This window comes from Myxosarcina sp. GI1 (assembly GCF_000756305.1).
Classification (GTDB): domain Bacteria; phylum Cyanobacteriota; class Cyanobacteriia; order Cyanobacteriales; family Xenococcaceae; genus Myxosarcina.
The window spans coordinates 403,467-461,137 of record NZ_JRFE01000024.1; the positions used below are offsets into that span (position 1 = coordinate 403,467).

The 57,671-nt window shown below is 40.4% G+C and carries 44 protein-coding genes, 4 pseudogenes and 2 riboswitches (2 of these 50 cut by a window edge); of the genes and pseudogenes, 23 read left to right on the forward strand and 25 right to left on the reverse strand.

Annotation, left to right across the window (positions count from 1 at the left end):
* The 3 genes from KV40_RS19160 to purM form a co-directional block, all read right to left on the reverse strand.
* On the reverse strand, positions 1–35 hold the 5' end (the start) of the coding sequence (locus KV40_RS19160; protein ID WP_036484837.1) for a MoxR family ATPase. 928 nt of this gene lie to the left of the window's left edge; only the first 35 of its 963 coding nucleotides appear in the window; its start codon is at positions 33–35; its stop codon lies off the left edge, out of view.
* A gap of 73 nt (positions 36–108) precedes the next feature.
* Complete coding sequence (locus tag KV40_RS19165) at positions 109–1,023, reverse strand: hypothetical protein (protein ID WP_156114087.1); 915 nt, start codon at positions 1,021–1,023, stop codon at positions 109–111.
* 57 nt (positions 1,024–1,080) lie between these two features.
* Positions 1,081–2,100 (reverse strand): phosphoribosylformylglycinamidine cyclo-ligase, encoded by a 1,020-nt coding sequence (gene purM / locus KV40_RS19170; protein ID WP_036484841.1) that lies wholly within the window; start codon positions 2,098–2,100, stop codon positions 1,081–1,083.
* Positions 2,101–2,275: 175 nt separating this feature from the next.
* Here purM and KV40_RS19175 point away from each other — a divergent pair, with 175 nt between their 5' ends.
* From KV40_RS19175 to KV40_RS19185, 3 genes are all read left to right on the forward strand, one after another.
* On the forward strand, positions 2,276–2,500 hold the full coding sequence (locus KV40_RS19175; protein WP_036485071.1) for an NAD(P)H-quinone oxidoreductase subunit O: 225 nt from the start codon (positions 2,276–2,278) through the stop codon (positions 2,498–2,500).
* 153 nt (positions 2,501–2,653) lie between these two features.
* Positions 2,654–3,853, forward strand: coding sequence for a phosphoglycerate kinase (gene pgk, locus KV40_RS19180; protein WP_036484843.1), 1,200 nt, complete (start codon positions 2,654–2,656; stop codon positions 3,851–3,853).
* A gap of 289 nt (positions 3,854–4,142) precedes the next feature.
* Positions 4,143–4,619, forward strand: coding sequence for a hypothetical protein (locus KV40_RS19185; RefSeq protein WP_036484845.1), 477 nt, complete (start codon positions 4,143–4,145; stop codon positions 4,617–4,619).
* A 303-nt stretch (positions 4,620–4,922) separates the two neighbouring features.
* Here KV40_RS19185 and KV40_RS19190 read toward each other — a convergent pair whose 3' ends face one another.
* Both KV40_RS19190 and KV40_RS19195 read right to left on the reverse strand, forming a co-directional pair.
* On the reverse strand, positions 4,923–5,771 hold the full coding sequence (locus KV40_RS19190) for an IS630 family transposase (RefSeq protein WP_072013741.1): 849 nt from the start codon (positions 5,769–5,771) through the stop codon (positions 4,923–4,925).
* Positions 5,756–6,034: a helix-turn-helix domain-containing protein gene (locus tag KV40_RS19195; protein WP_036476788.1), complete on the reverse strand. Its 279-nt coding sequence runs from the start codon at positions 6,032–6,034 to the stop codon at positions 5,756–5,758. The genes KV40_RS19190 and KV40_RS19195 overlap by 16 nt, the downstream gene beginning before the upstream one ends.
* Before the next feature lie 68 nt (positions 6,035–6,102).
* On the opposite strand from KV40_RS19195, the gene KV40_RS33525 reads away from it, so the two are divergent.
* Positions 6,103–6,486 carry an orange carotenoid protein N-terminal domain-containing protein gene (locus tag KV40_RS33525; RefSeq protein WP_081942892.1) on the forward strand — a complete coding sequence of 128 codons (384 nt, stop codon included), beginning with the start codon at positions 6,103–6,105 and terminating at the stop codon, positions 6,484–6,486.
* A 254-nt stretch (positions 6,487–6,740) separates the two neighbouring features.
* Positions 6,741–7,697 (forward strand): DMT family transporter, encoded by a 957-nt coding sequence (locus KV40_RS19205; protein ID WP_036484847.1) that lies wholly within the window; start codon positions 6,741–6,743, stop codon positions 7,695–7,697.
* A gap of 11 nt (positions 7,698–7,708) precedes the next feature.
* Here KV40_RS19205 and KV40_RS19210 read toward each other — a convergent pair whose 3' ends face one another.
* A complete protein-coding gene (locus KV40_RS19210) occupies positions 7,709–7,900 on the reverse strand; it encodes a hypothetical protein (protein WP_036484849.1) in 192 nt (63 codons plus the stop codon).
* 361 nt (positions 7,901–8,261) lie between these two features.
* Between KV40_RS19210 and KV40_RS19215 the strand changes: the two genes are divergently transcribed.
* Complete coding sequence (locus KV40_RS19215; RefSeq protein WP_036484850.1) at positions 8,262–9,773, forward strand: sodium:solute symporter family protein; 1,512 nt, start codon at positions 8,262–8,264, stop codon at positions 9,771–9,773.
* Between the two features lie 64 nt (positions 9,774–9,837).
* On the opposite strand, the gene KV40_RS19220 is transcribed toward KV40_RS19215, so the two are convergent.
* Complete coding sequence (locus KV40_RS19220) at positions 9,838–10,209, reverse strand: DUF4278 domain-containing protein (RefSeq protein WP_036484852.1); 372 nt, start codon at positions 10,207–10,209, stop codon at positions 9,838–9,840.
* A gap of 31 nt (positions 10,210–10,240) precedes the next feature.
* Positions 10,241–10,315, reverse strand: a riboswitch (Glutamine riboswitch).
* Positions 10,316–10,468: 153 nt separating this feature from the next.
* Between KV40_RS19220 and puuE the strand changes: the two genes are divergently transcribed.
* The 3 genes from puuE (at position 10,469) to KV40_RS19235 (ending at position 17,159) form a co-directional block, all read left to right on the forward strand.
* A complete protein-coding gene (gene puuE / locus KV40_RS19225; protein ID WP_036484854.1) occupies positions 10,469–11,377 on the forward strand; it encodes an allantoinase PuuE in 909 nt (302 codons plus the stop codon).
* Positions 11,378–11,860: 483 nt separating this feature from the next.
* A complete protein-coding gene (locus KV40_RS32330; protein WP_052055770.1) occupies positions 11,861–12,871 on the forward strand; it encodes a response regulator in 1,011 nt (336 codons plus the stop codon).
* A 316-nt stretch (positions 12,872–13,187) separates the two neighbouring features.
* Positions 13,188–17,159, forward strand: a complete 3,972-nt coding sequence (locus KV40_RS19235) for a magnesium chelatase subunit H (RefSeq protein ID WP_036484856.1) — start codon at positions 13,188–13,190, stop codon at positions 17,157–17,159.
* Positions 17,160–17,322: 163 nt separating this feature from the next.
* On the opposite strand, the gene KV40_RS19240 is transcribed toward KV40_RS19235, so the two are convergent.
* From KV40_RS19240 to KV40_RS19275, 10 genes and pseudogenes are all read right to left on the reverse strand, one after another.
* Positions 17,323–18,402, reverse strand: coding sequence for an AI-2E family transporter (locus KV40_RS19240; RefSeq protein ID WP_036484858.1), 1,080 nt, complete (start codon positions 18,400–18,402; stop codon positions 17,323–17,325).
* A gap of 34 nt (positions 18,403–18,436) precedes the next feature.
* Positions 18,437–19,327, reverse strand: coding sequence for a carbohydrate ABC transporter permease (locus tag KV40_RS19245; RefSeq protein WP_036484860.1), 891 nt, complete (start codon positions 19,325–19,327; stop codon positions 18,437–18,439).
* Positions 19,328–19,508: 181 nt separating this feature from the next.
* Positions 19,509–24,329, reverse strand: a complete 4,821-nt coding sequence (locus KV40_RS19250; RefSeq protein WP_052055771.1) for an FG-GAP repeat protein — start codon at positions 24,327–24,329, stop codon at positions 19,509–19,511.
* A gap of 316 nt (positions 24,330–24,645) precedes the next feature.
* The gene (locus tag KV40_RS19255; RefSeq protein WP_036484862.1) at positions 24,646–27,051 is read right to left on the reverse strand and encodes an FG-GAP repeat protein; all 2,406 of its coding nucleotides are present in this window, start codon (positions 27,049–27,051) and stop codon (positions 24,646–24,648) included.
* A gap of 134 nt (positions 27,052–27,185) precedes the next feature.
* Positions 27,186–27,968, reverse strand: a complete 783-nt coding sequence (locus KV40_RS19260; RefSeq protein WP_036485084.1) for an ABC transporter permease — start codon at positions 27,966–27,968, stop codon at positions 27,186–27,188.
* Between the two features lie 33 nt (positions 27,969–28,001).
* Positions 28,002–28,139, reverse strand: a pseudogene (locus KV40_RS33530) (LuxR C-terminal-related transcriptional regulator); the annotation flags it as partial.
* Positions 28,140–28,189: 50 nt separating this feature from the next.
* Positions 28,190–28,699 (reverse strand): annotated as a pseudogene (locus KV40_RS36765) (hypothetical protein); the annotation flags it as partial.
* A gap of 61 nt (positions 28,700–28,760) precedes the next feature.
* Positions 28,761–30,095 carry an SLC13 family permease gene (locus tag KV40_RS19265; RefSeq protein ID WP_036485087.1) on the reverse strand — a complete coding sequence of 445 codons (1,335 nt, stop codon included), beginning with the start codon at positions 30,093–30,095 and terminating at the stop codon, positions 28,761–28,763.
* A 146-nt stretch (positions 30,096–30,241) separates the two neighbouring features.
* Positions 30,242–30,508, reverse strand: coding sequence for a hypothetical protein (locus KV40_RS19270; protein WP_036484865.1), 267 nt, complete (start codon positions 30,506–30,508; stop codon positions 30,242–30,244).
* A gap of 105 nt (positions 30,509–30,613) precedes the next feature.
* A complete protein-coding gene (locus KV40_RS19275; RefSeq protein WP_036484866.1) occupies positions 30,614–30,841 on the reverse strand; it encodes a hypothetical protein in 228 nt (75 codons plus the stop codon).
* A gap of 87 nt (positions 30,842–30,928) precedes the next feature.
* A riboswitch (cyclic di-AMP (ydaO/yuaA leader) is annotated at positions 30,929–31,058 on the reverse strand.
* 243 nt (positions 31,059–31,301) lie between these two features.
* Between KV40_RS19275 and KV40_RS19280 the strand changes: the two genes are divergently transcribed.
* On the forward strand, positions 31,302–31,529 hold the full coding sequence (locus KV40_RS19280) for a DUF433 domain-containing protein (RefSeq protein ID WP_036484868.1): 228 nt from the start codon (positions 31,302–31,304) through the stop codon (positions 31,527–31,529).
* Positions 31,530–31,553: 24 nt separating this feature from the next.
* On the opposite strand, the gene KV40_RS19285 is transcribed toward KV40_RS19280, so the two are convergent.
* Both KV40_RS19285 and KV40_RS19290 read right to left on the reverse strand, forming a co-directional pair.
* Positions 31,554–33,266, reverse strand: a complete 1,713-nt coding sequence (locus KV40_RS19285) for a peptide ABC transporter substrate-binding protein (RefSeq protein WP_036484871.1) — start codon at positions 33,264–33,266, stop codon at positions 31,554–31,556.
* A 165-nt stretch (positions 33,267–33,431) separates the two neighbouring features.
* Positions 33,432–35,165, reverse strand: a complete 1,734-nt coding sequence (locus tag KV40_RS19290; protein ID WP_036484876.1) for a hypothetical protein — start codon at positions 35,163–35,165, stop codon at positions 33,432–33,434.
* A 561-nt stretch (positions 35,166–35,726) separates the two neighbouring features.
* Here KV40_RS19290 and KV40_RS36275 point away from each other — a divergent pair.
* Together KV40_RS36275 and KV40_RS37005 are read left to right on the forward strand one after the other, a co-directional pair.
* A pseudogene (locus tag KV40_RS36275) lies at positions 35,727–35,936 on the forward strand (rubredoxin).
* A gap of 24 nt (positions 35,937–35,960) precedes the next feature.
* A complete protein-coding gene (locus KV40_RS37005; protein ID WP_256381148.1) occupies positions 35,961–36,095 on the forward strand; it encodes a hypothetical protein in 135 nt (44 codons plus the stop codon).
* 2 nt (positions 36,096–36,097) lie between these two features.
* Here the strand turns inward: KV40_RS37005 and KV40_RS19300 are convergent, their stop codons facing one another.
* Complete coding sequence (locus tag KV40_RS19300; RefSeq protein ID WP_036484878.1) at positions 36,098–36,793, reverse strand: glutathione S-transferase N-terminal domain-containing protein; 696 nt, start codon at positions 36,791–36,793, stop codon at positions 36,098–36,100.
* 165 nt (positions 36,794–36,958) lie between these two features.
* Between KV40_RS19300 and murJ the strand changes: the two genes are divergently transcribed.
* From murJ to KV40_RS35075, 6 genes are all read left to right on the forward strand, one after another.
* On the forward strand, positions 36,959–38,554 hold the full coding sequence (gene murJ / locus KV40_RS19305) for a murein biosynthesis integral membrane protein MurJ (protein WP_036484879.1): 1,596 nt from the start codon (positions 36,959–36,961) through the stop codon (positions 38,552–38,554).
* Positions 38,555–38,558: 4 nt separating this feature from the next.
* Positions 38,559–38,804 (forward strand): DUF6737 family protein, encoded by a 246-nt coding sequence (locus KV40_RS19310; protein ID WP_036484880.1) that lies wholly within the window; start codon positions 38,559–38,561, stop codon positions 38,802–38,804.
* Positions 38,805–39,155: 351 nt separating this feature from the next.
* Positions 39,156–40,292: a class I SAM-dependent methyltransferase gene (locus tag KV40_RS19315; protein ID WP_036484881.1), complete on the forward strand. Its 1,137-nt coding sequence runs from the start codon at positions 39,156–39,158 to the stop codon at positions 40,290–40,292.
* A 219-nt stretch (positions 40,293–40,511) separates the two neighbouring features.
* The gene (locus KV40_RS19320) at positions 40,512–42,101 is read left to right on the forward strand and encodes an FAD-dependent oxidoreductase (protein WP_253274319.1); all 1,590 of its coding nucleotides are present in this window, start codon (positions 40,512–40,514) and stop codon (positions 42,099–42,101) included.
* A gap of 171 nt (positions 42,102–42,272) precedes the next feature.
* On the forward strand, positions 42,273–43,799 hold the full coding sequence (locus KV40_RS19325) for a GMC oxidoreductase (protein ID WP_036484883.1): 1,527 nt from the start codon (positions 42,273–42,275) through the stop codon (positions 43,797–43,799).
* A gap of 40 nt (positions 43,800–43,839) precedes the next feature.
* On the forward strand, positions 43,840–43,998 hold the full coding sequence (locus tag KV40_RS35075; protein WP_156114090.1) for a hypothetical protein: 159 nt from the start codon (positions 43,840–43,842) through the stop codon (positions 43,996–43,998).
* Positions 43,999–44,032: 34 nt separating this feature from the next.
* Here KV40_RS35075 and KV40_RS19330 read toward each other — a convergent pair whose 3' ends face one another.
* A complete protein-coding gene (locus tag KV40_RS19330) occupies positions 44,033–44,941 on the reverse strand; it encodes an alpha/beta fold hydrolase (protein WP_036484886.1) in 909 nt (302 codons plus the stop codon).
* A gap of 260 nt (positions 44,942–45,201) precedes the next feature.
* Between KV40_RS19330 and KV40_RS19335 the strand changes: the two genes are divergently transcribed.
* The 3 genes from KV40_RS19335 to KV40_RS36280 all read left to right on the forward strand — a co-directional run bounded on the left by KV40_RS19335 (position 45,202) and on the right by KV40_RS36280 (position 47,591).
* The gene (locus KV40_RS19335) at positions 45,202–45,417 is read left to right on the forward strand and encodes a hypothetical protein (RefSeq protein ID WP_036484889.1); all 216 of its coding nucleotides are present in this window, start codon (positions 45,202–45,204) and stop codon (positions 45,415–45,417) included.
* Positions 45,418–45,820: 403 nt separating this feature from the next.
* On the forward strand, positions 45,821–47,392 hold the full coding sequence (locus tag KV40_RS19345; RefSeq protein WP_216595643.1) for an SWIM zinc finger domain-containing protein: 1,572 nt from the start codon (positions 45,821–45,823) through the stop codon (positions 47,390–47,392).
* Positions 47,358–47,591 carry a hypothetical protein gene (locus tag KV40_RS36280; RefSeq protein ID WP_216595644.1) on the forward strand — a complete coding sequence of 78 codons (234 nt, stop codon included), beginning with the start codon at positions 47,358–47,360 and terminating at the stop codon, positions 47,589–47,591. Before KV40_RS19345 ends, KV40_RS36280 begins: the two co-directional genes overlap by 35 nt.
* On the opposite strand, the gene KV40_RS19350 is transcribed toward KV40_RS36280, so the two are convergent.
* Positions 47,584–48,192 (reverse strand): NTP transferase domain-containing protein, encoded by a 609-nt coding sequence (locus KV40_RS19350; RefSeq protein ID WP_036484892.1) that lies wholly within the window; start codon positions 48,190–48,192, stop codon positions 47,584–47,586. The genes KV40_RS36280 and KV40_RS19350 overlap by 8 nt on opposite strands.
* Before the next feature lie 168 nt (positions 48,193–48,360).
* On the opposite strand from KV40_RS19350, the gene KV40_RS32335 reads away from it, so the two are divergent.
* Both KV40_RS32335 and KV40_RS19355 read left to right on the forward strand, forming a co-directional pair.
* A complete protein-coding gene (locus tag KV40_RS32335) occupies positions 48,361–48,672 on the forward strand; it encodes a hypothetical protein (protein WP_052055772.1) in 312 nt (103 codons plus the stop codon).
* A 15-nt stretch (positions 48,673–48,687) separates the two neighbouring features.
* Positions 48,688–54,198 (forward strand): EAL domain-containing protein, encoded by a 5,511-nt coding sequence (locus tag KV40_RS19355; RefSeq protein WP_256381149.1) that lies wholly within the window; start codon positions 48,688–48,690, stop codon positions 54,196–54,198.
* Between the two features lie 38 nt (positions 54,199–54,236).
* Here the strand turns inward: KV40_RS19355 and KV40_RS19360 are convergent, their stop codons facing one another.
* The 3 genes and pseudogenes from KV40_RS19360 to KV40_RS19365 all read right to left on the reverse strand — a co-directional run.
* Complete coding sequence (locus KV40_RS19360; protein WP_036484894.1) at positions 54,237–55,394, reverse strand: XdhC family protein; 1,158 nt, start codon at positions 55,392–55,394, stop codon at positions 54,237–54,239.
* Positions 55,395–55,498: 104 nt separating this feature from the next.
* Positions 55,499–55,634 (reverse strand): annotated as a pseudogene (locus KV40_RS37360) (Txe/YoeB family addiction module toxin); the annotation flags it as partial.
* Positions 55,635–55,709: 75 nt separating this feature from the next.
* A protein-coding gene (locus tag KV40_RS19365; RefSeq protein ID WP_036484896.1) for a xanthine dehydrogenase family protein molybdopterin-binding subunit crosses the window boundary here: on the reverse strand, positions 55,710–57,671 show its 3' portion. It continues 264 nt past the right edge of the window; only the last 1,962 of its 2,226 coding nucleotides appear in the window; its start codon lies beyond the right edge, outside the window — the gene reads right to left on this strand; the stop codon is at positions 55,710–55,712.

The following is a 57,671-nucleotide window of genomic DNA, read 5'->3' on the forward strand; positions in this document are numbered from 1 at the left end:
GATTGGGTAACGGTAGGGTAATCAGCTTTGGTCATTGGTTAGTTATGGAAACAAATCGGTTAAACCGATTATTCCCATTTTTGACCGCAATCTAACGATTTTGTATGACTAAAATGGAATATCGCGCTCGATTCCATAATCTTTTCTTGAAGTTATTGGCGACCAAATTTCTTCAGTACTAGGATCGAGGTCAAATCTGCCTGTTTGAAAAAATAAAAGTCTAACTCTATCTTTCTCTAATTGCTCTGGTTCGGCATAGGCTTTGTATAAAAGTTTATTTTCATGCCAAAAAAAATCAGATTTACAGATTAATTTTCCTAAATCTTCATCTCTTCTTTCAAACCAACTCATATTCAGTTCTTTCCACTCAGACCAAGCTTTATCTCTTATTTCTTTTTCATCACTTTGATAAAGTAATTCAAGTTCTTCCTCTCGTTTTTGTTTTTCTCTTTCATTAAAAATGCTACTAACACTGCCAGCCCATTGAAATTCTCTAGGAACCTCTATTAAAGAAAAATTTTTGTATCCTTTAGATTCTTGAATACGTTTTGTATAAAATCGTATATATTCCATATAATCTGAATCGAGATAGCCTGAAGCCAGAGTTCGCCCTGAAGAATTAGCTTCTATCAAAACTCCCCAGTATCTCTGTAAGACTGTATTGTGAAAAGCATCGAACTTCTGTTGTGATGCCAATCTTGCGAGTAAAGGTAGCTTTGTTTTTTTTGCTCTGCGACAGAATAGTTCAGAAGGGAATGCCTTGATAACTGACCAGCCATAATTACCAATAGATATAGCGATAACTTTTAAGTAAGACATTATTTCCCAAGGACTTGAGCATAATGTTTGAATTAGCAGCTTATCATTTTGAGGTAATGGAGGTTTTGGAATTTGTCGATATCCTTCTTGACCTAAAAGATTAATAATGGCTACTTCAACTAAATTTAAGTTATTAGAATTTACACATACCGAATGATTGTTGTAGCTGAATCTTGTAAACTCGTACTCTAAATCTAAAGTCATAGCCATATCTTAAGTCAAAATACCTATTAGATTAGTGCAGATAGCAGTATACCCCTATTACTCGATCGCCAAATTTCCTTCACCCTCTACCACTTCTCCAATTTGAAAAGCGGTGATTTGTTGTGTTTCTAGGTAAGCAATTGTTGAAGATACAGAGTCGGGAGGAACAATTACCACAAACCCAACACCTAAATTGAATGTATTTAACATTGTTTCTTGAGTTAAACTGCCAGCATCAGACAGCCATTGAAAAATAGGTGGAATTTGCCAATTAAGATTTATTTTGAGCGATCGCCCTGCGGGTAAACAACGGGGTAAATTTTCTGGCAAACCACCGCCAGTAATATGCGCCATACCCCGAATTTCAATTCCTTGCCGCAGTAATTCTAAAATTGGTTTTACATAGATACGTGTTGGGGTAATCAGTTCTTCGCCAATAGTTTTACCGCCTAAAATCTCTGGCGCGTAATCCCAATTTAGCCGTTGAGATTCGACAATTTTGCGTACTAAGCTAAAACCGTTGCTGTGAACCCCAGAACTAGCTAGCGTGATCGCTACATCGCCAAGTTGAATTTGCGAACCGTCTATTAATTTGCTTTTCTCTACTACCCCAACACAAAAACCCGCCAGATCGTATTCACCAAGCTGGTAAAAACCAGGCATTTCGGCAGTTTCACCCCCCAATAAAGCACAACCACTCATCCGACAGCCTGCGGCAATTCCTCTAACTACCTCGGCTAGCTGCTGAGAGTTTAGTTTGCCCGTAGCTAAATAATCCAGAAAAAATAATGGTTCTGCACCACTAGTCAAAATATCATTGACGCACATTGCCACCAAATCTATACCAACCGTATCGTGGCGATCGAGTACTTGAGCTAGCTTCAGTTTGGTTCCTACTCCATCGGTACCCGATACCATTACGGGTTCCTGGTATCCCAATGGCATTTGAAAACAGCCGCTAAATCCTCCTAACGCACCCAAAACTTCAGGGCGTTTGGTGCTTTCTACGTCTTGGCGAATTTGAGTAACAAAAGAACGTCCTGCTTCAACATCTACACCAGCTTCTTTATAGTCCATGAGTAATTTTGCTCAAACCAGAATTACAGTTAGAATAATTTGTTTTTAGATCGTACGGTTTTTTATCAGTTTACAGGTTGGAGATAGTTAGTTGATGTCTGCAAAATTTTTAAGAGTTTGTCTCTGTTTTCTGAATTAAGAGATAATAATGAATTGTCGTTCGATTGTAAAAAAAATGGCAGATAAACTAAAAAAAGGCGCGTTAGTACATGTAGTTAAAGAAAAAATCGAAAATAGTGTGGAAGCTTTGGCTAGCGATCGCACTTTACCCAGCTACATTTTTGAGAGCAAAGGGGAAATTTTAGAAATGGACGATGATGAAGAATATGCTTTGGTAAAGTTTTACGTTCCTACCCCTAACGTTTGGTTGCGCCTAGAGCAACTCGAACTGGCAGAATAGATTTACGCTACGCAAATGCACTACAAAGACTTTTCTTAGTGCAACTCCTCTGGTAGATTAATCCTAAGACCCAATAGTTAAGTTTTTTATCTTTGGGTCGGATTTAATTTTTGTTACTCCACAACAACCACAGGCAACAGGAGGAAAGTAATAGTGGCTAAAAAGACCGTAGCGAGTTTGACAGAGGCAGATGTAGCAGGCAAAAGAGTTCTAGTAAGGGCTGATTTTAATGTGCCTCTCGACGATAGTGGCAATATTTCCGACGATACCCGCATTAAAGCCGCTCTACCTACAATCGAAGATTTGATTGGTAAAGGTGGAAAAGTAATTTTGTGCAGCCATATGGGTCGTCCTAAAGGACAAGTTAAAGAAGAACTGCGCTTAACTCCTGTTGCCAAAAGACTTTCAGAATTGCTGGGAATCGAAGTTATTAAATGCGACGATTGTATTGGCGAGGAAGTTAAATCCGCAGTAGATTCTCTAGAAAATGGTCAGGTGGTTTTGCTCGAAAACCTGCGTTTTCATAAAGGAGAAACTAGCAACGATCCCGAATTTGCCAAACAGTTAGCTGCCAATGCCGATCTATATGTCAACGATGCCTTTGGTACGGCACATCGCGCTCATGCTTCGACTGAAGGCGTAACCAAACACCTCAGTCCTTGTGTTGGTGGTTATTTAATCGAAAAAGAACTAGACTACCTGCAAAATGCAGTTAATAATCCCCAAAATCCTCTGGCGGCAATTATTGGCGGTTCTAAGGTTTCTAGCAAAATTGGCGTGATCGAAACTCTAATAGAAAAATGCGACAAACTGCTAATTGGCGGCGGCATGATTTTTACTTTTTATAAAGCTCGCGGTATGAGCGTCGGTAATTCCTTGGTAGAAGAAGACAAGCTAGAACTGGCAAAATCTTTAGAAGCCAAAGCTAAAGAACAAGGTGTTGACTTTTTGTTGCCAACTGATGTCGTTATTGCCGATAATTTTGCTGCTGATGCTAACTCGAAAGTAGTTAGCGTAGAAGAAATTCCCGATGGCTGGATGGGGTTAGATATCGGTCCCGACTCTGTTAAAGTCTTTCAAGAGGCTCTAGCAGACTGTAACTCGGTAATTTGGAACGGTCCTATGGGAGTGTTTGAGTTTGAAAAGTTTGCCAAAGGTACAGAGGCGATCGCCAATACCCTGGCAGATAAATCAGATGCCGTTACTATAATCGGTGGTGGCGATTCGGTTGCAGCCGTAGAAAAAGTCGGTGTAGCCTCTAAGATGAGCCATATTTCTACTGGTGGCGGTGCTAGCTTAGAATTACTTGAAGGAAAGCAACTACCAGGCATTGTCGCTTTAGACGACGAATAAAATATCAAAAAAGAGCTATAAGCCATAAGCTTTAAGCTTTCTGTCAAACTAAATCTTTAATTTAATCTTGCCTGCAAATTATTAGTTTGCAGGTTTTTTAGTGTTTATATGAAATCCAAAAATGAATGCTACATTCAGAGCTCCGCATCTCCCCGTCAGCCTTTGATAGCAAACTTTTACTTATCGATATGGTGCAATATTACTACATTTATAAGATCGCGATCGCACCTTCGTAGCTCGATTGAAGTTTATATTGACTTCATAAAACCTTCATTTAAATAAAGTTAACGTGATTAAATATTTACTAGCACTGGTTATATTACTCGGATCGAGTACGGCTGCTACTGCCAAAAGAGTGGGAGCTAAAGGTAATTATCTTTGTTTGGCAGCTAAAATCAATAAGCGCATTCAAGAGTTACAGCCAATGTTTTATGGAAAAGAAGCACAGGTAGAGGCTGTTTACTGTAATAGTGTAAAAGGCGACTATATCGTTCTTAAAGAAAATCAAGGCAATATAACTGTATTTACCGATGTAGAAACAACTGACGGTTTAATTGTCGGTGAAACGGACGGAAGAGAAATTATCATTCAACCTGAAACGGATATTTACAAACTAGACGACGAGTACTCTAAGTTTAACCAATCTATAGTTGCTACAAATGTAGAACAATTAACGCCAGTGGGAGAAAACTCTAGCGTTGGTAATGCAAGTAACAATACCAATAATACAAAAAATAATGCACCTGGTGATGTCTATGCTGACTAAAGATTTTAGTTAGTAGCTCATCAATAAACTTATTTTATGCTACACGCTGTTACTATAACTCAACCAAATTATCATCCTCCCCCAAGTGACAGAACTTCGCAATTTGTTTTTGTTGGCAATGTCTATCTAACGGTAATTTAGCCTCAGTAATTCTTTTACTAGTCTGTTAATGACAACAATCGCAATTATTGAGGTAATTTATGACCTACATAACTCTTGAAAGTATTAAACAACCACTCGAAGAATTTAATAAATTTGATACCGATACCAAACTAGCCTTGCTTTGGTACGGCTAAACCGCATCTACTTTGAAAACCGTAGTTTTTCTTCTTCTGGATCGAGGTGTTTTTTAACCCACAAGCGATCGCTTAAAAACAGTGGAGTAGTATTAATTAGATGCTGAAAATCAGCAACAGCAGAAATTAACTCTTGTTGTTGGTCATAACAAACATGATAAGTTATGTCTTCTCTGAGCCATTGCCAAAGATGTTCGACAGGCATAAAATCTGGGCTATAGCCAGGTAATTGTAGAAGATGGATGTCCATTGCTGATGCTGCCTCGGTGACCACTTTAGCACGATGATATGGTGCGCCATCCCAAACCACAGTTATTTGTTGCTGGGGAAATTCGACTCGCAACTTTTTGAGAACATCAATGGTATTAATTTTCTCTGCTTTCTCATAAGGAAAAATTCTGGTTTGCGCCTGATTATAGAGGTAAACACCATAAAAAGAGACTTTCTTTCTTCCAGGAGAACTAGAGCTGACCCAAAACCTTTCTCCCCGAATTGACCAACCGTAACCTTCATCGGTATCTAAATGTATATGGGCTTCATCAATATAGATAATTAATCGCTTTTGATGAAGTGCATCCTCTAATAATTCAGTAATTTGTTCGACAAATTCAGCTCTTTTGGCGGTATTGCCTTTATTAAGCAACTTCTTCGCTTTCTTCCAGGAAAAACCCATCTGCTTAAGAGTTTTTCTGACTGTCTCTCGACAACAATTTATCTTCCACTTCTGTTTCAGCCAGTGGACGAATCTTTTTAACGTCCAACGTGGAAACCCTTGAGATTTCCTCCCTCTTTCTTGTGGTGCTAATGCTGACCTTAAAAGAGCTTTCTGGATTTGATTCCCTAAATCTTTTCGCACCGTTTCGGAAAAAAAGGGTTTCTTCCTCCCGTTCTTTGATACTCGACGGCTTTGAGACCTTCTTGATTATAACGATGCACCCATTCCATTACTGTTTGGGGATTTCTTCGGGTTTGTTCCCCTACCTTTGTAGCACTTTTCCCTTCACTAATTTCATACAATGCCATCAGTCTCTCTCTTGTTCGAGGATGTTTGGCAGCCAATGCCTCTGTTCTTAATAACTCTTTGCTTTGATTCCAACGAGCGTAATCTACTTTTAACATCAAATCGATCTTATTTTTCTTCTCTTAATCAGCCTATTTGATTTTGAGCCAAAACTCCAGTTTTCAAACTGGACGGGGTTTATTTAGATCTTAAAGAAAATCTCGATCCCGCACCTGCTTCTGATGTCGATACTTTGGGACACACTTTATTCGATAAAGTAAAGGCTATGTCCTCAGAAGAACAGCTACAGGTACAAAGAGACATTGTTGAGAGCAAAGATACACCAATTTCTCATGAATATGGCGCATTAAGTTCTAGTGGCGAGTTAGAATTTTGGTTATTACTAGCACAGGGAATGGAAAAAAATACAATTATTAACCTTCCTGATGATTACGTTTTGCCCGAAAAAACCAATAATTTTGTCGAGATGATTAAGGAACTCGACTTTGAAGAACGAGTTAACTTTACCCGCAACGCTATCGAACCAATGGGACTCAAGCGATCTGTTTGAGACTTTAACTCAATTTGAGCTAAAGATGCTGCAAGCAATCTAACTGCGACACATTAGAAAATTCGGTATCTTTAGACATAACTCTTTAATTTATAATAGGCGCGATCGCTTTTTAAGTAATATATCTATTGCGATCGCGCCTATTTGTTATTTCTTAATTTGCTAATTATTCAAAATGTATCGCCGATTGCATTAGTTTTTTAAATTTAACTTTTAACTGAATACAGTATGCGTAGTTAGAAGTTATTGTTTTTATGTATCAGTTTCGGCTAGGAAAAATCGGCAGAGAAACTGTTTCTGCGAGTAATTGGATTGCACCTATAGCTTTAGGTGTCGCTTTACTAGGTATTGCTTCAGCTTCTATTCTAATTGCGATCGCCGAAAGAGAAATAGAACCTAATGCGATTACTTGCGATCGCCTGTTAATTGCCGCAGTTGTATTTAGCATTTGGAATCAAGTAAAAACCTTTTCTCTGCTCAATCCAGAGGGAGTGTCTCAATCGCAACCCTATACCAAACGAGGGATAATTTTATTGCTAATTGCGGGAATAAGCTTTGCTATTTCGCTATCACTGTGGGCATGGTCATTGACTCAAACCAGTATTGCCAATTCTACCTTGCTTAATAACATGATGCCGATTTTTACTACTTTAGGTGGCTGGCTAATATTTCGTCAGCGATTTTCTCCGCGTTTCATTGCAGGTATGGCGGTGGCAATTGGCGGTGCTGTAGCAATAGGCATTGAGGATATGCAGCTAGCAGATAGTAACCTGACGGGTGACGGTGCGGCTTTAGTAGCGGCTATGTTTTCGGCAGTTAGTATTTTAAGTTTAGAACAGTTAAGAGTGGAATTTTCTACGCCAATAATCATGCAGTGGACTAGCTTGGCGGGAGGTTTGTTCGTTCTGCCTTTGGTTTTTTTTACTGAAGGTCAACTATTACCAATTTCTCTTACTGGTTGGTTGGCAGTTATCGGTTTGGGTGCAATTTCTCAAGCATTAGGACAGGGACTGCTTACTTATAGCTTGGCTAAATTCTCTTCGGGATTTGTCGCCGTATCGATGCTATCAATTCCCGTAATTGCCGCAGTTTTGGCGATGATTATCTTTGCCGAACAGTTGAGTCTTTACAATTGGCTGGCGTTTGCCGTAGTTTTATTCGGCATTTATTTAGCAGTATCGGCAAAACAAACTTCAAATACAAATAACTAATGTCTGAAAGCTTAATAATCTACGCCATAGGCAGAACTTAAATTTCTGCTCATGTCAATAAATTTTTCCGTTGTCCAAGAATCTGCCGATCTTTTAGAACGACCATTATCTATTCCCAAGCAGTAAGCTTGACCGATACTGCGACTGAAGTGGATGAGTTTTTTAGTAGTCCAGTTACGGTTTGTGTTGTTGGTAGTAGTCATAAATGCCTCCTTTTAGTAGCAAAATATACTGTTTTTATATATTTATATGATAACGCTAAAATTAGCTTAAAACCAAGATGGTAATATCCGAACGGCACAAATTATAATAGTTGGGGGAATTGAAGCGATCGCCGCAAAAATTTTGCTTCTTTTTCTCTAATTTTCCCAAATCCCTATATCCCCAAACCCCCAAACCAAAACTATTTCATGTTTAATTAAGCGGAGTTGCTTAGAGTTTGAGAAACAGTCTTCGTGCAGATAAACTGTTCGACTCGAACAAATACCGTATACATAAACGTCTAAACTGCTACGTCAATAGTAAAAGAAATATTTAGATAACTAGAGTTGACTAGGAGCATTTATGACCGAAAAACTTCTATTTTGGGGAATTTTAGTATTTTTGTTTGCCACTTTGGGCATTGGGGTATGGGCGGCAAAGCAAGTTAAAGGAGATAGCGAAAACTATCTCGTTGCGGGTCGGGGTTTGGTTTTACCCCTGGCGGCAGCAACATTGATGGCACAGTCGGTAGATTCTAACGCTACTTTAGGCAATACAGACTTAGTAGCAGAGTTTGGTTTCTGGGCAGGTGCCTCTTTACCTATTGGGTTGGCTTTGTGCTTATTACTAACGGCACTTTTCTTTGCCAAACCAATGAACCGCATGGGTTTGATTACCCTACCAGATTTCTATCGAGTCAAATACAATCGTAAAACCGAAGTAGTAGCATCACTACTCATGGTTTTGAGTTTTTCTTTCTTGTTGGCAGGAAATATGGTAGCGGGTGGTTACTTATTTGAAGCCTTTTTAGGAACGAGTTACACAGCGGGAGTCATGCTGCTGGCGATTGTCGTGTTCATTTATACAGCTAGTGGCGGTCTATTTGCCGTTGCTTATACCGATGCTATACAAGTAGCGATTGCCTTTATTGGCTCGATTGCCTTACTAATTTTTGTGGCAGTCAATTTTGGTTTAACCATTCCTGCCGATACTGGTCCTTTTGCTTTTGCTCAACTAACAGATCCTGCTGCTGGTGCGGCAATTAACTGGGCAACCTTACTGGCATTAGGCTTGGGAGATATCGTCGCGATCGATTTTATGGCACGAGTTTTTGCAGCAGATAGTCCAGAAACCGCTCGTAGAGCATGTTTGATTGGCTGCGTGGGAACTTTAATTATTGGTATTCCTTTTTCCTTAATCGCTCTTTCGGCACCCCAAATTCTGGCAGAAGCAGGAATTACACCTGATGGACCAATTCTCTATGCCATGCTCGATGGTGTTATCCCTCCACTATTGGGACTATTGGTAATCGTAGCAATTCTTTCTGCTTCCCTTTCTACTGCAGATGGAGCTATTTTGGGTACTTCTTCGGTAATCGCTCACAATATTATTGGCATTCGTCACGACGACCACAATGCGGCAGGAGATAGACTGCTTTTAGTTACTCGCGTCATGGCTTTTGTAATTACCGCTTTGGGAGTATTTTTTGCTTTGAGAGTACCGCAAACAGGAGTTTTACTTCTACTAGCTTTCGATCTGGGATTTGCTGGATTGCTAGTTCCTTTAGCTGGTGGAATTTACTGGTCTAAAGCTACTTGGCAAGGTGCGCTTTCCTGTATTATTTTGGGTTCGCTAACGAGATTAGTATTATTTGTTTTGATGCCAACTACTTTTGGTATTGAAAATACTCTATTTCACATCCCTAATGGAATATTCACCACCGATTTTGATGGTTTTCCTACCTTAATCAGTCCTTTAGTTGGTCTGGCAGCGTTTATCATTGTCTCTAACCTTACTGGCGGCACAAAATCTAAAGCCAGACAGCGTGAAACCCTTAGAGAGCTTCAGACACAAGCCCGTGGAGAACAACTATAGCAGCAGAATTGAATGCTAGCCCGAACCATAAAAACTGCCCGCGTCACAGTAGTCGCTCGAAATTTTATCGGTAGTAGGTAACGCCGCGATATTTTAATTGGGTCTTCTTACTTTTTTGGTGTTGCTCTAAAGCTTTAGTTTTTTCTAAATGTAAGGTTAATTTCCAACAAAAGTTGAGTTTTTCTACATCGTCTAACAACCAGCAATCTTCGATAAAATCTCTTTTGTGTTCGTACCAAAAGGTAATTGGATCGAAGATTGGTTTTGATTCAGACTTATAAAATAGCTGTAGAATATATTTCGACAAAGGAAATTTGGGAACAATTCTCGATTTAGAAGAATTTCCTCGATAAATAATCTCCTGATTATCGACTATTGGACGTTTTGGTTCTGCTTGAGCTTCAATATATTGTACTCCCCGATAGGTTAGTTTCATGGATGTCACCTCCGTTGTCGTGTCGTTGTGAGGTGCGTTCCTTCAGGATATAAGTATTTTCCTTACTTCCGTCTTTCTTCAAATAGTCAAAAGAAAGATGAACGATTTAATATTTGTATTTATATTTTAGTCAATAATTAAAGCAGATGACAGTGGTGCGATCGCTAAATGATTGGATAGGAAACAGAATACTCCGATAGATAGATCGTTCAATAAAAATATAATTTATAGCCAAACTTTATAAACTTTGAGTTCTAATATGTCTTATCCGCGAGATTTAGTCGGTTATGGTGCTAATCCTCCCCATCCTCAATGGCCTAATGATGCCAAAATAGCACTGCAAATAGTTTTAAACTACGAAGAAGGCTCGGAATATTCTATTCCCGACGGCGACGATACTTCGGAAATTTATTTAAGGGAAGTTCCTGGCTCGTCGATGGGGAAGGGAATGCGAGATTTACAGGTAGAATCCGTCTATGAATATGGCAGTAGGGCTGGTTTTTGGCGGTTGCTGCGCTTATTTAAAGAAAAAAACATCAAGGTAACTATATTTGGCGCGGCACTGGCATTAGAACGCAATCCCAAAGCGACAAAAGCTATAGTCGATGCGGGCTATGATATTTGCTGTCATGGTTGGCGATGGATTGGCTACCATCTATTAGATGAAGCAGAAGAAAGAGAACACATTCAAAAAGCCGTAGCCTCGTTAAAAAAACTGACAGGCGATCGTCCGTTGGGTTGGTACTGTCGCTATGCGCCTAGTGTCAATACTCGTCGCTTGATTGTCGAAGAAGGGGGTTTTTTATATGATTCCGATGCTTATAATGATGACTTGCCCTATTGGGTAACGGTAGAAGGCAAACCCCATCTAATTATTCCCTACACTCTCGATAATAACGATATGAAATATTGCGTTGCCCCTGGTTTTAATAGCGGCAATGATTTTTATACCTATCTCAAAGATGCCTTTGATGTTTTGTATGCCGAAGGAGAAACCAGTCCTAAAATGATGTCAGTAGGTCTTCATGCCAGACTTGCAGGAAAACCAGGTCGCATTGCAGCACTAGCCCGCTTTATTGATTATGTCCAAAGCCACGATAGGGTTTGGATCGCTCGTCGTCTCGATATTGCCAAACATTGGATCGAGTATCATCCTCCTCAAACTTAAAAAGTTTAAAAACCGCGTCTAGATAAATAGTATTCTGTCAACTTAAAATTGAGTGGTTTGGGCAGACTGGGAAATTAAGTGAAATGTTGCCCATCATTGTAGACCCGATTTAAAAACTTCCAGGTTAACGTCAGTTCGATAGATTTTATTCTCGAACGATAGGAATGAAATAATAGGCTATTCACCGTTATCCATTCCCCGTTCCCCGTTCCCTGTTCCCTAAAGCCAAACTAGCCAATGTTCTTCTCATCGAATTCACGTCAGGTTAGAAAAATATAATCTGCAACTTTTTAAAAACCAGTCTACTTAGTTTTATAAAGATACAGTTAATAGTTTGTTAAAGGTTAAGTAAAAACATTTACACTTTAGCAAAACATAAGCAATGATATAAATACTTATTATTACTTACGAGTTATTGCTTAAACTTAAAATTATTTTTAATTTAATAAACTATATTATTTTTTATTTTCAAATTGTATTGAAATGATTACTATTTTATTAGTAGATGACCAAAAAATGATTCGAGAAGCTCTTAAAACTGCGCTCGAAACTGAGGAAGACTTTCAAATTCTTGGAGTTGCCGATAATGGCTTTACAGCGATCGAGAAGGTGAAAGAATTAAAACCAAATATTGTTTTAATGAATGTAGAAATGCCTGGTATCAATGGAATTGATGCTGCTAAAATCATTACTGGTAAATTCCCCCATACTAAAATCTTAATTTTTAGCTCCTATGATAATGAAGAATATATTACTAAGTCACTAGCGATTGGAGCAAAAGGTTATTTGCTAAAAGATACGAGTTTTCAGGATATTGCTGCGGCTATTCGTTCTGTAGATAAAGGATATACTCAAATTGGTTCTGGATTGCTAGAAAAATTACTGATTCAAACTGACTCTGGAGTTATTTTAAGCAAATTAAATAGTAGATCTTATTTAAATAACGTTGCTACTTTAAGTGAAAAGAAACAGACATCCGATAGAGCGACTAATGCAATTTTAAGATTACAATCTCTAACTAGAGAACAAGCAATAGAGCAAGCTAAACTTCGTCAGCGTTTAAATGAATTATATTTAAATGTACCAAAATTACAAACAGAGCTTTCTAGCTATTCCCGAAAAACTTGGCAAACATGGTTCTTATTATTGACATCTATACCGATAATTGCATTGGTTTTGTTCGGACTTTATTTAAGAATTAATAATTTAGAAAAAAAATCAATTCCTTTAGAACGAGTTGGTTTATATGGGAAGTTAGATTTGAGTGGTTTGGCTCAAAGAGTTGTCAGAGCGTTTGAACAAGATTTAGAGCTTGCCAGTATTTCCGATGTTTATGTCGCCCAAAAAGGTAGCACGGTAATTTTAAAAGGAACTATTTCTAATTTATATCTTCTCAACAGAATGAAAGATATTGCTAAAAATGTAGAAGGCGTGACCAGTGTAGATACTAGCTCAGTCGAAATTAGGTCAAATTTACCAGGGGAGGCTTTATAGCGATCGCTCTTCCCTGTCTTCTGGACGTTTCATTATCATCTTTTTGTTTTCATAACGGGTGTTTTTTGTCAATAAATTTAAGTAAAATTTTGCAAAAAAGCAAGTGAGTAATTGCTATAACTTTTTGTAAAACTTTGTTAACATAAATCAATTTTTTTTTATCGAAATGTGTCAAATCCCCAAATATCATAATTTTGGGGTGCATTATTTGATAAATAAATAGAGATTGGCAATTTTGTAGGTTTTACAAACCTTATCTTAAGATCGGCGATCGTTCTATAAAGCCCCGTTAAGTTCAAGAAGGAGAGTCAAATTTATGTTCACTCACGTCAAGTCCACCATTCGGCGCGTAACTCCCGAAGCACTAAATGGACGCGAACTACTAAAGGTGGTCTATGTCGTGCTAGAGCCTCAGTATCAAAGCACCCTAACCGAAGCTGCTAAATCGATTAATAGCAATAATCCTCATTTGGCAGTAGAACTATGCGGTTATTTAATTGAAGAATTGCGAGATGCAGAAAACTACTCCAACTTTCAGCAAGATGTAGCAGAGGCAAATATATTTATTGCATCTTTAATTTTTATCGAAGATTTAGCTCAAAAAGTAGTCGAAGCAGTCAAGCCCCATCGCGATCGCCTGGATGCCGCTATTGTTTTCCCTTCCATGCCCGAAGTTATGCGTCTCAACAAACTAGGCAGCTTTTCAATGGCGCAACTAGGACAATCCAAAAGCGCGATCGCTCAGTTTATGCGGAAGCGCAAGCAACAGTCTGGTAGTTCGTTTCAAGATGCGATGCTCAAGCTATTGCGGACTCTGCCTAAAGTGTTAAAGTACTTGCCTGTAGAAAAAGCCCAGGATGCCCGTAACTTTATGCTGAGTTTTCAGTATTGGTTGGGTGGTAACGCCGATAACCTGGAAAACTTTTTGCTGATGCTGGCAGATAAGTACGTATACCCCAACGACAAGTTTTTACAGTACGCCGAACCAATTGTCTATCCAGACATGGGCATCTGGCATCCTCTCGCACCAAAAATGTTTGAGGATGTTGGTGAATATCTCAACTGGTACGATAGCCGCCCCGACATCAGTAAAGATGTCAAAGATCCTTTAGCTCCCTGTGTGGGTTTGGTACTGCAACGCACTCACTTAGTTACTCAGGACGATGCTCACTATGTAGCAATGGTACAAGAACTAGAATGTATGGGAGCGCGAGTTATTCCCGTGTTTGCAGGAGGATTAGACTTTTCCAAGCCAGTAGATGCTTATTTTGGGGCGACGGGAGAGAAACAGGCTATTGTCGATGTCGTAGTTTCCCTAACAGGCTTTGCCCTGGTAGGAGGTCCTGCCAGACAAGATCATCCCAAAGCGATCGAATCTTTAAAACGCCTCAACCGTCCCTATATGGTGGCATTACCTTTAGTATTTCAAACTACCGAAGAATGGGAGTCGAGCGAGTTGGGACTGCACCCCGTACAGGTTGCTTTACAAATTGCCATTCCCGAACTAGATGGCGCGATCGAACCGATTATTGCCTCTGGTAGAGACGGTGCGACTGGTAGAGCGATCGCCCTACAGGATCGGGTTGAAGCGATCGCCCGTAGAGCGATGAAGTGGGCAGTATTGCGTAAAAAACCCAAACTAGCTAAAAAAGTTGCCATCACCGTATTCAGCTTTCCACCCGATAAAGGTAATGTCGGTACGGCTGCATACTTAGATGTCTTCGGTTCGATTTACGAAGTAATGAAAGGACTTCGAGGCAACGGATACGACGTAAAAGACTTACCCGAATCTCCCCAAGAATTGATGGAGGCGGTAATTCACGATGCCCAGGCGCAGTATGCTTCACCCGAACTTAATATTGCCCATCGCATGTCGGTAGAACAGTACGAAAGACTAACTCCTTATTCGGTCAAGCTAGAGGAAAACTGGGGACAACCACCAGGACATTTAAATAGTGATGGTAAAAATTTACTAATCTACGGTAAAGAGTTTGGCAACGTCTTTATTGGCGTACAGCCTACCTTTGGTTACGAAGGCGACCCCATGCGCCTGTTATTTTCTCGTTCTGCTTCTCCCCATCACGGTTTTGCTGCTTACTACACCTACATAGAAAGTATTTGGAAAGCCGATGCGGTACTGCACTTTGGTACTCATGGTTCGCTAGAATTCATGCCAGGAAAACAAATGGGTATGTCTGGAGACTGTTATCCCGATAGTTTGATCGGTAGTACCCCCAATATTTATTACTATGCGGCAAACAATCCTTCCGAAGCTACCATCGCCAAACGCCGCAGCTATGCTTCGACTATTTCTTATCTAACTCCTCCTGCGGAAAATGCTGGTTTATATAAGGGTTTAAAAGAATTAGGGGAACTGATCGGTTCCTATCAAAGCCTTAAAGATGGCGGACGGGGTATTCAAATTGTCGATACGGTTATCGACCAAGCCAAGCTTGTTAACTTAGATCGAGATATTGACTTTCCCAATAAAACTGCCAAGGAAATGACCAAAGAAGAACGGGATACAATTATCGGCTTGGTTTACAAAAAGCTGATGGAAATTGAATCTCGTTTATTGCCCTGTGGCTTGCACGTAATTGGTAAACCGCCAACAGCCGAAGAAGCGATCGCTACTTTAGTCAATATTTCCAATTTAGACCGCGAAGAAGAAGAAATTGTCTCTTTACCCCGCATTATTGCCAACAGCATCGGACGCGATATCGATGAAATTTATGCCAATAACGATCGCGGCGTTTTAAAAGATGTACAGTTACTTCAAGACATCACACAGGCTACTCGTGCTGCCGTATCTGCTTTGGTTAAAGCCCAGGTAGATGCCGAAGGTAGAGTCTCGATGGTATCCAAACTCAACTTTTTAAATATTGGTAAAAAATCACCCTGGGTTGAAGCCTTACACCAACACGGCTATAAAAATGTCGATGCCGAAGCTTTAAAACCACTATTTGAATATCTTGAATTCTGCTTAGAACAAGTTTGCGCCGATAACGAACTCGGTGGTTTACTCAAGGCTTTAGAAGGTGAATACGTACTACCAGGACCTGGAGGCGATCCGATCCGCAACCCCAATGTCTTGCCTACAGGTAAAAACATTCACGCTTTAGATCCCCAGGCAATTCCTACCCTGGCGGCGGTTAAATCAGCAAAAATCGTTGTAGATCGCTTAATAGAACGCCAAAAAATAGATAACGGTGGAGAATATCCCGAAACTATTGCCTGCGTTCTCTGGGGTACGGATAACATTAAAACCTATGGCGAATCTCTAGCACAAATCATGTGGATGATTGGAGTACGTCCCGTCCCCGATGCTTTGGGTAGAGTCAATAAGCTGGAACTAATTCCCTTGGAAGAATTAGGTCGTCCTCGGATTGATGTAGTAGTTAACTGTTCTGGTGTCTTCCGCGATCTGTTTATCAATCAGATGAACCTCTTAGATCGCGGTGTCAAAATGGCAGCCGAAGCCGACGAACCCATAGAAATGAACTTCGTCCGCAAACACGCCCAGGAACAGGCAGCAGAAATGGGGGTCAATATTCGTCAGGCAGCAACCCGTATCTTTTCTAACGCTTCTGGTTCGTACTCTTCTAACATCAACCTGGCTGTGGAAAACAGCAGTTGGGAAGAAGAAAAAGAACTTCAGGATATGTATCTCAACCGCAAATCCTTTGCTTTTGACTCCGACAACCCAGGAGTTATGAAAGAAGGTCGTCAGGTATTCGAGTCATCCTTAAAAAAAGCCGATGTTACCTTCCAAAACCTAGATTCATCGGAAATTAGTTTAACTGATGTTTCTCACTACTTCGACTCCGACCCCACCAAAATCGTCTCCAGCCTCAGAGATGACGGCAAAATGCCTACAGCATATATTGCCGATACCACTACCGCTAATGCCCAGGTTCGTACTCTCTCCGAAACCGTCCGTTTAGATGCCCGTACTAAACTACTCAACCCCAAATGGTACGAAGGGATGCTAAGTCACGGTTATGAAGGTGTCCGCGAACTATCCAAGCGTCTGGTCAATACGATGGGCTGGTCGGCAACTGCCGATGCGGTAGATAACTGGGTTTATGAAGATGTTAACACTACCTTTATCGACGACCCTGAAATGTGTAAGCGTTTGATGGACATGAACCCCAATTCTTTCCGTAAAATCGTCGGTACTTTGCTCGAAGTCAACGGACGCGGTTACTGGGAAACTAGCGAAGAAAACCTGGACCGTTTGCGGGAACTGTATCAGGAAGTGGAAGACAAGATTGAAGGGATTGAATAAATAATTCCGAATCCAGGTAAATTAATAATGTTATCTGCAGGGAAGTTCTTAGAACGTCCCTGCATTTTTTATAAATTAAAAAACTAATGCGATCGCTATGATGTCTTAACAGGTAATTTAGTTGCTATACATGACACCTATCACTGGGAAAATCAAAAAAGTATTAATTAACTGTTTTATTTTCCCAAACAACATTGTTTTGCTCGTTGTATGCTACTGGCTCTCGTACGATATCAACAATTTTTTTGATGAAACTAGAGGTGGGTACTGCTAGTATCAATCCCAGAAAGCCTGCAAATTTTGCCCCAATTAACAAAACAACAATTATGATTGCTGGATTTAAACCAGTGATGCCTCCAATTAGGCGTGGTGCAACTAAATTATCGTTGATTTGTACTACAATAATTGCCACAATTAGCACTTTTAAACCCAGCCAAACATTTTGAAAAGCTAGCAGAATGCTTATTCCCAAAATTGCGATCGTGCCTCCAAAAGGAATCAAGCTAGCCAGCCCGATAAAGATGCCAAACAATAGTCCCAGAGGTACGTTTAAAACCACAAAAGCAATAGACTGTGCTGTCGCCAGAATGAGTGCCAGTGTTGCCTGTCCTAAAAAATATCTCTGAAAACTCGATCGTAAGGAGTTTTGAATTCGAGTTCGCCAGTTGTCCGAAAACCAGCTTAAAATTCCGTTCCAGAGCCGTTCTCCACTAAATACGAGAAGGATGCTAAGTATAAATGTAGCCAAAAAATTTACGGCACTATCAATAGTGCCAAGGATAATGTTAACAATTTTGCTAGTAGCAGAATTGAGAGCGTTTGAAAGTTGATTGGTGGCTTGTACTATTAGCTGGTCAACATTAAGGAGTGAATTTTCAAAGTTTAAACGATCGCTTAGCTGAAGTATTTGGGTTTTGGCTTGTTCGATCCAACGCGGGGATCGCTCTGCAAAATCGAGTAGTTGTTGCCACACTAAAGGAGCTAGAAAGATAATGGCGATAGATGCCAACAAAAGAGTAATTAGCAATACAAAAGCGATCGCCCAGCCTCTGGCGATTTTCTGCTGCTCCAAAAATTTTATCGGATAATCGAGCAGAGCCGCGATTAGGGTGGCGGTAATTACAATGTTAGTAACGGGTTGTAAGAGCGAACCTAACTGATACAGCAGCCATCCATTAAGAAAGATTAGCGGAAAAGCTAACCCCGCGATCGCCCATTTAGGAAGATTAGAATCAAAAGCCATAAGATATCGAGTTAGTTAATAACTTCTAAATAAACTATTCAGTAGTTTCATTCCAAACTCGCAGATAGAAATAAACCAAGATAGCCGCGATCGCGAGCAAAACTGTAGCAGCGGCAGCAGCATAGCCAAATTCAAAACGAGCAAAAGCTTGTTCGTAAATATAGTAAACCAAAACGTTAGTCGAGTTTAACGGTCCACCACCAGTAATGATATAAACCTGCTCGAAACTACGGAGAGTAAAAATAGCCGTAGTTAAAATCGCAAAAATTAAAGTTGGTTTCAGTCCTGGTAGGGTTACATACCAAAACTTCTGCCAGCCATTGGCACCATCTAGTTCGGCAGCTTCGTAACGAGATTGAGGAATAGTTTGTAAGCCAGCTAAAAATACGACCAAATTAAAACCTAACTGTTTCCAACTGCTTAATAAAATTAGTACGGGCATCGCCCAAACGGTACTACTCAACCAGGGAATTGGCTCTAGTCCCAACCAAATTAGCAAACTATTTACAGGTCCCTGAGTTTGAAATAGCCAACGAAAAGCTAAACCCACAGCCACCACAGAGGTAATGGAAGGAATAAAGTAAGCAGTGCGTAAGATTCCTCGTAAAGCCAGAGATTTATTTAATAAAGCAGCTAATCCCAAAGGAATAACAATAGTAGGAATAACCGTCGCTACAGTAAAGTAAGCCGTGTTACCAATTACCTGCCAAAAATCTTCATCGGTAAACAGCCTTAGATAGTTATACAAGCCTACCCATCGAACGCCGTCAACTGTAAAACTGCCAGTGGTAAAACTCAAATAGAGTAAATAAGCAATCGGAAAAAATAGAAAAATTGCCAGCAAAACTAGTGCGGGTGCGAGAAATACCCAAGCCGCAACAGGATCGCGATCGAGCCAGGAAGAAATGTTGTCAGGTTTGTTCATAAGCCGTCGAGCATCTAAAAGCTTAAGCTAAATCTTAGGCGATCGAGGTCATAGAAAAAGCATGAGTAGATGAGTGTAATTAAATATAAAATAATTTGGGCAGGCAACAGGCAATAGAGTAAAAACTCGATTGACGGTTTTATAAATTATTACGCCTACCCGCTCATACTCAAAACCTCAGTTAGGAAAAGTCAGTCATAGTAAGATTATCAGCATTTACTCCTATCAAAGTCGCTAGAATTTTATCAGTGTCTTTCAAACTAATTTCTGTCTGACCTCGATCGCTTGTAATTGCCAATTCCTCAAACTTCAAACCATCGGCTAGCACTATAGAGTCTTTGCCAACTTGAAAATCAAAAATTGTATCGGTTCCTTTACCTTTTCTCAGCACAAATTCATCGGCACCAGTACCACCAAACAAACCATCGTTACCTATTCCTCCATCGAGCAGATCTTTACCAGCACCACCATCAAGCAACAGGTCATCGCCACCATTACCCCGCAACACGTCATTTCCCGAACGTCCCAGTAACACGTCATTACCTTTTTGACCGTTAATCACATCGTTGGAGTTATTAAACCCTTGAATGGTATTATCCAAGTCGTTTAAAAATGTCGCCGTATTAAAATTAAATACGCGAGAGCGAATTTGCTCGGCATTAAATACATCGAAGCTATCTTTAATCTTTTGTTGTCCGTCAAACAAAATATTACCGATACCAGAAGGTAAATTATCTAGCTGTTCTAAGTTAAAGTCTGACAGAATAACTGTGGTGTCTCCTACTCCTTTAAAAGTAAGTTCTAAATCTTTCTGGTTTTGAGTGAGAATTAGATTATCGGCAGTTAACTGCGAACCAACGAATTTAAGAGTATCGACCTCATCAATAACCCTGGCGGGAGGATTAATCCCAGTACCCACGCCGCCAAAGTCACTGATGATTACTCGACCATCGCCAGTATTGACAGTAAATGTCTTTTGTCCACCCGAACCAGAAACAGCGGTGCTGAAGTCAATTGTAGTTGTAGCCACAGCACTAGTATTATTAAAAGCCGCACCATCATCGAGAGTAAATTCGAGCGTGCGATTTCTCGTATCTAAAGTCTCAGCAGTATTGTTGTAAGTAACGGTTTCTAGGACTTGGCGATAGTTATCAATGTTGTCTTCACCAGTGAGTGAAAGAGTACCAGTAGCAAGATTATAATCGGCAGAGATCTTGGTTCCAGTAGTATCGGCAGACAGTAACTCGTTACCTTTATTGAAGGGATTGGTAATAACTACCGTTGCTTCAGAGAGGGCATTGGAATTAGAATCGGTCAAGGTGAGATTGTTGCCATCTAAGACAGAAACGGGACTGTCAGTAAAGGTAGCGAGCGAGTCGATGCCTGTATCTATGCCGTTAAGGTCTAGTTGAGGTGCGGCATTGCCGAAGATAATATAGCTTTCTCCTCGGCGATCGCTGAAAGTGCGACTATTACCCGAAATTAAATTACCAGCAGCAGGTGCGCTAATAATTATGTCATCAATGCCATCGTCGTTGATGTCTCCCGCACCGCTCACTGAAAAACCAGTCTCATCACCGATGTCACTACCCGCTAAAATTATACTTTTCTTGCCGTCAAGAGCGTCTACTGCAAGCTTGCCATCGCTGCCAACTTCGCTATCGCCAAAAACTATAAAGCTCGCACCTGGACCTGCATAAGAACCTTGAAGTGTGTAGCCGCTGTATGGAGAGTAATAGTATCGACCTGCATCGGGGGCACCGATAATCAAGTCTTCAAAGCCATCGCCGTTGACATCTCCCGCACTGCTTACCGATCTACCTAAATTATCACCTTCTTCATCACTTTCTAGAGTAAAGCCATTGCTGCCATCTAGTGCATTGAGATCGATACTGCCGCTAGCTCCAATATCATTGCTACCAAATACTACATTACCCGTTCCAGACGCAACTAAATAGCCTCCTCTACCTATCTCAGCGTAAGCTACATTTATAATTATTTCATCAAAGCCGTCACCGTTAATATCTCCGTCAACACTTACAGAAGCACCAAAATAGCGTTCGTAAGAGTTGTCATCAACAACAAAGCCATTACTGCCGTCGAGGGAATTTAGATCGATACTGCCATTACTACCGACTCCCTTGTCACCAAAGATTACATAAGTTTCTCCGTAACCACCATAGCTATAATCATCGACCGAATCTGGTGCGCTAATAATTATGTCGTCAAAGCTATCGCCATTAATATCTCCTCCACCATTGACAGCATAGCCAAAGCGATCGTTTCTACTAAATAAATCTTTTTCATCGTTAATGCCTTTTAGTGTGAAGCCATTGGTGCCGTTAAGGGAACTTAGTTCCAAACTGCCATCAATGCCGACTTCACTGCCGCCAAACACTACATAGCTTTCGCCATTGTTTCTATAATCAGTCTCTGTACCAGCTGCATTAGGTGCGCCAATAATTAAATCGTCGAAACCATCACCGTTAACATCCCCTGCATTACTGACAGAGTAACCAGCGCGATCGCCTGCTTCAATACCTTTAATTACAAAGCCATTACTGCCATCAAGAGAGTTTAGCTCGACATTTCCATCACTGCCGAGTTTTACTCTTCCAAACAACACATAACTTTTTCCTCCACCAGTATCGTTAGAGTAATTTTCCGTACCAGGTGCGCCGATAATCAGGTCATCGATACCATCGCCATTGACATCACCTGCATTACTGACAGAAAAACCAGCGCGATCGCTATCGTTTCCATTTATAACAAAACCTTTACTACCGTCAAAAGAACTAAGGTCGATACTACCGTCGCTACCGATACCTTTACCACCAAAGACGACATAGCTTTCTCCTGCGGGATTAGCATTGGGTGCGCCGATAATTAGATCGGCGATACCGTCGTTATTGACATCACCCGCATTGCTGACTGAGTAACCGAAGCGATCGCCTTCAGCGATGCCGCTAATTACAAAGCCGTTGCTACCATTGACGTTTTCAAGGTTAAAAACGTTTTGGTTTTCGCTAAAAATCGTATCTATGGCGATTCTAGTCGTGGCGATCTTGCTGGTGCTATTAAATACCGCTCCTTCATCAACAGAAAAATCGATAAGGCGATCGCCTCTTGTCGGAGCTTCAGCAGTATTGTTGTAAGTAATGGTTTTTAAAACTTGTTGATAATTGTCAATACTGTCTTCGCCAGTAAGTGTTAGTGTAATCCTCCGAGATCCCTCAACTTCATACTTGGCAGTGATGTTGGTTCCAGAGGTATCGACAGCAAGTGACTCTTTATTGCCATCAAAAGCATTACTGAGAACTATTGTTGCTTGAGAAAAAGTGTCGGAGCTAGTAGAATTGCCTGTTGTAAGGTTGTCAACATCGACAACAAAGACAGGAGTACCAGTAAAAGTAGTAGTAAAATCGATACCCGCTGCATCCCCGTTGAGGTCGAGTTCTGGAGCAGCGTTGCCAAATACTACATAGCTTTCTCCCGCACCATCATTTTCATTGGGGTCGGCATTAGGCGCACCAATAATCAAATCATCAATACCATCTTGGTTAATATCTCCTGCACTACTTACAGAATTACCAGTGCGATCGCCTCCATTTATTCCTTCAAGCACCGCAATATTATCGACCGCAATATTATTGAAATTACTTCCTATACTTAAAAAATTGATGTCATCGACTTCTTCTCCCCCAAACACTACATAACTTTCTCCTATCCCTCCTATCAAATAGTTACTAGAATTGGGAACACCGATAACAATATCATCAAAGCCATCACCATTAACATCGCCTGCGTTGCTGACAGAACTTCCAAATTTGTAGTCATTAGACTCAGGTGAAATAACCAAGCTGTTGACGTTATTTCGAGAATATACGTCGATAACTCCATCACTACCAAGTCCTTCATCGCCAAAAATCACATAGCTCTTTCCATCTCCACTAAATTCAGCACCTGGTGCGCCGATGATTAGATCGTCAATATCGTCACCGTTAAAGTCTCCCGCACTGCTGACCCTGAAACCTGACTTCTGGAAGTCGGGAATACCATCAATTACAAAACCGTCAGTTCCATTAAGTGCATTTAGATCGATAGTGCCACTATTACCAAGACCATTGCTACCAAATATCACATAGCTGTTCCCCGTGACATTGTTTCCAGGAGTAGTGCCAGTCGCGCCGATAATCAGATCGTCGATACCGTCGCCGTTAACATCACCTGCACTACTGACAGAACGACCAGAGTAATCATATTCAGTGGTGCCGTCGATCGCAAAGCCGTCACTACCATCAAGTGAATCTAACTCAATAACGTTACCATTGCCGAGAGCTTCGCGATCGCCAAATATTACATAGCTCTTTCCAGCTAGCTCGAACTCCCCAGCGTTAGCATCGGGTGCGCCAATGATAATGTCGTTAATTCCATCATTATTGACATCGCCAGCACTGCTGACGGAAAATCTCAAGTCGTCCCCTATTGCCACACCATCAATTACCAAGCCCTTGCTACCATCGAGAGAACTTAGTTCGATACTGCCATCGCTACCAACCTCTGTTCCCCCAAACACTACATAGCTTTTGTTTGCTTCGGAATCGGGAGTATTCAAATTGGGTGCACCAATAATGATGTCATCAAAGCCATCGCTATTGATATCTCCTGCATTGCTGACAGAGAAACCAAAACCATCGCCTACTTCAACACCATCGATGACGAACCCGTTACTACCGTCGAGTGAATTTAAATCTAAGCCGTTATCTTCATCAATTTTGCTGCCACCAAATATTACATAGCTTTTTCCTTTACCGAAGTAGTAATTAAAAGGATAATCTTCGTATATTTTCTCAGGCGCACCGATAATGATGTCTGCTAAACCGTCCCCATTTACATCTCCCCCATTACTGACAGAATATCCCAGCCGATCGCTCGTCTGAGTACCGTTAATTACAAAACCATTGCTACCATTAATGTCATCTAAACTAAAGAGATTTGCCATAATAATTTAGCTTTAGCAAATTTGCCTAAATTAACCAGTTCTATTTGACGGATTTTTACAGGCAAATCATAGCTCTAACTATCTAGCTTGTGCTTGAGTTGTAGTTAAATTTAATAATTGTTGCTATTCCTAAGATTTACGAGATTGAATGCTGATGCTATAGTTGTAATATTTTACTGAGCGCGATCGCCAATACACAAGCTAAATAATTACTACATTGACTATACATATAATTTGAGTTCATACAAAACTCAAAAAAGCAGACAATTTAAATCAAAACTTTCAAGATTTAGTGGTATTTTTGCCTTAAATGCTACTAAAATAATTTTGTAGTACTAGAGCTATCGCTTGTAATATCAGCAGCACGTATTCCCATCAAAGAAGCTAGCGGTTCATCGGTATCAATAATGCTAATTACAGTATCGCCATTACTCGTACCAATTTGAAGTTGTTTAAACTTCAAACCATCGCCTAGTACTAAGGAATCTTTGCCAACTTGAAAATCAAAAATTGTATCGGTTCCTTCGCCTTTTCTCAGCACAAATTCATCGGCATCAGTACCCCCAATCAAACTATCATCGCCTATTCCTCCGTCGAGCATATCTTTACCCCTACCACCATCAAGCAAGTCATCGCCACCATTACCCCGCAAGACATCATTTCCCGAACGTCCGAGTAAGGTATCTTTTCCATCTCGACCGTCGATCGCATCGTTGGAGTTATTAAGAGTAGTATCGAAGGTAATAGTCGTGGTAGCGACAGCACTAGTATTATTAAAAGCCGCACCATCATCGAGAGTAATTTCAACAGTGCGATTACTAGTATCTAGTGCTTTAGCAGTGTTGTTATAGGTAAGGGTGTCTAAGACTTGAAGATAGTTAGCGATGCTGTCTTCACCAGTAAGTGAAAGGGTATCAGTAACGGCATCGTATTCGGCAGTAATGTCGGTGTCAGAAGTGTCGGCAGCAAGAAATTCATTCTTGCTATTGAGAGGATTAGTGAGAACGACTGTAGCTTGAGAGAGAGTATTGGAATTAGAGTCAGTTATAAGAAGGTTGGTAGAATCTATTAAAAGAACTGGATTATTTGTAAAGGTAATAGTAAAGTCAATCCCTGCTTCTTCTCCATTAAGATCGAGTTGGGGAGCGTCGTTACCAAAGACAACATAAGTTTCTCCTGCCAGATCGACTCCATTAGGATCGGCAAAAGGTGCATCGATAATTAGGTCGTCGATGCCATCGTTATTAATATCTCCCGCCTCCTTTACTGAAAAACCTGAGAAATCGGCATTGTTAATACCTTCTAAAGCTACACCGTTGTTGCCGTCAAGGTCGTCTACTGAGATTGTGCCGCCATTACCAATCTGACTATTGCCAAAAATTATAAAGCTCGCGCCAGCACCAGGACGAGGATAATTATATGTATATCCATATTCGTTGGTATAGTAATAGCCGCCAGCACGAGGTGCGCCAATAATCAAATCGTCAAAGCCATCGCCGTTGACATCTCCTGCGTTGCTTACCGATTGACCTAAAAGATCCCCCTCTTCGCTGCTTTCTAAGATAAAACCGTCACTACCATTGAGCGCGTTAGGATTTATCTTGCCGTTTTCCCCTGCTTCGTTGTCGCCGAAGATTACATATCCCAATCCTTTGGCACTCAGGTATGCTCCTCTTTGAAGTATATTATAAGCCGCACCGATAACTATGTCGTCGAAACCATCGCCGTTGACATCTCCCGCATCACTAACAGAAACTCCCAAGAAAAGATCGGAAGTATCGTCTATCAAAAAACCGTTGCCGCTTTCAAGTGAGCCTAAATCGACACTGCCACTACTACCAACTTCACTGTCACCAAAAATCACATAAGTTTCGCCGTAACCACCCGATCTGTTGTAGGCATCAAAAGAACCTGGTGCGCCGATAACTATGTCGTCGAAACCATCGCCGTTAAGATCTCTGGCACTACTAACAGAGGCTCCAAAGCGATCGCCCTCATAACTAAACTGGTTACTGCCATCGATGCCTTTGATTATAAAACCGTTGTTGCCATCGAGGGAACTAAGTTCGATCTTGCCATCATTGCTAATTTGGCTGCCACCAAATACTACATAACTCTCGCCATTTTTTTCATAATTATAAGGAGCGTCGGAGGGTATACCTGCCGCTCCAGGCGCGCCAATAATCAAATCGCCAAAGCCATCGCTGTTAACATCTCCCGCACCGCTAACGGAGCTACCAGAGTAATCTCCACTATTAATACCTTCGACTACAAAGCCATTGCTACCGTCGAGGGAGCTTAATTCAAAACTGCCGTTTGTGCCTACATTGCTGCCACCAAAGATTACATAGCTTTTTCCACCTTCTGCACTTGGCGCGCCAATAATCAGATCGTCAATTCCATCGCCATTAACGTCTCCCGCATTGCTAACAGAAGCTCCAAAGCGATCGCCTTCTTCTATGCTATTAATTACAAAACCATTGCTACCATCAAGCGCACTCGGTTCAAAACTACCGTTATTACCAATTTTGCGATCGCCGAAGACTACATAGCTTTTGCTGGCTGTATCGTCAAAAAACGCGCTAACGATAAAGTCATCAATACCGTCATCATTAATATCTCCTGCATTGCTAGCAGTACTCACACTGTAATCTTCGGTGCCTTTAATTACAAAGCCGTTGCTGCCGTCGATCGCGCCGAGATTAAACAGAGAATTTGCCATGATAGTTCTGCCTTCTCTAACCAGCTTTATTTAATTGGTTTAATTATTTGATTTTTATAATCAAATCATAACTTAAACTGCTTCTGTAAAGTTGGAAACAGTTTTTATAGCTTAACAATGACTTTTTTTAAAAATTAACTAGAGGCACTAGTATAAAAACGCAACGCAAATCGCCAAAATAAAATAGAAAAAATAAATAGAGCCACAGCTAGAAAACCCGCACCTAAAACTAAAGTAAACTCTGTGCGATTTAACATCACCTGTGCGGGTACGGTGGTTAAAAAAGCAACGGGAACGACAAAAGTAAAAAAGAAACGATAGACGGCAGGATAAGCCACCATCGGATATCTGCCTGCTTCTAGCAAGCCTCTCAAAACTTCGGTAACGTTGTAAATTTTAACAAACCAAATACTCGTCGCACCGAGAATAAACCAGAGACTATATAAAATAATAAATCCCAAACCAAGAGGAATAATACTGGCAAAATAATTAGATACACTAAAACCCAACTGCGAACCTGCATAGACAATTAAAACAACCCCGAAAAACAAATCTGGTAAACCCCAGGGTGAAACAACTCTAGTAGATAGCCAAAACTGGCTGCTAATGGGTTTGAGTAAGACAAAATCTAAAGTTCCTTGTTCTACCTGTTGCACGATGCGATTGAGGTTGGGAACCAGAAAAGTTGCAGAAAAACCCTGCAACAGGGTAAAAACACCTAAAACAATAGTAGCTTCTTGCCAACTCCAGCCTTCAAAGGTGTAGCCAGTGCGATAAAACAAAAATAAGCCAAATAAACTGCCTGCTAAATTGGCAATGCTGGTAATAGTAGCAATTAAAAAATTAAGCCGATACTCTAATTCTGCCGCGATTGCAGTTGACCAAAATAATCTTAAAACTTTCAAGTAGCGAAATATCATTTACTCTTTACTATATTGATAGATAAATTACTATTGAAGATCGCTAATTAATTTCTTTTCTCTGGCTAAAATTGCTGCCGAAGTGCGATCGCGTACCTCCAATTTCTGTAAGATAGCATGAACGTGAATCCTAACCGTACCGATGGTAATATGCAAATCTTTGGCAATTTAGCTTTACAGGACTTACGCAAAAACACTAAATATGGACTCAAGCGCAATTAAACTAACTTCATAAGTAAAGAGGGATGTTTGAGTTCTTGAGTTAGATACTTTGATAAACTGTTTTGTTTCAGTTGATAAACCGTACACTTAGTCAAATAAGCTAAATTTTTGAGATAATTCCAGACTAAAAATGCACCAGCAATATGATTTCTTTGAAGTCGAGCTTGACGGCATTGACGAGCGACCCACAGACGCTATCGCGTCAAAGTCTGCTTTGCAGACGCTTGGGCGTAAGCCCTGTTCGGCGTAAGACGCAAGGGAACGCGCTCGTCGTGACAAGATTGTATCCCAGTTAATTGTTTGAGTTCGCGATGGAACACTTCAATTTTCCAACGATAAGAACAGTTGTTCCGAGCTTCCTCAAGTGAATCACAAGTTAGCTCATTAGTGGCAATATATTCCGTTCTATTGGTAGAAATAGTAACCCGAAATAGTTTTACTTTTTTTTCTGAAGGAAACTTTTTAAGTTTAATTAATTTGCCTTGTTGTTTGTCCTGCTGATTCCAACGGTTGAGTAATAGCTGTGGCTTCTAAACCTTCTATTCGTTCGCTATATGCCTCCAATAATTAAAAGAAAGCAATAGCAATATACAAAGCTGCCACCGCAAGCTGTACGCCCATGACAGGAATACCGTATCTAAGAAAGCGACTAAAAGAAATTCGACCGCCGTGTAATTCGGCTACACCTGCTGCCACGATATTGGAAGATGCCCCCATCAAAGTCCCGTTACCCCCTAAAGTCGCCCCAAACATCATGGCGTAAAACAAAGGCAAAACTTCAGGTGGCAATTGACCGTTAAATCCAGGAGCGAGTATTTCTACACCGACAAAACCCACATTGACCAAATACTGTTTGAGTAGAGGCACCATCGCTACCACTAGGGGAATATTCGGCACGACGCTAGACAACAAACCGACTACTACTAATAAGCATAAAGAGCCCAAGGCGATATTTTTACCGAGAATAACCGCTAATAGACCCGAAATACTGTTTAAGACTCCCGTTTTTTCAAGCCCGCCAATCAAAACAAAGGTAGACATAAAAAAGACCAGAGTACTCCAGTCCACATCCTGCAAAATATGATTGACCGTATCAATTTTACTGCGGTCTGCTAGTAATAAAGCGATCGCTGCTCCCAACAAAGCTACCGCAGCAGGAGGAATGGGAGTGGGTAGAGATTCGCCAATCACAAAGAAAGTTAGCACTGCCGCCATTAGCAAGCCACCCAACAGTAAAACTCTGGGGTGGTTAATCTTTGGCTGGGGTAAATTTTTGGTATCTGCCAGTTTTTTGTTCCAGATATTGCGGAAGAGAAAAGGTGCCAAAACTAATATTGCCCCGACGGCAACTGCACCTCCCAAACTCAAACGTACTAGGTAGTCATTAAAGCTCAAGTTCACCGCATCGCCAACAATAAAAGTAGCTGGGTCGCCAACTAAAGTTAATAGCCCAGCACTATTTGCCACAAACACCATCAAAATCAGTAGGGGAACAAAATCAATACCTACTTCTTGAGCGATGGGAGGAATTAGGGGAGCGAGTAACATCACTGTAGTAGCATTGGGCAATACCGCACAAATGGGAGTGGTAATAGCAATAACACCTAAGACGAGTCGTTTACCTTCGCCTTTAGCTAACATCACCATTTGCGTACCTAAGTAGGCGAAGATATTTGTTGGTTCAAAAGCTCGCACCATGACCATCACGCCAAAAAACAGCGCGAGAGTGGCGTAACTTTGACCGATGTAACCAATTGCTTGGTTGAGAGTCATGATGTGGGCAAACACTAACACCAACGCCCCCAAAAAAGCAGCAATAGTCAGATGCAGTCTCTCCGTAAGAATCGCGCCGATAACCGCAGCGAAGGTAGCTGCTGCGACGATGGCTGGTAAATTATTCACTGTAATTTCCATAGTTGATAAAGTAAGGATAAAATTTTAATGAATATTTGCCTAAAAAAAGGCAGTTAGCTGTAATTACTAACTGTCATAAAGGGTGTAGGGTTTGTCTAACCACTCAATAATCGGTAATATTAACTGGCAACGCTTTAAATATGTAATGATTTAATTGCTAACTTTGATGAACTTGTTGAATCGGGCAAGGAGTAAACAAGTATTTTATCCTCGTGCCAAATTTCCCAGCGACAAAATAAATCTTCTGCTATTGGTTCGAGCGATTCGTGGGAGGGCAATTCAACTTTCACAGTGGTTAAATAATAACCATCGCTAATTTGGCGATATCCATAGCCGATAACTTTCCCTTTAATACCCGTAGTTTTATGACGTACTCGGTCGCCAATATTAAGCTGCAACATTTACTTCAATCTCCTTTCTATCTGAACTTAAATTTATGCTTATTACTAAGAGCGATTGGGCTAGCGCCTAGCCTTCGGATTGCTCTAAACAAGAAAACCATTGATTTAAGCTGCAAGTTTTCTCTGGGGAGATTGAACTACTATCAGTAGTAGATAGCGTACAAAATGCCACTTTCCAAAAGCATCTTCTATGTTTCTAAAAGAAATCTGCTTGAGAGGTTTAACCTTAAGGATTAAAAAATAGGTAGAAGCTGTAAGGCGGAATCCATAACCGACTACCCGACCTACTTTTCTCGTTTGCTTGTGCTGTACTATATTGCCGATTCTAAACATCTAATGAATCTCCTTAATAACTGACGAACAATGAAGAGAGCAGTTAGTAATAAAGGAAGATGACGAGACTCAATAGATATAGTCTCTTCAATCTCCTCCCAATGCCGACGAGGTTAGCTGACGGGCTAGGACTGAGAGATGTCCCTTTCTAAATAGAAATACGCCCCAAAAAAATGGTTCCCCCGCTTCTGCAAACAGAACTAGGCTGACTGAACTCTATTTTGATTTTTATTCTACTTACAATAGCACAAATTTGAATTCGCCAACAGTATCAGTACGTTGCTAAATATTGACATTGTCTGGAGTGGCTACTATGTATCAATCCCCGATCTAAAAGGCTACATGTACTACCTTGATATGAGTTGATTTTTGAACTTATTATAATCTCGGTGTTTCCTTGAGCTTTGGTAGAGATCGCTTTTTAACGCTTTTTTCACTTGTAATAAAAATAATTTTAGTTATGAACTACAGAGACTATATTACGATCGAACCAAATAAGCGCGGTGGTAAGCCTTGTGTACGTGGCTTGCGAATTACGGTTTATGAAGTGCTGGAATACTTAGCCTCCGAGATGAGTGAAGCAGAAATTCTCGACGATTTTCCCGATCTGACACGAAAAGATTTAAAAGCTTGTATTGCTTATGCTGCTGACCGCGAGCGTCGGTTTATGACCGCTTCATTATCTTAATGAAGTTGCTCTTTGATGGCGCGTCTATTCTCTGCGCCAATTCATAATATCCCAAGTTCGCAAATCCCAAGGTGTTAGTTCGTAACCAGAAATATCGTTAGCGAAAGCTACGACATCGGCACGATGCACCAGAGGTATAACATGATGACCTTTGACTAACATATCGTTTAGCTCGATAAAAATCTCCTCTCTCTTAGCAGAATCTAATTCGCTACTAGACTGCTGCCACAGGCGATCGTATTCGGGGTTACAATAGCGCGAATTGTTATCACCAGACCAGTTATTAGCTTTTTGGGGAATTTGGTCGCAGGTATAAAATTTCATATAGGCGGCAGGATCGGGACTGGTGTTACCTGTAGTATACATTTGCAAGTCTGCATAGAAATGTTCGACAGTCTCGTTATTGCTAGGATCGCTGGAAAAATAAACGCTGGGATCGATGCTTTTTAGTTCTACTCCGACTCCAATAGACTGCAATCCTTGCTTGACTACGGTTTGGGTTTTCTGACGCAGGGGATTGACTGAAGTTTGAAACAGAATCTGCATTTCCGCACCGTTTTTATCGCGAATACCGTTACCATTAGTATCTTTCCACCCTGCTTCATCTAGCAATTGATTGGCGCGATTTAGATTGTATTCGTAACTAGTATTATTAGAAACATACTGTTCGGGAGCAACTAAAAAATTGGGGGTAGCTTTGCCTGTAATGCCGTATAGCTGTTCGGCAATTGTATCGCGATCGATCGCTAAAGCCAAAGCCTCTCTAACTTGGGGATCGCTAAAGAAAGGATGGGGAAATTTGACGCTGGAACGCTCTCCCGAAGGTGCGACTTTATTAGGATCGCTATGATTGATAATAATCCTTTCCATTAACGCACCATAGTTAGTTACCACCTTACCCTGTCCCGCAGTTTCTAACTGTTGCAACACTGGTGCTTCTACCTGGAGATTGTAGGCATAGTCAGCATCTCCTGTCTGTAGTACCGCTCGTGCTGCCGAGGTAGCATCACCACCACCTTTGAGTTCTACTCGTTCAAAACCCAATTGTTCTAGCTGGCGAAATTCGGGATTGGGTTCGTAGATAACCGTGTCTCCTGGTCTAAAATCTACTACCCGATAGGCTCCCGTACCGATGGGTTTTAAATTAGCTGGTGCTTCTCTAGCGTTGGCTCCATTGTATTGTTGATAGATATGTTGGGGTAAAATCATCCCTTCAACCCCGACAAAAACCAAATGCCACGCAGGATTGACATTTTTAAAATTAACTCTTACTGTATGGTCATCGATCGCTTCGACACTTTTAATTACATCATAAGTACCAGCCGAAACCGAACCTACCTGAGGATTGGCAATAAATTGATAGGTAAAAACTACATCTTTGGCAGTAAATGGGGTGCCGTCAGTCCACTTTACATTCTGTTTGAGTTTCCAAGTTACGGATTTGCCATCGGCAGCTACACCACCATTTTCTACCGTCGGTACTTCGGCAGCGAGAAAGGGAATTAGTTCGCCGTCATTATTAAAACTAGCAAGGGGTTCTAAAGTGATGCGGCTAGCTTCAGCGTCTTTAAATCCTGTGGATAAATGGGGATTGAGAATAGTGGGTGCTTGCCAATATAACAGCTTTAAAAGCTTATTATCCTGCTGGCTGTTAGAGACTGTAGGGGAACTACCGCAGGCAGTTAGTAAAGCGATCGAACACAAATAGCAAATAGAGATAAATTTTTTGGCAGTCACTAATTTTTCTTACTCCTCAACCAGTTTACGGGTATTGGAGATATTTTAATCGAAAGAATAAAGCAATTCTCAATTGAATGAAATACACTGCGATCGAGAATTGCTTCGTACTAAAAACTAGTGTAGGTTTGTAGACTCTCTATTTAAGTCAGCAAAGCACAGTAACTAAACTAATTCTGAAAAAGAATATACTTCATTTTCAAAATAGAACTCCTCAAAGTTTCTTACGGTCATAGTTGAATCTAAATTACCAAAAGTTACTGTATTGTTACGAGGAGAGCTTGAAATAATTGTATACTCGTCAAAACTACCAGATAGTTTTAAAGTATCGCGATCTCTACCGCCATCTAGACAGACTTTGCCGTTAAAACCTCCAATTTCAAAAACATCATTGCCTCTGCCGCCATAGATTTTGGCGTTTTCTACAGCACCTGTTTGGTCTGGTAAAAAAGTAATTTCTCCTGTTAGAGGATCGCTTTCGGTTATAGCTGCATGAATATAGTCGTCACCATTTCCAGCACAAATTACACCATTAGCAATTCCGCTAGTGGTACCGTAACCTAAAATTTTGTCGTTGCCATTGCCAGTATCAATTCTGCCAGAGTTGTTAATTCCGATCGCAACGCTATTAAGATTATCAGCCAAACTATTAGTTACAGTATCGCTGAAAGGGTTATCAGCAAAAGCTTCAGCATCAGCATTCGCATTTGCAACAGCAGCCGAACTGACATTTGCTATTCCCATAACAAGATCGTTACCAGCATCGGTGATAATTCTGCCAGAGTTGTCGATTCCAATTGCAATACTACCTGCAACGCTAACAGCTTCAACTTCGGCAGTAGCTATAGCTTCATCGTTGGCAGTTGCGCTAGTAACGGCATTACCTATAGCTACGGCTTCAGAATTAGTAGTAGCCGTACCGACAACAACATCATTGCCTTTTCCAGTACTAATTCTGCCAGAGTTACCAATTCCTACAGCTACACCATTAGCAGTAGCAGTTACTTCTATGTCCGCAATAGCCTCAGCCAATGTATCGCCAACAGCAACTACTTCGGCATAAGCATCAGAAACAGCCAGACTATTTGTCTCTGCCGTACCAGTAATGACATCATCACCATCTCCAGTATGAATTTTGCCAGAGTTGTCAATCCCGATCGCCAGACCATCGGCAATAGTAGTTGTATTAATTTCACCAGCGTCAACTGCTGAAAGAGCAACGCTGTTTTGTAAAGCCGTACCAACAATCGCATCATTATCTTTTCCAGTGTCAATTCTGCCAGAGTTGCCAATTCCTACCGCCACACCATCAGCGGTAGAATTAGTTTCAACCATAGCTGAAGAAAACACCTCTAAATCTGCACTAGACAAAGTATTCACGCTAGCAGCAGAAATAGCTTCACTATTTTTTTCAGCTGTACCAGTAATAAGATCGTGTCCATTTCTAGTTTCAATTCTGCCAGAGTTATCAATTCCTACCGCCACGCCATTTGCAGTAGCAGTTGCTATCGCATCAACTGTAGAAATTGCTGTAGTTCCACCTGTAGCGATCGCTACAGCATCGACTGTAGAAGTAGCAAAGTCATTCTTTACCGCCGTACCGACAACGGCATTATTACCCTTTTTAAATCTAATTCTTTTAGTATTTTCAATTCCTACGGTATCAGCATCGGCAATTGCGATCGCTTCGGCTTCTACAGTAGCAGTCGCTGTAGTTTCTCCAACAGCAATTGCTTCATTTTCTGTACTAGCGTTAGCAATATTATCTTGCTCTGAGTTATTAATAACTGAATTAGGACTATATTTATCTAAGTCAAAGTTCTCAGAACCAAAAGCCAAAAAATTGGTATAAATAGAATTTTCTAATGAGTTTTGTAAACCAGTTTTTAGATTAGACACAATAATTATTTTTGTAGAATATTTTTTTATGTACAAAGTAATTATCTGGCTAACTATCTATATTTTAGATAAATCTTTAATGAAAAATAGACTTGAAAAATGAATGTTTAGCATTTTTTTGTATTCTATTTTGTAAATGTTATATTAATTGAAAGTAAAGTTGTTTTTGAACAAAATATACATTTATAAACAAGCAATAAAATATTAAATCAAAAAAACTTATACTGGCGCAGCATTTTAAACAAACACAGTTTGCAAAACTATTGTCGTACTTTGTTTATCTAGACATACAGGCTGCAGTTAATACGTTAGTGTAAAAAAACGAAATAATATTGTTTACTTTATAGCAATAAAATTTAAATTTTTACAAAGCCATAGTATTTGTAAACTAAAGCCAGTAAAAAAAATAGCAAACATCTTTGTCCAAGCGTTTTTAATTAAATCAATTGTCAAAGATAATAATTTTTAGTTTTTAATTACCAAACAAAATAAAATAGAATCTTCTAAATGTGCAAAACTAATAGTAGGATGACTGTATAACATCACAGGGAGAGTATTGGCGTGAAAAAATATAAACGCCTTGTTTGCAGTTATATCTACGCTCCAGAAAAAGGCGATCCAGATTCTGGTATCGAACCAGGTGCGGCTTTTGAAGATGAGGAAAGACCCCGCGTCGCCTTACGACGCTAGGGAATGCTTTCCGATATTCCCAATGATTGGTTTTGCCCAAAATGCGGTGCTACTAAATCTCAATTCGAACCGATGGACTAAAAAACTGTCAGGCGTTACATAATCATGGAATGGTTTAGATTGACTTGGGGACTTGGGGACTTGGGGGCGGTTTTATTAGAGTGGAATCTCCCCGTCTCTCCTGCTCTATCTCCCCCGATCGTCTCGCAACTATGCAACGCCCTACAAACCAGAGAGTAAATTTAATTGGATTTTGCTTTTTGACCGAAGAGAATCTTTTTACTTTCTTCAGTCACGGTGGGGTTACTAGAAACCTCTTTGCCGCGCTTGTACGCACGAACTACCGCATCTCGTTCGGCAATGCTGTCAAACCAGCGTTTGAGATGAGGAAACTCATTAAGATTTTGCTGTTGTTTTTCGTGAGGTACGATCCAGGGATAACAAGCCATATCTGCAATAGAATATTCTTCTGCTAGATATTCACGTTCGGATAAGCGACTATTTAGTACGCCATAGAGTCTATTGGTTTCATTGACATAACGCTCGATCGCATAAGGAATTGATTCTGGTGCATACTGGTTGAAGTGATGATTCTGTCCTGCCATTGGTCCCAAACCGCCTACCTGCCAAAACAACCATTCAGTCACCGTTTTGCGATCGCGCAAATCTGTCGGTAAAAATTGCCCCGTTTTCTCGGCAAGATAGAGTAAAATTGCCCCTGACTCAAAGACTGCAATTGATTCGCCACCGTCAGCAGGTTGGGTATCGACAATCGCTGGCATTCGGTTGTTGGGTGATATTTGCAAAAATTCTGGTTTGAACTGATCCCCCGTAGCGATGTTTACGGGAACGATTTGATAATCCAGGTTGGCTTCTTCTAGAAAAATAGTTATTTTATGACCGTTGGGAGTAGGCCAATAATGTAGCTCAATCGTCATGGGTTAAAAAAAAATTCAACGACACAGTTAATTATAGAAGTCGAACCAAGATTGAGATTCTACCATTAGATAAAGTAGCAAGCAGCAAGCATTACTCATTGCTCATTGCTCATTGTTCGCTGTTCATTGTTTATCATAGAAACTGCCATTTTCTAACCAAACATCGTGACTGTTAACAAAAAATCTCCTTCTCTAGCTGGTATTGCAGGTATTGTCGCCGTTGCCACTCTCGTTAGTAAAGTTTTTGGCTTGGTAAGAGAACAGATTGTCGCCGCAGCTTTTGGTGTAGGCGATGTCATCAACGCCTATGCCTATGCTTATGTTATTCCTGGTTTTTTATTGATTTTACTTGGCGGTATTAACGGACCTTTTCATAGTGCTTTGGTTAGTGCTTTAGCTAAAAGAAGTAAAGCCGAAGCCGCACCAATAGTAGAAACTGTTACAACTTTAGTTACCCTAGGTCTTTTTTTGGTAACACTGGCTACCATCGCCTTTGCAGGAACCTTTATCGATCTTCTCGGACCAGATTTGGCACCAGACGTTAGATCTCTTGCTATCCTACAGCTACAAATTATGGCACCAGTTGCTATGCTAGCAGGGTTAATTGGTATCGGCTTTGGTGCGCTCAATGCTGCCGACAGTTATTTACTGCCTAGCATTAGTCCGCTGTTATCTAGCATTACTGTTACTATTAGTATTGCTTTTTTACTCTGGCGTGTCGGGGAACAACTGGACACACCTCAATATTTACAGTTAGGAGCAATTGTACTTGCTAGTGCCACCCTAGCAGGAGCTATTTTACAGTGGTTGGCGCAACTCATCGCTACCTGGAAATCGGGTATGGGAACGTTGCGCTTGCGGTTTAACTGGCGTATCCCTGGAGTTATGGACGTACTAAAGGTGATGGCACCTGCGACAATGTCTTCGGGAATGTTGCAGATTAATGTTTACACCGATTTATTTTTTGCTTCTGGTATAGCTGGTGCTGCTGCGGCAATGCGCTTTGCCAATTTTATCGCTCTAACGCCTTTAGGCATTATTTCTAATGTAATTTTAGTGCCTTTTTTACCTGTTTTTTCTCGTTTGGCAGCACCCGAAAACTGGCAGGAATTAAAGTTGAGAATTCGTCAGGGTTTATTTATTAGTGCGCTGACGATGTTGCCTTTTACAGCGATTTTTATCTCTTTGGCTTTACCAATAGTCAAATTAATTTATCAGCGAGCAGAATTTAATGCTAGTGATACTAATTTTGTTGCACCTCTCTTGGCAGTATACGGTTTGGGAATGTTTTTCTATTTGGGAAGGGATGTGCTTGTCAGGGTGTTTTATGCTTTGGGCGATGGAGAAACACCGTTTAAAATTAGCATTATTAATATATTTTTAAATGCAGTATTCGATTATTTTTTAGTAAAAGCCTTTGCCGCACCTGGTTTGGTTCTCGCTACTATTAGCGTTAACGTTACTTCAATGGCAATTTTTTTGTGGATTTTACATCGCCGTTTGGGTGGTTTGCCTCTACTAGACTGGGGTAAAAATTTGTTTTTCTTAGTAATTGCTAGTGCGATCGCTGGTTTGTCTAGTTGGGGTGTAAGTCAGGTTCTCGAACGAGCGATCGGTAACGACAATTTGTTATTACTATTTTTAGAGTTAGGTATTTCTACTTTAGTTGCTTTGGGAGTTTTTATCTTAATTGCCATGCAGTTAAAGTTACCAGAGTTACATATGATAGCAGGCAGAATCAGACAAAAAATTGGTAGATAATATTATGGCGATCGATACAAATAACAAAGTTATTAGCGTTTGGAATTATAAACCCTGGTGGTGTCAGCCTTGGAGCATAATTTTAACTGGTGTTAGCATTATTGGCGGCAGTTGGCTGTTGTTTCACACAGTTTGGATTAGTGTAGGAATTTCAATACCAATTGCTGTCTGGTGGGTATACTTTTTGATTCTCTATCCTCAAATGATGAAGGAATATTTAGAGCAGTCTTCCAATATTCAATCAGAATAAATATTTGATAACAGTTTGTTACGAAAAGCTAAATAACTGTAAACGACAATAAAGTTAAGAGAGTAATAAAAATATTCTTATCTTAGGTTATTTCGTAAATTATTATTGTTTTTCAGAAATAATACTCAAGTTTACCGAATAAGATATCTATTAGGCTAGAGTGCTTTTAAAATCGCATTTTTGCCGATAATTCGTGTAGCGAAATTTATTTTCTAATTAATGTTTTATTAAGCGAGTCAATTTATTTTAGACAGAAAACATATAATTATTTTATTGAATAATACATAGTCGCTAAATTTAGAAAACGATCGGGCAAATAATTAAGATCGATCTATTTTTGAGGTGATTGTTATGACTTATAGTTCTAAAACTACTAGCTTTAATAAAAATCTGGCTATTGCAAATGTCGAAGCACAGAACACATCAATCGCTCGCTTTGAAGCTAACCGCCAACTAGTTCAGTTTTTCAATTCGATCCAGATAAGATTAGCAGAAATTTATATTAAAGGTATGGAAATACCAGACGGTCTGCTTAAAAGTATTTTTGATACTGCTATTTCTACGATATATCGTAATTTTTCATTTTTGCTAATTTCTTATCAGTGGGTATTAACCGAAAGTAAAATAATAGCTGAAGATTCGGAAAAACTAATGAAACTTCAGTATAATCTGCCAGAAAAATTGTTTTGCTTGATGTTAGGCGAAGATAATTTACTTTATCCTAAATATACGATGGCTTTGTGGGAAACTGGTGCCAAAAATCTGCGAGAAGCACAATTAGATATGCTAGAAGATGTAGTCAGCAAAGCTAATATTCAAGATGGAGATAGTGTATTAGATATAGGCTGTGGTTGGGGAAGCGCGGCTAATTATATTTTGCAAAAATTTCCTAATGCTAAAGTTACTGGACTAAATTTGAGTCGCGAACAATGTCAGTATATCCGTAGCAGAATGCAAGATTCTAGTAGTTATCTTAATTCGGAGCGTTTTAAACTAATTGAAGGTGATTTTAACGAAGTCAATTTAGATAACAAGTTCGATCGCATCATTTCTTTGGGAGTATTCGAGCATATTGGCAATCTGACCAAGTCATTTGAAAAAATAAGCTCTTTTTTACAACCTAATGGTTTGGTATTTATGCACATCATTTCAACCAAGCTGCCCCACAATATTTTTAATCCGTTTATCGAAAAATATATTTTCCCTCGGGCGCGGGTTTGGCATTATGATATGATTCCTAGTTGCGATCGCCATCTTAAAACTGTCGAACGATGGTTTCTTAATGGTTCTAACTACTCTAAAACACTACAAGCCTGGTTGAACAATTTCGATCGCAGTCAGAATTTCGTCAAAGATCTCGATTATGGCATGAGCTACGCTCGTTTTCGTCGTCTGTGGCGACTTTATTTAATGTGTTGCATTGCCCATTTTGATGGTTGCCAAGGCGAAGTTCTCGGTAACGGTCAGTATCTAATGGTTAGTACCTGAGTTTTGTCTAAAAATTCAGGCTGTCAAATATAAGACTAAAGTTAGATAGAAATTTGAGTTAAATTTTCTCATAATATTAAGAAATATAAATTAGCCGCTTGTCTGGCGATCGCAAATAACTTTTGGTCGGGCAATAGGCAGTTTTGTTTTTTATCTAGACTTTAATTATTCAAAAGAATATTATTAGAGAATTTTTAAACTCAATCGATCTTAATAACAATGATGAAGGAACGCGAAGTAGTAGTAGCCAAAGCAAATGATTGGCGAGCGGGTCAAATGCAGCAAATTTCTATTGACGACTCAGAAATATTGCTAGCCAAGATCGGCGATAAATTTTATGCCACCAGCGCATATTGCACTCACTATGGCGCACCTTTAGCAAAAGGAGTATTGTGCGAACATCGAGTTGTCTGTCCCTGGCACAATGCCTGTTTCGATTTGACTAATGGAGATTTAGCAGAACCACCAGCCTTGGACAGTCTACCGAGTTTTCCTGTCAGAATCGATGGAGACGACGTAATAATAAGAGTACCAGAAACTATACCAGATAGCCGCGAAGAAGCAATTGTCAAATCCGAGTCAGATATAGACAGTAGGGTATTTATAGTTATAGGTGCGGGTGCGGCAGGAACTATTGCTGTAGAAACCCTACGCCACAACGGTTATCAAGGTGCCATAAAAATGATAAGTGATGAAGAAAAGTTACCCTACGATCGCACCAAGCTAAGTAAGGCATATTTACAGGGTGGTGCTGATGAAGATTCTCTAGCGTTACGTTCCTGTGAATTTTACGATGACAACGACATCGAACTATTATTTGGCAAGGCTGTAACTAAGGTAGATGTTAGCCAAAAGTCAATTAGTTTTGAAGATGACTCTACGCTTAACTACGATTCGCTGTTACTAGCTACAGGAGCCAAAGCTAATAAACTCGACGTGTCAGGCTCCGATTTAGATAATATTTTTACCCTGCACGTAAGCCAGGATACTACCGAAATCTTAAACAAGGTCGAATCTGCAAAGAAAGCGGTAGTGATTGGCTCAAGCTTTATCGGTATGGAAGCAGCATCCAGTTTGAGAAAGCAGGGGTTAGAAGTTACGGTAGTCTCTCCCGATGCCGTTCCCTTTGCCAAAATTTTGGGCGAAGATGTCGGTAAAATGTTCCGCCAGCTTCATGAAGATAATGGCGTTAAGTTTTATCTGGAAAACAAAGCTACAGAGTTTAGCGGTAATGGTAAAGTCGAGACAGTCGTTTTAGACAGTGGCGATCGCATAGAAACAGATTTAGTCATTGTTGGTATTGGAGTGAAACCTGTCACCGACTATCTAGAAGGCATCGAACTAAACGAAAAAGATCGTAGTGTTTCTGTAAATGAATACTTAGAAGCCGCACCAGATGTCTATGCCGCAGGAGATATCGCTCGTTTTCCCTACGCAGCTACAGGAGAACCTACCCGTATCGAACACTGGCGGTTAGCAGCGCAACACGGACGCATTGCCGCACTAAACATGCTCGATGAAAAGATAAAGTTTACTCACGTTCCCTTTTTCTGGTCTGGTCAATACGATCTCAAGCTGCGCTATGCAGGACATGCCGAAAAGTGGGATGAGATAATTATTAACGGCGATCTAAATGCTAAAGAGTTTCTTGCTTTTTACGTTAAAGACAGCAAAGTTTTAGCAGTAGCGGGTTGCGGTAGAGATAAAGACGTGGCGGCAATTACCGAACTAATGCGCCTGGAAAAAATGCCAGAAATAAAATCGATTCGCGATGGCGTGCTCGATTGGGTAGCAAAGTTACCAGCCTAAATTTATATAAGGTCTTAGGCTTTGGAAAAGTAATAAGTAATAAGTAAATTATTTTTACTTGCTACTTGCTACTTAAAGCTTTCTTTGCTTCTCCTTCTCAATTTTTACTCGCTACTCAAAAAGCATCGGAGGGAGTAACAACCAAATTTAACTAGCTATTAATTATTAACTATGACGACACAACACTACGATGTAATTATTATTGGTGCGGGTGCTGGAGGCGGTACTTTAGCTTATGCCCTCGCACCTACAGGCAAGAAAATTCTTATTCTCGAACGGGGGGATTATATCCCCAGAGAAAAAGACAATTGGAATCCCGAAAAAATATTTCAAGAACAAAAATATCAAACTAGGGAAGAATGGTTAGACAAAGATAACCATGCTTTTAGTCCCGAAGCTTTTTATCGCGTTGGCGGTAATACCAAAGTGTACGGTGCGGCTTTGCAAAGAATGCGCGTTGAAGATTTTAACGACCTGCAACACTACGATGGTGTTTCTCCTGGCTGGGAATTGAGCTATGAAGACATCGAACCCTACTACGTCCGTGCTGAAAGTCTATACAAAGTACACGGACAAACTGGTGAAGACCCCACAGAACCGCCAATGTCTGCCGAATTTCCTTTTGGCGCGATCGCTCACGATACCCGCATTCAAGAAGTAGCAGATAGCTTACAAGCAAAAGGCTTACACCCCTTTCACCTCACTCTGGCATTAAATCGTGACGAAGAAAATCCCCACAGCCGTCCCTGCATTAAATGCGATACTTGCGATCCCTATCCTTGTCTGGTAGATGCTAAAAGCGACGCTCAAGTTACCTGTGTCGATCCTGCTTTAAAACACGAAAACGTCGAGTTGAAAATAAACGCCTTGGTAACAAAGTTAGTTACCGATGCTAGCGGTCAAAAAGTAACTTCGGTAGAAGTAGAACTGGACGGTACGACTCAAACTTTTACCGCCGATACTTTTGTGGTTTCCTGTGGGGCAATTAATTCTGCTTCACTATTGCTAAAGTCTGCTAACGATAAACATCCCAACGGTTTGGCAAATTCATCGGGTTTGGTAGGATGCAACCTAATGCTGCACCACCACTCAGCATTAATTTCCGTCAGCGACAAACCAAACAATACGGGTTTTCAAAAGACTTTAGGCTTTAATGATTTTTATTTTAAAGGACCCCACCAAGATTATCCTTTGGGACAAATTCAGCTAACTGGTAAAGCCAAATGGAATCGCTTGGATATCTTTACTCCCGACTCCGTTCCCAGAGAATCTTTAGAATATATGGCGAGGCATTCCGTTGACTGGTGGCTGACTACAGAAGACTTGCCCCGCCCTGAAAACCGCGTGACAATTAGTTCCGCAGGTAAAATCAAAGTCGATTACCAGGAAAACAACCTCAAACCTCATGCAGAACTAATTAGTACTTGGGAACGTTATTTGAGAGAAGTAGGATTTTTTCTCTTTTTTGCCAAAAAAATGCCCCTAAAAGTAGTCTGGCATCAGGGAGGTACCTGTAAGTTTGGTTCCGATCCTCAAACTAGCGTCCTCGATCTTAACTGTCGCACTCACGATGTGGAAAATCTCTACGTAGTCGATGCTAGCTTTATCCCCAGTATGGGTTCGGTCAACCCCACTCTAACGATTATTGCCAATACTCTACGAGTAGCAGACCATCTTAAAACCGCTTTGGTAGCCTAAAACAAATTGGCGTTGCATCCAATACGGGATGGTTAAGGTCATGCAGAGGAGCAGGGGGCAAGGGGATATTAATTATCCTTTAATCCGCATTATCCCGCAACTATGCAACGCCACTAAAATGACAGTCGATCGCGGTACAATCTCGCCAGTCGCTTTTCCCAACCTTGCAGTGGAAATAGCAAAATTGTTTGACGCTTGATGCCGGCGATCGCGATTGCCTTTACTTTTAGCGATTAGGCTCGCAGAAAATCCCCAATAGAAGACATAATCGCCTCTGGGTACTCTTCATGTATTCCCAAAGTTCCCGATAGTTTAATCGCTTGCACTCGCTCTAACTTTGCCATTGATGTCATTTCTGCTTTCGACTGCGGTGGTGCTTGTTCTGCTAAGACTAATAGTATTGGCATAGATAAAGATCTAAAATAATTTAACATCTCTTCCCGACTTGAAGCAGGATCGAGGTTGCCAGTGACAAATGCTGCTGGTGCATATCTCGACCCTGTTTTTTGTGTAACCTGGTGTTTTTGAGCGATAAATTCGGGAGTTAGTTTGGCTTCATCTACATATACGTGGCGTTTGTACATCAAACGCAAAAATGAAGGGGTAGTGTTGAAATAATATAATAGTTGTCCGACGATTGGCGATCGCACCAAGTTTTTAACACCGTCTCTAATTGTCTGTGGTAAGCCCATGACCCGTAAAGGACCCTGCCAGGTAGGAGCGATTAATACTAGTTTTGCTACCATTTCTGGTTGTGTATTGGCAAGCTGCAAGGCATAGCCAGCAGCATGACCAGCCGCCAAAATTATGACAGGTTGTTCAAAGACTGAGCTAACAAAATCTTGAAGTAATTTATTAAACAAATCGGGATTATAATCTACCCTAGGGCGATCGGATTCGCCAAACCCCAACCAATCTAATGCCACTACTCGATACTCTGAAGACAGCATTCGCGCAATTTCTTTCATCTCGCCGCGAGTAGAAACAGTACTAAATGCAGGTAACAGTAAAACTGGCTCGCCCGTACCCAATGTTTCGTAAGCTATCTGATATTCTGTATCTTGCCCGTTCCAGGTATATTTTTTTACAGTACCGCCTATACCAGTGTTAGAAGCAGTAGCAGGAGTAAAAGTTGTAGTCATAGTTGCGATCGCGTAAGAACTAGAGTGTTATATCTTCGATCTTACTGAACTATGAGGATCTGTATTAGTAAGTTTGGAATTTAGAGTTTGTAGATTGCGATCGCCGTAGGTAAAGTTGTGGGACAGTCTAACTTGTCGGTAACTGAGATGACAGTTATCTACAATTTGATTTTGCGGCTACCATCTCAACTTAGGCGATCGCATCATCTTAGTCTCCGCCAGTGTTACTATTAATCAAAAAACCCTTCTCAGTTAAAACCATGCAAGTTAAAGAGCTAACTATTGAAGAACTAAAGCTTCTAATCCAAGAAACTGTTGCAGAAACAATTCAATCTTTTTTATTCGATCCCGACGAAGGCAAAGAAGTGAAATCTGAAGTCAAACAGCAACTTCTTAACTCTCTAAGGCAAACTGAAAATGGAGAACGGGGAATTTCAGCCGAGGAAGTAGCAAAAAAACTAGGGTTAGATTGGTGACGACCTACTCTGTTGAGCTTAAACCAGATGCCACGCTCGATCTTGAAAAACTTACTCCAACTATCCAAGAGCGTATTTTGCGTAAAATTACAGCAGTTTTCAGTGAATTTTGAAAATGTAAGTCCTCAAGCTTTAAGCTCTAATTTTAGTGGTCTTTTCAAACTTAGAGTCGGTGACTACAGAGTTATTTATTCTTTTGCAACCAAAGAACAATGAATCACAATCCACAAGATTGGACATCGCCGAGATATATACAACTAGTGCGATCGCCCGATTAACATCTTATACATTATTAATTAAAATAACTAGAGGTCGATATAGCGAGTGCAATACAAACTATATCCCATTTAATAGCACTGCAACTTTAGCTGTAAGATAAACAAAAGATTAGCTTTACAGATCGATGACTATTCCCCAACTCAGTCAGGAAATGATTCGTCGTCATGCCAGCTGTCAATCTTGGCAAAAGGGACAGACTTACTATCGAGATGGGTGCGTTAGAAAAGTAGTGCGACGGGGAGAATTAGTTACTGCAGAAGTTATGGGCAATGATATTAGACCCTATCGAGTTAGTATTGGCTTAGGTCAAGAAGAAGTAGACACGGCTTACTGTAGTTGTCCTTATGATTTTGGCGGTTGGTGCAAACATATCGTGGCAACATTATTAGTATGCTTGCACCAACCAGAAATAATCGAACAACGTCAGGGTTTAGAGCAAATTTTAGATCGCCTCAATGAAGTTCAAACTCAAACTTTAATTCAAGAGTTGGTAGCAGATAAACCAGAATTAATCGATGATATTGAGTATTTTGCCAATCGCCTGGTACCAACCGTAGTCATTCAATCGAAGCCAGCAATACTACAGCATCGAATTTCAGTAGACAGTAATCATATAAGATCGCAAGTTAGATACATCCTCGAAGATTCGGTACGTCATTTTGAATATGGCGGCGAAGAAGATATCGCTACAGAAGAAATTTCTAACTTAATTCAAGATGCCCAAATGTATACTCAACAGGGAGATAGTTGGAATGCAATTGAGATGCTGACTGCTATTACCGAAGCCTGTATCGAACATTGGGATCTGGTAGATGATTACGGCGTAGATAATGGTGATGTTGCCAGCGAACTAAATACAGTTTGGTGCGAGACAATTCTTAGTACAGAGATCTCTGAAGCCGAAAAAGTAGACTTAGAGGTGAATTTTGAGTTTTGGTGCAATAGTTGGGGTGGCTATTTCGATATGGCAATCGCTGCTTTAGAGCAGGGTTGGGATTATCCGCCTTTAACAAAGGTACTTCAAGGCAGTACTGCTGTGGATATTTGGCAGGAAGCAAAACCAGATTACGCTCAAGATTTGGCTTTAATTAGACTACAAATTTTAGAACGACAGCAACGCGATGAAGAATATCTCTATCTAGCACGGGCAGAAGGTTTAATTACGAGATATTTAACCATGTTAGTTAGTTTGGCTAGAGTAGCGGAAGCCATGCAAGCCGCGCAGTCGCAGACGATCACTATGGAACAGGCGTTAGCTCTTTCTCAAGCTTTAATTAACCAACAAAATGCCCAACTAGAAGCTTTAGAAATTGCTAAACAAGGTTTAAATTTACCTGGCGAGTGTCAGTACGATCTTGCCACTTGGACTAGTGAAATTGCTTTAGAAGCAGGCGATCGCGTTTTAGCCATCAAAGCCAAAGTTAAAGCCTTCCAAGCACAGCCTAGTTTTGCCGACTATCGCCAGGTAGAGAAACTGGCAGCAGATAACTGGACAAATCTCAAAGGAGAATTACTAGCTGCTTTAGCAGCTTACAACAATTGGTGGGATGCCGATAAAGCCAAGGTAGATATCTATCTCTATGAAGGATTAATCGCTAAAGCGATCGCCGTAGTAAATAAACTTACTTACGATTATTATGGACTGACTGGCAGAGTTATGGATGCAGCCATTGCAACACATTCTGATTGGGATTAATAAGGCTTGCGATCGCGCTGAGTCAATTATGGATGCGGGTAAAGCAAAATACTATGAAGATGCTGTAGAGTGGCTCAAAAAAGCTCGTAATGCCTACATTGCTTCCGATAGAAAGCAAGAATGGTCGGAATATCGCGCTAAATTAGAGAATATTCATGCTCGAAAGCGAAAACTAATGGGATTGATGGCTTCTATTTAATGATATTACGTTCGAGCGATCGCAAGTGCTGCAAATCTTCGGGAGTGTCGAGATCGATCGCGGCTTCGGGAACGGCAAGATTAAATTTTGGTTGGCTGTAGCGTTTGAGAAGTTTTTTAGCACCGCCTTGTCCCTGAAGATCGATTAGTTCTGCAAACAAAGTGCGGTCGAACAATGCAGGAACTCCAAGAGTATGATTATAAGCTGAGGCAATGGCAGGTTGTTTGCTAGTTTGATAGTGCTTAACTAGCTGGTTATAAACATTGGTATTAATTAGCGGTTGGTCTGCTAAAGCAACGATAACCGCATCAATTTCGCTTTTTGCTAAAGCTTCAATACCAACAGCGATCGAACTACTCATTCCCTTTTGCCACTGCCGATTATGACAGATATTTACTGGTAAATTACTTATTTCTGGTATGATGCGATCCCTATTAGCACCAAGAACGACTATAATCGGATGACAATCAGAAGCGATCGCAACTTCTACTGTATGACGGATTAAGCTGCGTCTGTTGTATTCTATTAGTTGCTTTGGCGTTCCCATCCTTTTTGATTCACCAGCAGCCAATAAAATTAGTCCAACTCTAATACAATTCATTTTGTCTATTCATCCTCAATGTGTGACTAAAATCGCTGACATTTTTAAAGTTAGCTTTTATCTTTCAACAATAGTTATTAATAATTTACTAATAAAATATCTTAAAAATCTAAATATATTTTATATTACATAAAAACTATTAAAATTTTTAGTAAGTATTTATATTAAATGGACAAAATATCAGGCTACAAAATTAATGAACAAATCAAAGTTACTAATCGAAAGATAATTTACCGTGGATACAGAGAATCAGATTTAACCCCAGTAATCTTTAAAACTCTGAGAGCAGATTATCCCGATCTAAAAGAAATTTCTTGTCTGAAACATGAATATGAAATACTTAAAAACCTCAATTTAAAAGGAATTATTAATACTTGCGGTTTAGAAAGATATAAAAATAGTTTTGCCTTGATATTAGAAGATTTTGGTGGAGAATCTATTCATGACTTTTTGCTCGTTAAAAATATTCAAATTTTATAGTTTTTAAAAATTGCTATTCAGCTGTCTCAAACTTTAGAGCAGTTACATCAAAACCATATTATTCATAAAGATATTAAACCTTCAAACATAATTATTAATGCAGAAAATTTAGAAGTAAAAATAAATGATTTTAGTATTGCCACGAATCTAACCCGAGAAATCCATACATTTTCTTCTGAAGCCCCTGAAAAAAATGTTTTCTTACTTGAAGGAACTCTAGGTTACATTTCACCAGAACAAACGGGAAGAATGAATCGTGCCATTGACTATCGCACTGATTTTTATTCTTTAGGAGTTACTTTTTACGAAATTCTCACTGGTGAGTTACCCTTTAAAGCTGACGACTCACTGGAGTTAATTTACTGTCATATAGCTCGCGAACCCCTTCCACCTCACCGTCTAAATCGAGATGTACCTCATGCTGTTTCATCTATTGTCATGAAACTTCTGAGCAAAAATGCTGAAGATAGATATCAAAGTGCTTATGAAATAAAAGCCGATTTGGAAATTTGTCTGACTCAGTTACTTCATAAGAAAAAAATCGAACGATTTGTGGCTGGAGAGTTAGATAAAAGTGGTCAGTTTGTCATTCCGCAAAAACTTTATGGTCGCGAACGAGAAGTTACTACACTGATTTCAGCTTTTGAAAGAGTTAGTAGCGGTAAAACCGAGGCAATTCTGGTGAGTGGTTATTCGGGTATTGGTAAATCTTCGATCGTCAATGAAGTTTACAAACCTATAGTCAAGCAGCGAGGTTATTTCTGTGCGGGTAAGTTCGACCAGTTCAAACGCAATATGCCCTATGCAGCTTTAAAACAGGCTTTTGGATTATTGCTACGACAATTATTGACCGAAACTCCAGAACAAATAAGATTATGGCAAGAAACACTTCGCTCGCGTCTCGGTACCAATGGCAAGATCGTTGCCAATGTGATTCCCGAATTAGAACTTATTATTGGTTCTCAGCCAGAAGTAGCACAATTAGACCCTGGCGAATCTCAAAATCGTTTTAATCGGGTATTTAAAGAATTTGTTGGGGTTTTTGCTCGACCAAAGCATCCTCTAGTGCTATTTCTCGACGATTTACAGTGGGCAGATTTGGCTTCTTTAAAAGCAATCGAGCAAGTATCGAACGATTCAGATTGCCAATATCTAATGCTGATTGGTGCTTATCGAGATAATGAAGTCGAACCGACGCATCCTTTAATGCAAACTATTGAGAAGATAAACCAAAGGTGCAAAGTCAATCGGATCTCGCTTCAGCCTTTACACCTAAATCATGTAGAACAGTTAATAGCCGACACCCTTCATTGCAAACTCAATTATTCAAAAAATTTAGCCGAACTGATTTACCATAAAACAGGAGGTAATCCCTTTTTTATAGAGCGGCTTCTATACACTTTGCACTCTGAGAAGTTGCTAACCTATGACTTCAATTACCATTACTGGCAGTGGGATATCAAACAAATTCAAGCTATTGGCATCACCGAATATAATATCGTTGAATTAATTGCCAAAAATCTTCAGAAACTGCCTCAGCCAACTCAGCAAGTTTTAAAGTTAGCCGCCTGCATTGGCGATCGCTTCGATTTAAACGTTTTAGCGATGGTCAATAACAAGTCTCAGTCAGATACGGCGGCTGACCTGTGGGCAGCACTACAGGCAGGGATGATTCTGCCACTCAGCGATGCTTATAAAATACCGCTGGTACTAGAGCTAGAAACAATAGCAGTAAAGCCATACAAAGTTACTTACAAGTTTTTGCACGACCGAGTACAACAAGCAGCATATTCGCTGATTTTAGAAACCGACAAACCGCATACTCACCGGCAAATTGGACAACTGTTATTAAAACAGACTCCAGCAGAGCAAATTGAAGACAATATTTTCGACATTGTCAATCAGCTAAATATTGCCAGAGAAACAATCGACGAGCAGTCAGAGAAATATCGCCTGGCGGAACTAAATTTGATTGCAGGCAAGAAAGCTAGAGCAGCAATGGCGTATGAAGCGGCTGCTAAATATTTAAATGTCGGTATCGAACTGCTGCCTGAAGATAGCTGGCATATTAAATATCAGTTGACATTAGATATTTACGTGCAGGCAGCAGAAGCAGCATATATAACTACCGACTTCGATCGCGCCGAAATACTGACTGATGTAGTTTTACAACAAGCTAAAACTTTGCTGGAGAAAGTCAGTATTTATAAAACGAAAATTCAGTACTGTATCGCGCAAAATCAGATGGAACTGGCGATCGAAACGGCGCGAGCGATTCTCAAACAGCTAGGAGTCAACCTACCTCAAAATCCGAGTAAATTGAGAATATTTCTGGCATTAATGGAGACAAAATTCATTCAAGGTTTTAAGGAAATTGCTTCTTTGGTGTCTCTAGCTAAAATGACCGCTCCAGACAAACTGGCAACTATGCAGATTTTAGAAGCAATGACACCTGCGGTTTATGTGGCAATGCCAGAGATGTTTCCGCTAGTAATACTAACTATAGTTAAACTTTCTCTAAAATATGGCAATGCGCCAATGTCTACTATAGGTTATAACGGCTATGGTTTGATTCACTGTGCAGTATTAGGAGACATCGATCGCGGTTATGAATACGGACAACTGTGTTTGCAACTTCTAAAAAAATTGCATCTCCAAGAACGCCAGGCTGAAACTTATTTGGTATTCAATACGTTTATCAGACACTGGAAAGAAAGCATTACAGAAACATTAGAACCTTTGCAGCAGGGAATTCAAAGTGGGCTTGAAATGGGAAATGTCGAGGAGTCTTGTTTCTGTGCGACTCAATACTGTGGCTATCTGTTTTTAAGCGGCGAATTTTTAGAGTTAGTAAAACAAAAACAAACCAACTATATCGAGCTAATTGAAAAATCTAAGCAGGAGGTGCAGCTTATTCACGCTAAGGTGTGGGGTCAATTAGTTGCCAATCTGCGAGGGAATTCAGATGAACGTTGCTATTTGACTGGGGAACTATTTGATGAAGCAACCATGTTGCCTTATGCGATCGAAACCAAGAATAATTTGGCGGTTTTTGCCGTTTATTTATCTAAGACCATTTTGTGTTATTGGTTTAAAGATTATACTCAAGCCGTAAATAATTCCCTTCTGTCAGAACGATATATTGGTGGTGTACTTGGTAGTGCCTATATTCCCGTTCGTAACTTCTATTATTCTCTAGCACTACTGGCAATATATCCTACTGCTTCAAGAGGCGATCGCCAAAAATATCTCAAACAGGTAGGTTCGTATCAAAAGCAAATGAGACACTGGGCGACTCATGCTCCTGCCAATTATCAACATAAGTACGAACTAGTAAAAGCAGAAATAGCCCGTGTTTTGGGCAAACACGAGCGAGCAGCAGAATATTATGACCGAGCGATAAAAAATGCCAGCGAATTTAATTATCTTCAGGAAGAATCACTAGCAGCAGAGTTGGCAGCAGAGTTTTATTACTCTCAGGGAAAAGAAAAAATAGCAAAAGTTTATCTCACAGATGCCTACTATGGATATTTCCGCTGGGGAGCTTTGGCAAAGGTAAGAGATTTAGAATTGAAATATCCTCAACTAATATCTCAAGTATTACCCAGAGCTATTACTATTGCCGATCCCAAACTAACGACAGTAAGAGAGACAAGTACTGCTCAATTTGACCAATTAGATTTATCTTCTGCGATCGAAGCATCTCAAGCTATTTCTTCTGAAATCGTGCTTAATAATTTGCTTTCTAAATTGATGCGAATTGTCATGAAAAATGTGGGAGCAGAAAGAGGCTTGCTGTTTCTAAAAGAAGAAAAATCTTTAGTTTTAACTTTAGAAAAAACTCTAGAAACCGAGCGAGCGATTTCTCTTCCCGACCGAGAGGCGGTCGTTTCTTTAGATTGGCCAGTATCGATAATTGACTATATTCAAAATACCAAGGAAACGGTTATTTTAAACCAAGCCGATACTGAGGGGTTATTTACTAACGATCCTGATATTATTAATCGTCAATTAAAGTCTATTTTAGGGTTGCCCCTCATATACAAAGGCACACTACAGGGAATTATTTATTTAGAAAACAGCTTAGTCACTTCAGCTTTCAATCGCCAACACTTAAAAATATTGAAAGTTTTAATCTCGCAAGTATCAATTTCCATTGAAAATGCTCGTCTATATCAAAATCTCGAACGTCAGGCTTTTTATGACGAGCTAACTGGTTTGGCAAATCGAACAGTTTTTTCTCGTAGACTTTCAGAAGCCATTACCCATGCCGCTCTAAATCGCCAGCAGTTTGCTGTCTTATTTTTAGATCTCGATCGCTTTAAAAATATTAATGATACTTTGGGTCATACCATTGGCGATCGCTTACTGCAATGCTTTGCCAAGCGTTTGAACAGTTGTTTTCGTCCAGGAGATACCGTAGCTCGTTGGGGCGGTGATGAATTTACGGTGCTTCTATCCAAGATCGAACAAACAGAGGACATTGCCAAAATTTGTCAGAGAATTATCGAAACTCTACAACAGCCTTTTTGCATAGAAGAACATAAGTTTTACGTCAGAAATAGCATTGGAATTGCTATGTATCCTCAAGATGGTGAAGATAGCGAAACACTGGTAAAAAATGCCGATATTGCTTTGTACCGAGCTAAAGAACAGGGAAGAAACCAATACAAATTTTATAACTCGAATTTTAATAGTCGCAATAAGTTATTAAAAGTAGAAAATCTGCTCTATCAAGCTTTAGAAAATCAAGAATTTGTTCTCTATTACCAACCACAAATAAACGTAGAAACTGGAAAAGTTTTTGGCATGGAAGCATTGTTACGTTGGGAACAACCAGAAATGGGAGTAATTTCTCCAGCGCAATTTATTCCTTTGGCAGAAGAAACTGGCTCGATCTTTCCCATTGGTGAATGGGTACTACGGACTGCTTGCGCTCAAAATAAAGCTTGGCAAGAAGCTGGATTTTCTCCCATAACCATGTCGGTAAATCTCTCTCCACGTCAATTTCAACAGCCAACTTTGTTTTCAATAGTAGCCAGTATTCTCGAAGAAACCGAGCTAAAGCCAAACTTTTTAGAATTAGAAATTACCGAAACTAGTATTATTACAAATATAAATTTTGCCCGCGATTTAATCGGGCAATTTCAAAAAATAGGAGTTTACGTTTCTATGGATGATTTTGGCACTGGCTATTCTTCTCTCAGCTATCTCAAACAATTACCCTTAGATACTCTCAAAATAGATCGCTCTTTTGTTCGCGAACTTAGAAACGAGCCAAAAGATATAGCTATTATCTCTGCTATTACTGCCATTGGGCAGGGTCTTAACCTGAAGATAATTGTAGAAGGAGTCGAAACCGTAGAACAGGTCAAATTGCTACAAAGCCTTCAATGTCAAAATATGCAGGGTTACTTTTTTAGTAAACCTCTTAAAGCAGAAGATGCCACAAAATTTTTGACCGAGCGTTATTTATTTAATCTCACTCAAGGTCTGAAAAAAAACAACGAGAGCGATCGCTCTTAGCTGCCAACCGCTAAACTAAAAATTTTATCGAATGATTTTCAAATTAGAGTTAGGTAATTCCTGTTCGTAATTTCGTTTTTTAACGGCATATTGGTTACAGTATGAATAGAACCATTACGATTTTTTAAAAACCCACCTTGACGGTTTTGAGTGGTGGCGCGAATTTCAGCAATAATCGAGAGAGCAATTTCTTCGGGATTATCCGCACCAATATCTAATCCTACGGGACTGTATAAATTTTTTAGCCATTCTGGTTTGGCAAGGAAAGCATCTGTTTGTAAATCTGTAAATAATCTGTTGGTTCTAGTTTTCGGTCCGAGAATACCAAGATAGTTTAAAGATTTTGTCAGCAATATCGGCAGCAACTCTAAATCGTAAAGATAGTTATGAGTCATAATTACCGCTACGCTTTGTTCGTCAAACTTAAGCCGAGTTGCTACTTCGTGAGGCGGACAGAGAACGACAACATCGGCTTCTGCAAAACGCTGTTGGGATTGCGATCGCATCTTAGGATCGACAACGGTAACGTACCAGCCTAATTCTCTAGCAAAATGCACCACAGGCAAAACATCAAACCCCGCACCAAAGATAGTTAGCGATATTGGCGGTTGAATAACTTCTAAAAAAACTTCTACCGTTCCTGCTGGTAGTGAATAGGATATATTTTGCGATCGCTTTTGAGTAATTGCCGATTTAAGATCTTCACTGACAATAGCAGCAAGTTTATTATCGCTCATCTTACCATCGGGAAATAGCAGCAAGCGATCGCCTAACTTAACTTCATTTTCTCCTTTTACTTTAAATACGGTAGCAACCCCACCAAATTTTCTTTGAGATAGACAGCGATCGATTACATTTAAGGCGTTTGGTTCATTTAAATTTAATGGTTCGATTAAAATATGGGCTACACCCTGACATCCCAAACCCAAACCCCAAATCAAGTCGTCTTCTGAGGTAGTGTCGTAGGTAACAAGTAGCGGTTTACCCGTTGCCATTACCTGTTGCGATCGCTCGATTACGTCTCCCTCCAGACAGCCACCGCTAAGGGAACCAATTTGTTTCCCATTTGAGGTAACTAACATTCTCGCTCCAGGACTTCTGTAAGTCGAACCTTCAACTTTTACTAAGGTGGCTAAAGCAGCAGTTTCTTTTTTTAGCTGCTTCGAGGTTGCGATAATATTTTGTAATTCTTTCATTTAATAATGATTTCTGTAAGTTCTCGATTATGAAGGTCAATAGGACGAAGCTCTCTCGCTATTATGCCCGTTCGCACAATTAAAATACGACTGAATCAAATGCTTTACTCGTAATGACTCCACATCTTGAGAACTCGAACTATTTTTCGTTTCTAGCACTTCATAAACTAAGCAATGCTAAATATTAATTCGACGAGAGTAACAACCCGATAGATTACCAGCTAACTTTTCATACGATGGTTAATGGTTTATCTTCTGTTAGTGTAGGCAAACTGCTGTTCGCCTACATTATTCGCCTTCATCTGTATTATTAGATTACAACAGCTTATCGGGAGTAATAGGCAGATCGCGAATGCGCTTGCCCGTAGCGTGATATATAGCGTTGGCTACAGCAGGAGCTACTCCTACCAAAGCAATTTCACCGATACCTCTGGCACCTAAAGGATTGGCGTGGTAATCTGGTTCGCCACAGAAAATTGCTTCAATCTGGGTAGGAATATCGGCATTAACTGGTACGAGGTATTCTCCCAAGTTAGCGTTAAGATAGTTGCCAAAGCGATCGTCTAAGAAAGTGTGTTCGTGCAGTACCATGCCGATACCGCCGACGACACCGCCGATAGTTTGCGAAGTGGAAGTTTTAGGATTGATAATTTTACCCACATCGATCGCCGAAACTACTCTGGCAATTTGAATATCTCCTAGCATTTCATCGACTCTTACTTCGACAAAATGCGCCCCAAACGAGTGCATTGAATACTGCTCTTTTTCTTTTCCTGGTTCGGAAGACTGTTCGGCTTCGAGGTATTCTTTATTAGCCCGTTGAAGAATTTCGCTATAGCTCATACCTTTAGATGGGTTTTGTTGGGAAAATAGCCGTCCATTTTCAACTTTAAGCTCGTTATCTTTGGTTGTTGCTAGCGGCGATAAGAGATGTTTTTTAGCGAGAGCTAAAGCTTGCGATCGCGCTTCTTCACAGGCAGCTTTGACCGCCGAACCGACAGAGGCTACGGTCATCGAACCCCCGTGAGGGGGAGCATAGGGAAAACTCGAATCTCCTAATTCAAAAGTAATGCGATCGCTGTCGATGCCCAAGGCTTCAGCAGCAATTATCGTCATGGTAGTATAAGTACCAGGTCCCATATCTGAAGCCGCACTTTGTACTAATGCCGTACCGTCGGCATTAATTCTGACTCTAGCTACCGCCCGCAGCCTTACCATTGGATAAGTAGTGGTTGCCATGCCGTAGCCAATTAAAATACCGTTTTCTGACTGAGAACGGGGTTGAGGATTGCGCTTACTCCAACCAAAACGTTCTGCACCTTTTTCATAGCATTCTCTTAAAGCCTTTTCCGACCAGGGTAAATTAGATTCAGGATCTTGTTCGGTATAGTTTTTAAGCCGTAATTCTAAAGGATCGATTCCTACTTCATACGCTAGTTCGTCTATTGCCGACTCTAAAGCATAGAGTCCCTGTGCTTCTCCAGGGGCGCGCATAAATGTCGGTGTCGAAATATCTAGCCTTGCCAGTCGATATTTAGTCTGTACGTTGGGACTACTATAGAGAAAACGCGAAGCACTTAAAACTCTTTCGGTATAGGTTTCAAACTGTGCCACTTCTCCCGTAGCTTCGTGAACAATTGCGGTGATATTACCATCTCTATCTGCTCCCATAGCTACTCGTTGGGTAGTGTAGGGACGATGACCCGTAAGGGAAAACATCTGTTGGCGAGATAGAACTAGCTTGACGGGACGGTTAACTACTTTAGCCGCAATAGGCGCGAGAGTAGTTTGTTGCCAGGTGCGACCAGCACAGCCAAAAGCACCGCCAACAAATGGTGAAATTACCTCTACATTTTTTTGCGGAATGCCAAAAACCGCACCCAAGTGTTGCTGGACGCTGGCGACCCACTGAGTTTTATCGTAAACCTTCAGTTTGTCTCCTTGCCAAACAGCAATAGTAGCGTGAGGTTCGATGGGATTGTGATGCTCGGTAGGAACTGTATAGCTAGCGTCGATCTTGGCTGCTGCTCGATCTAGTGCTGAGACTGCATCGCCACGAGAATGCTCTCCAGGTTTGTTAGGGGGAGCAATTAACTGCCCTTTAGCCGCGGCTGTCTCCACACTAACTTGATGCTCTTCTGACTGGTAGTCAACTTTAACTAGAGATGCTGCCTGTTCTGCTTGTTCTAGAGTTTCGGCAACGGTAACTGCTACTGGTTGTCCGTAAAAATAGATGCGATCTGTGTAGAGGGTTTGAGGATAGTTTCCCGTTGAAGG

Excerpts from the sequence above, each read along its gene's own strand:
- KV40_RS19165 (WP_156114087.1), bottom strand. The coding sequence starts at position 1,023 with ATGACTTTAGATTTAGAGTACGAGTTTACAAGATTCAGCTACAACAAT.
- purM (WP_036484841.1), bottom strand. The coding sequence starts at position 2,100 with ATGGACTATAAAGAAGCTGGTGTAGATGTTGAAGCAGGACGTTCTTTT.
- KV40_RS19175 (WP_036485071.1), top strand. The coding sequence starts at position 2,276 with ATGGCAGATAAACTAAAAAAAGGCGCGTTAGTACATGTAGTTAAAGAA.
- KV40_RS19195 (WP_036476788.1), bottom strand. The coding sequence starts at position 6,034 with ATGTTAAAAGTAGATTACGCTCGTTGGAATCAAAGCAAAGAGTTATTA.
- KV40_RS19205 (WP_036484847.1), top strand. The coding sequence starts at position 6,741 with ATGTATCAGTTTCGGCTAGGAAAAATCGGCAGAGAAACTGTTTCTGCG.
- KV40_RS19210 (WP_036484849.1), bottom strand. The coding sequence starts at position 7,900 with ATGACTACTACCAACAACACAAACCGTAACTGGACTACTAAAAAACTC.
- KV40_RS19215 (WP_036484850.1), top strand. The coding sequence starts at position 8,262 with ATGACCGAAAAACTTCTATTTTGGGGAATTTTAGTATTTTTGTTTGCC.
- KV40_RS19220 (WP_036484852.1), bottom strand. The coding sequence starts at position 10,209 with ATGAAACTAACCTATCGGGGAGTACAATATATTGAAGCTCAAGCAGAA.
- puuE (WP_036484854.1), top strand. The coding sequence starts at position 10,469 with ATGTCTTATCCGCGAGATTTAGTCGGTTATGGTGCTAATCCTCCCCAT.
- KV40_RS32330 (WP_052055770.1), top strand. The coding sequence starts at position 11,861 with ATGATTACTATTTTATTAGTAGATGACCAAAAAATGATTCGAGAAGCT.
- KV40_RS19235 (WP_036484856.1), top strand. The coding sequence starts at position 13,188 with ATGTTCACTCACGTCAAGTCCACCATTCGGCGCGTAACTCCCGAAGCA.
- KV40_RS19240 (WP_036484858.1), bottom strand. The coding sequence starts at position 18,402 with ATGGCTTTTGATTCTAATCTTCCTAAATGGGCGATCGCGGGGTTAGCT.
- KV40_RS19245 (WP_036484860.1), bottom strand. The coding sequence starts at position 19,327 with ATGAACAAACCTGACAACATTTCTTCCTGGCTCGATCGCGATCCTGTT.
- KV40_RS19250 (WP_052055771.1), bottom strand. The coding sequence starts at position 24,329 with ATGGCAAATCTCTTTAGTTTAGATGACATTAATGGTAGCAATGGTTTT.
- KV40_RS19255 (WP_036484862.1), bottom strand. The coding sequence starts at position 27,051 with ATGGCAAATTCTCTGTTTAATCTCGGCGCGATCGACGGCAGCAACGGC.
- KV40_RS19270 (WP_036484865.1), bottom strand. The coding sequence starts at position 30,508 with ATGTTGCAGCTTAATATTGGCGACCGAGTACGTCATAAAACTACGGGT.
- KV40_RS19275 (WP_036484866.1), bottom strand. The coding sequence starts at position 30,841 with ATGTTTAGAATCGGCAATATAGTACAGCACAAGCAAACGAGAAAAGTA.
- KV40_RS19280 (WP_036484868.1), top strand. The coding sequence starts at position 31,302 with ATGAACTACAGAGACTATATTACGATCGAACCAAATAAGCGCGGTGGT.
- KV40_RS37005 (WP_256381148.1), top strand. The coding sequence starts at position 35,961 with ATGGAATGGTTTAGATTGACTTGGGGACTTGGGGACTTGGGGGCGGTT.
- KV40_RS19300 (WP_036484878.1), bottom strand. The coding sequence starts at position 36,793 with ATGACGATTGAGCTACATTATTGGCCTACTCCCAACGGTCATAAAATA.
- KV40_RS19310 (WP_036484880.1), top strand. The coding sequence starts at position 38,559 with ATGGCGATCGATACAAATAACAAAGTTATTAGCGTTTGGAATTATAAA.
- KV40_RS19315 (WP_036484881.1), top strand. The coding sequence starts at position 39,156 with ATGACTTATAGTTCTAAAACTACTAGCTTTAATAAAAATCTGGCTATT.
- KV40_RS19320 (WP_253274319.1), top strand. The coding sequence starts at position 40,512 with ATGATGAAGGAACGCGAAGTAGTAGTAGCCAAAGCAAATGATTGGCGA.
- KV40_RS19325 (WP_036484883.1), top strand. The coding sequence starts at position 42,273 with ATGACGACACAACACTACGATGTAATTATTATTGGTGCGGGTGCTGGA.
- KV40_RS35075 (WP_156114090.1), top strand. The coding sequence starts at position 43,840 with ATGCAGAGGAGCAGGGGGCAAGGGGATATTAATTATCCTTTAATCCGC.
- KV40_RS19330 (WP_036484886.1), bottom strand. The coding sequence starts at position 44,941 with ATGACTACAACTTTTACTCCTGCTACTGCTTCTAACACTGGTATAGGC.
- KV40_RS19335 (WP_036484889.1), top strand. The coding sequence starts at position 45,202 with ATGCAAGTTAAAGAGCTAACTATTGAAGAACTAAAGCTTCTAATCCAA.
- KV40_RS19345 (WP_216595643.1), top strand. The coding sequence starts at position 45,821 with ATGACTATTCCCCAACTCAGTCAGGAAATGATTCGTCGTCATGCCAGC.
- KV40_RS36280 (WP_216595644.1), top strand. The coding sequence starts at position 47,358 with ATGCAGCCATTGCAACACATTCTGATTGGGATTAATAAGGCTTGCGAT.
- KV40_RS19350 (WP_036484892.1), bottom strand. The coding sequence starts at position 48,192 with ATGAATTGTATTAGAGTTGGACTAATTTTATTGGCTGCTGGTGAATCA.
- KV40_RS32335 (WP_052055772.1), top strand. The coding sequence starts at position 48,361 with ATGGACAAAATATCAGGCTACAAAATTAATGAACAAATCAAAGTTACT.
- KV40_RS19360 (WP_036484894.1), bottom strand. The coding sequence starts at position 55,394 with ATGAAAGAATTACAAAATATTATCGCAACCTCGAAGCAGCTAAAAAAA.